56 protein-coding genes, 1 pseudogene and 1 riboswitch (1 of these 58 only partly in view) are annotated in these 54,777 nt (G+C 73.3%); of the genes and pseudogenes, 37 read left to right on the forward strand and 20 right to left on the reverse strand.

The window, feature by feature from the left end:
* Positions 1 to 220 precede the first annotated feature (220 nt).
* The 10 genes from ADL08_RS31125 to ADL08_RS31170 all read left to right on the forward strand — a co-directional run bounded on the left by ADL08_RS31125 (position 221) and on the right by ADL08_RS31170 (position 10,580).
* Positions 221 to 829 carry a CDP-alcohol phosphatidyltransferase family protein gene (locus ADL08_RS31125; protein WP_053648908.1) on the forward strand — a complete coding sequence of 203 codons (609 nt, stop codon included), beginning with the start codon at positions 221 to 223 and terminating at the stop codon, positions 827 to 829.
* 116 nt (positions 830 to 945) lie between these two features.
* The gene (locus tag ADL08_RS31130; protein ID WP_053648910.1) at positions 946 to 3,441 is read left to right on the forward strand and encodes a mannose-1-phosphate guanyltransferase; all 2,496 of its coding nucleotides are present in this window, start codon (positions 946 to 948) and stop codon (positions 3,439 to 3,441) included.
* A 101-nt stretch (positions 3,442 to 3,542) separates the two neighbouring features.
* Positions 3,543 to 4,469 carry a DUF881 domain-containing protein gene (locus ADL08_RS31135; protein ID WP_053648912.1) on the forward strand — a complete coding sequence of 309 codons (927 nt, stop codon included), beginning with the start codon at positions 3,543 to 3,545 and terminating at the stop codon, positions 4,467 to 4,469.
* Complete coding sequence (locus ADL08_RS31140) at positions 4,466 to 4,798, forward strand: small basic family protein (protein ID WP_015032176.1); 333 nt, start codon at positions 4,466 to 4,468, stop codon at positions 4,796 to 4,798. Before ADL08_RS31135 ends, ADL08_RS31140 begins: the two co-directional genes overlap by 4 nt.
* A 206-nt stretch (positions 4,799 to 5,004) precedes the next feature.
* Positions 5,005 to 5,907 carry a DUF881 domain-containing protein gene (locus ADL08_RS31145; protein WP_107092035.1) on the forward strand — a complete coding sequence of 301 codons (903 nt, stop codon included), beginning with the start codon at positions 5,005 to 5,007 and terminating at the stop codon, positions 5,905 to 5,907.
* An 82-nt stretch (positions 5,908 to 5,989) separates the two neighbouring features.
* A complete protein-coding gene (locus ADL08_RS36135) occupies positions 5,990 to 6,931 on the forward strand; it encodes an FHA domain-containing protein (protein WP_078968226.1) in 942 nt (313 codons plus the stop codon).
* A gap of 31 nt (positions 6,932 to 6,962) precedes the next feature.
* On the forward strand, positions 6,963 to 7,706 hold the full coding sequence (locus ADL08_RS31155) for a MerR family transcriptional regulator (protein WP_053648916.1): 744 nt from the start codon (positions 6,963 to 6,965) through the stop codon (positions 7,704 to 7,706).
* A 53-nt stretch (positions 7,707 to 7,759) separates the two neighbouring features.
* A complete protein-coding gene (locus ADL08_RS31160; RefSeq protein WP_017238433.1) occupies positions 7,760 to 8,233 on the forward strand; it encodes a bifunctional nuclease family protein in 474 nt (157 codons plus the stop codon).
* Between the two features lie 192 nt (positions 8,234 to 8,425).
* Entirely contained in the window at positions 8,426 to 9,043 is a 618-nt protein-coding gene (locus ADL08_RS31165) for a MerR family transcriptional regulator (RefSeq protein WP_199837127.1), read from the forward strand.
* A gap of 70 nt (positions 9,044 to 9,113) precedes the next feature.
* Complete coding sequence (locus ADL08_RS31170; protein WP_053648922.1) at positions 9,114 to 10,580, forward strand: DNA polymerase IV; 1,467 nt, start codon at positions 9,114 to 9,116, stop codon at positions 10,578 to 10,580.
* Between the two features lie 85 nt (positions 10,581 to 10,665).
* Here the strand turns inward: ADL08_RS31170 and ADL08_RS31175 are convergent, their stop codons facing one another.
* Positions 10,666 to 11,040, reverse strand: a complete 375-nt coding sequence (locus ADL08_RS31175; protein WP_053648925.1) for a PRC-barrel domain-containing protein — start codon at positions 11,038 to 11,040, stop codon at positions 10,666 to 10,668.
* Between the two features lie 112 nt (positions 11,041 to 11,152).
* Positions 11,153 to 11,252, forward strand: a riboswitch (glycine riboswitch).
* Positions 11,253 to 11,430: 178 nt separating this feature from the next.
* Here ADL08_RS31175 and gcvP point away from each other — a divergent pair.
* Positions 11,431 to 14,316: an aminomethyl-transferring glycine dehydrogenase gene (gcvP, locus tag ADL08_RS31180; RefSeq protein WP_053648926.1), complete on the forward strand. Its 2,886-nt coding sequence runs from the start codon at positions 11,431 to 11,433 to the stop codon at positions 14,314 to 14,316.
* A gap of 84 nt (positions 14,317 to 14,400) precedes the next feature.
* On the opposite strand, the gene ADL08_RS31185 is transcribed toward gcvP, so the two are convergent.
* Together ADL08_RS31185 and ADL08_RS31190 are read right to left on the reverse strand one after the other, a co-directional pair.
* Positions 14,401 to 14,607, reverse strand: a complete 207-nt coding sequence (locus ADL08_RS31185) for a DUF5999 family protein (RefSeq protein ID WP_053648929.1) — start codon at positions 14,605 to 14,607, stop codon at positions 14,401 to 14,403.
* Positions 14,608 to 14,938: 331 nt separating this feature from the next.
* Positions 14,939 to 15,529: a hypothetical protein gene (locus tag ADL08_RS31190; RefSeq protein ID WP_053648931.1), complete on the reverse strand. Its 591-nt coding sequence runs from the start codon at positions 15,527 to 15,529 to the stop codon at positions 14,939 to 14,941.
* Positions 15,530 to 16,009: 480 nt separating this feature from the next.
* Here ADL08_RS31190 and ADL08_RS31195 point away from each other — a divergent pair, with 480 nt between their 5' ends.
* The 3 genes from ADL08_RS31195 (at position 16,010) to ADL08_RS31205 (ending at position 19,048) form a co-directional block, all read left to right on the forward strand.
* Entirely contained in the window at positions 16,010 to 17,509 is a 1,500-nt protein-coding gene (locus ADL08_RS31195; protein ID WP_053649097.1) for a glutamate--cysteine ligase, read from the forward strand.
* 145 nt (positions 17,510 to 17,654) lie between these two features.
* Entirely contained in the window at positions 17,655 to 18,455 is an 801-nt protein-coding gene (locus tag ADL08_RS31200; protein ID WP_053648933.1) for a CPBP family intramembrane glutamic endopeptidase, read from the forward strand.
* Positions 18,456 to 18,691: 236 nt separating this feature from the next.
* Positions 18,692 to 19,048, forward strand: coding sequence for a hypothetical protein (locus tag ADL08_RS31205; protein WP_053648935.1), 357 nt, complete (start codon positions 18,692 to 18,694; stop codon positions 19,046 to 19,048).
* A gap of 25 nt (positions 19,049 to 19,073) precedes the next feature.
* Here ADL08_RS31205 and ADL08_RS36140 read toward each other — a convergent pair whose 3' ends face one another.
* Positions 19,074 to 19,433 carry a hypothetical protein gene (locus tag ADL08_RS36140; RefSeq protein ID WP_199837128.1) on the reverse strand — a complete coding sequence of 120 codons (360 nt, stop codon included), beginning with the start codon at positions 19,431 to 19,433 and terminating at the stop codon, positions 19,074 to 19,076.
* Positions 19,434 to 20,202: 769 nt separating this feature from the next.
* Between ADL08_RS36140 and ADL08_RS31210 the strand changes: the two are divergent.
* Positions 20,203 to 20,679: pseudogene (locus ADL08_RS31210) on the forward strand (MFS transporter); the annotation flags it as partial.
* Between the two features lie 329 nt (positions 20,680 to 21,008).
* The gene (locus tag ADL08_RS31215) at positions 21,009 to 21,980 is read left to right on the forward strand and encodes a quinone oxidoreductase family protein (protein ID WP_053648937.1); all 972 of its coding nucleotides are present in this window, start codon (positions 21,009 to 21,011) and stop codon (positions 21,978 to 21,980) included.
* Here ADL08_RS31215 and ADL08_RS31220 read toward each other — a convergent pair.
* Both ADL08_RS31220 and ADL08_RS31225 read right to left on the reverse strand, forming a co-directional pair.
* The gene (locus ADL08_RS31220; RefSeq protein WP_234352334.1) at positions 21,977 to 22,579 is read right to left on the reverse strand and encodes a hypothetical protein; all 603 of its coding nucleotides are present in this window, start codon (positions 22,577 to 22,579) and stop codon (positions 21,977 to 21,979) included. The genes ADL08_RS31215 and ADL08_RS31220 overlap by 4 nt on opposite strands.
* Positions 22,580 to 22,724: 145 nt before the next feature.
* Positions 22,725 to 23,552: a PhzF family phenazine biosynthesis protein gene (locus ADL08_RS31225; RefSeq protein WP_053648939.1), complete on the reverse strand. Its 828-nt coding sequence runs from the start codon at positions 23,550 to 23,552 to the stop codon at positions 22,725 to 22,727.
* A 156-nt stretch (positions 23,553 to 23,708) separates the two neighbouring features.
* Here ADL08_RS31225 and ADL08_RS31230 point away from each other — a divergent pair, with 156 nt between their 5' ends.
* On the forward strand, positions 23,709 to 23,924 hold the full coding sequence (locus ADL08_RS31230; protein WP_159043084.1) for a hypothetical protein: 216 nt from the start codon (positions 23,709 to 23,711) through the stop codon (positions 23,922 to 23,924).
* Positions 23,925 to 23,932: 8 nt separating this feature from the next.
* Here the strand turns inward: ADL08_RS31230 and ADL08_RS31235 are convergent, their stop codons facing one another.
* Genes ADL08_RS31235 through ADL08_RS31250 form a run of 4 tightly spaced genes read right to left on the reverse strand, consistent with a single transcriptional unit; the run spans position 23,933 to position 26,877 of the window.
* Positions 23,933 to 24,460 carry a hypothetical protein gene (locus tag ADL08_RS31235; protein ID WP_053648942.1) on the reverse strand — a complete coding sequence of 176 codons (528 nt, stop codon included), beginning with the start codon at positions 24,458 to 24,460 and terminating at the stop codon, positions 23,933 to 23,935.
* Positions 24,457 to 25,080 (reverse strand): hypothetical protein, encoded by a 624-nt coding sequence (locus tag ADL08_RS31240; RefSeq protein ID WP_053648944.1) that lies wholly within the window; start codon positions 25,078 to 25,080, stop codon positions 24,457 to 24,459. The genes ADL08_RS31235 and ADL08_RS31240 overlap by 4 nt, the downstream gene beginning before the upstream one ends.
* 28 nt (positions 25,081 to 25,108) lie before the next feature.
* Positions 25,109 to 26,194 (reverse strand): MerR family transcriptional regulator, encoded by a 1,086-nt coding sequence (locus ADL08_RS31245; protein ID WP_053648947.1) that lies wholly within the window; start codon positions 26,192 to 26,194, stop codon positions 25,109 to 25,111.
* Entirely contained in the window at positions 26,188 to 26,877 is a 690-nt protein-coding gene (locus ADL08_RS31250) for a HEAT repeat domain-containing protein (protein ID WP_053648949.1), read from the reverse strand. Before ADL08_RS31250 ends, ADL08_RS31245 begins: the two co-directional genes overlap by 7 nt.
* A 95-nt stretch (positions 26,878 to 26,972) precedes the next feature.
* Here ADL08_RS31250 and ADL08_RS31255 point away from each other — a divergent pair, with 95 nt between their 5' ends.
* Both ADL08_RS31255 and ADL08_RS31265 read left to right on the forward strand, forming a co-directional pair.
* Positions 26,973 to 27,407 carry a VOC family protein gene (locus tag ADL08_RS31255; protein ID WP_053648951.1) on the forward strand — a complete coding sequence of 145 codons (435 nt, stop codon included), beginning with the start codon at positions 26,973 to 26,975 and terminating at the stop codon, positions 27,405 to 27,407.
* A 173-nt stretch (positions 27,408 to 27,580) separates the two neighbouring features.
* Positions 27,581 to 28,204 (forward strand): PadR family transcriptional regulator, encoded by a 624-nt coding sequence (locus tag ADL08_RS31265; RefSeq protein ID WP_078968217.1) that lies wholly within the window; start codon positions 27,581 to 27,583, stop codon positions 28,202 to 28,204.
* A gap of 68 nt (positions 28,205 to 28,272) precedes the next feature.
* On the opposite strand, the gene ADL08_RS31270 is transcribed toward ADL08_RS31265, so the two are convergent.
* Positions 28,273 to 28,497, reverse strand: coding sequence for a hypothetical protein (locus ADL08_RS31270; RefSeq protein ID WP_053648957.1), 225 nt, complete (start codon positions 28,495 to 28,497; stop codon positions 28,273 to 28,275).
* 197 nt (positions 28,498 to 28,694) lie between these two features.
* Between ADL08_RS31270 and ADL08_RS31275 the strand changes: the two genes are divergently transcribed.
* The 3 genes from ADL08_RS31275 to ADL08_RS31285 all read left to right on the forward strand — a co-directional run bounded on the left by ADL08_RS31275 (position 28,695) and on the right by ADL08_RS31285 (position 31,619).
* Positions 28,695 to 29,324: a Clp protease N-terminal domain-containing protein gene (locus ADL08_RS31275; protein ID WP_053648959.1), complete on the forward strand. Its 630-nt coding sequence runs from the start codon at positions 28,695 to 28,697 to the stop codon at positions 29,322 to 29,324.
* Positions 29,325 to 29,365: 41 nt separating this feature from the next.
* The gene (locus ADL08_RS31280; protein ID WP_053648960.1) at positions 29,366 to 30,433 is read left to right on the forward strand and encodes an EamA family transporter; all 1,068 of its coding nucleotides are present in this window, start codon (positions 29,366 to 29,368) and stop codon (positions 30,431 to 30,433) included.
* Between the two features lie 175 nt (positions 30,434 to 30,608).
* Positions 30,609 to 31,619 (forward strand): DMT family transporter, encoded by a 1,011-nt coding sequence (locus ADL08_RS31285; protein ID WP_053648962.1) that lies wholly within the window; start codon positions 30,609 to 30,611, stop codon positions 31,617 to 31,619.
* Between the two features lie 138 nt (positions 31,620 to 31,757).
* Here ADL08_RS31285 and ADL08_RS31290 read toward each other — a convergent pair whose 3' ends face one another.
* Positions 31,758 to 32,474, reverse strand: coding sequence for a pyridoxamine 5'-phosphate oxidase family protein (locus tag ADL08_RS31290; protein WP_053648964.1), 717 nt, complete (start codon positions 32,472 to 32,474; stop codon positions 31,758 to 31,760).
* A gap of 35 nt (positions 32,475 to 32,509) precedes the next feature.
* On the opposite strand from ADL08_RS31290, the gene ADL08_RS31295 reads away from it, so the two are divergent.
* Both ADL08_RS31295 and ADL08_RS31300 read left to right on the forward strand, forming a co-directional pair.
* Positions 32,510 to 33,844 (forward strand): aminotransferase class I/II-fold pyridoxal phosphate-dependent enzyme, encoded by a 1,335-nt coding sequence (locus ADL08_RS31295; RefSeq protein WP_234352335.1) that lies wholly within the window; start codon positions 32,510 to 32,512, stop codon positions 33,842 to 33,844.
* Positions 33,845 to 34,055: 211 nt separating this feature from the next.
* A complete protein-coding gene (locus tag ADL08_RS31300; RefSeq protein ID WP_053648968.1) occupies positions 34,056 to 34,904 on the forward strand; it encodes an isocitrate lyase/PEP mutase family protein in 849 nt (282 codons plus the stop codon).
* 46 nt (positions 34,905 to 34,950) lie between these two features.
* Here ADL08_RS31300 and ADL08_RS31305 read toward each other — a convergent pair whose 3' ends face one another.
* Positions 34,951 to 36,051: a DMT family transporter gene (locus ADL08_RS31305; protein ID WP_234352336.1), complete on the reverse strand. Its 1,101-nt coding sequence runs from the start codon at positions 36,049 to 36,051 to the stop codon at positions 34,951 to 34,953.
* 73 nt (positions 36,052 to 36,124) lie between these two features.
* Between ADL08_RS31305 and ADL08_RS31310 the strand changes: the two genes are divergently transcribed.
* Positions 36,125 to 37,027: a LysR family transcriptional regulator gene (locus ADL08_RS31310; RefSeq protein ID WP_053648970.1), complete on the forward strand. Its 903-nt coding sequence runs from the start codon at positions 36,125 to 36,127 to the stop codon at positions 37,025 to 37,027.
* Between the two features lie 33 nt (positions 37,028 to 37,060).
* Here the strand turns inward: ADL08_RS31310 and ADL08_RS31315 are convergent, their stop codons facing one another.
* Positions 37,061 to 37,528 carry a pyridoxamine 5'-phosphate oxidase family protein gene (locus ADL08_RS31315; protein ID WP_053648972.1) on the reverse strand — a complete coding sequence of 156 codons (468 nt, stop codon included), beginning with the start codon at positions 37,526 to 37,528 and terminating at the stop codon, positions 37,061 to 37,063.
* 264 nt (positions 37,529 to 37,792) lie between these two features.
* Here ADL08_RS31315 and ADL08_RS31320 point away from each other — a divergent pair, with 264 nt between their 5' ends.
* Together ADL08_RS31320 and lepB are read left to right on the forward strand one after the other, a co-directional pair.
* Positions 37,793 to 38,836, forward strand: coding sequence for an AraC family transcriptional regulator (locus ADL08_RS31320; protein WP_053648974.1), 1,044 nt, complete (start codon positions 37,793 to 37,795; stop codon positions 38,834 to 38,836).
* 148 nt (positions 38,837 to 38,984) lie between these two features.
* Positions 38,985 to 39,593, forward strand: a complete 609-nt coding sequence (lepB, locus tag ADL08_RS31325) for a signal peptidase I (protein ID WP_053648976.1) — start codon at positions 38,985 to 38,987, stop codon at positions 39,591 to 39,593.
* A gap of 4 nt (positions 39,594 to 39,597) precedes the next feature.
* On the opposite strand, the gene ADL08_RS31330 is transcribed toward lepB, so the two are convergent.
* On the reverse strand, positions 39,598 to 40,212 hold the full coding sequence (locus ADL08_RS31330) for a TetR/AcrR family transcriptional regulator (protein ID WP_053648978.1): 615 nt from the start codon (positions 40,210 to 40,212) through the stop codon (positions 39,598 to 39,600).
* 188 nt (positions 40,213 to 40,400) lie between these two features.
* Here ADL08_RS31330 and ADL08_RS31335 point away from each other — a divergent pair, with 188 nt between their 5' ends.
* The 6 genes from ADL08_RS31335 to ADL08_RS31360 all read left to right on the forward strand — a co-directional run bounded on the left by ADL08_RS31335 (position 40,401) and on the right by ADL08_RS31360 (position 44,249).
* Positions 40,401 to 41,081: a DUF6230 family protein gene (locus tag ADL08_RS31335; protein ID WP_053648980.1), complete on the forward strand. Its 681-nt coding sequence runs from the start codon at positions 40,401 to 40,403 to the stop codon at positions 41,079 to 41,081.
* A 130-nt stretch (positions 41,082 to 41,211) separates the two neighbouring features.
* Complete coding sequence (locus ADL08_RS31340) at positions 41,212 to 41,748, forward strand: DUF6114 domain-containing protein (protein ID WP_053648982.1); 537 nt, start codon at positions 41,212 to 41,214, stop codon at positions 41,746 to 41,748.
* Complete coding sequence (locus ADL08_RS31345) at positions 41,745 to 42,530, forward strand: DUF6230 family protein (RefSeq protein ID WP_053648984.1); 786 nt, start codon at positions 41,745 to 41,747, stop codon at positions 42,528 to 42,530. The genes ADL08_RS31340 and ADL08_RS31345 overlap by 4 nt, the downstream gene beginning before the upstream one ends.
* Positions 42,524 to 42,910 (forward strand): DUF6114 domain-containing protein, encoded by a 387-nt coding sequence (locus tag ADL08_RS31350; RefSeq protein WP_053648986.1) that lies wholly within the window; start codon positions 42,524 to 42,526, stop codon positions 42,908 to 42,910. The genes ADL08_RS31345 and ADL08_RS31350 overlap by 7 nt, the downstream gene beginning before the upstream one ends.
* Complete coding sequence (locus ADL08_RS31355) at positions 42,907 to 43,533, forward strand: hypothetical protein (protein ID WP_053648988.1); 627 nt, start codon at positions 42,907 to 42,909, stop codon at positions 43,531 to 43,533. The genes ADL08_RS31350 and ADL08_RS31355 overlap by 4 nt, the downstream gene beginning before the upstream one ends.
* Positions 43,530 to 44,249, forward strand: a complete 720-nt coding sequence (locus tag ADL08_RS31360; RefSeq protein WP_053648990.1) for a DUF6230 family protein — start codon at positions 43,530 to 43,532, stop codon at positions 44,247 to 44,249. Before ADL08_RS31355 ends, ADL08_RS31360 begins: the two co-directional genes overlap by 4 nt.
* A 26-nt stretch (positions 44,250 to 44,275) precedes the next feature.
* Here ADL08_RS31360 and ADL08_RS31365 read toward each other — a convergent pair whose 3' ends face one another.
* From ADL08_RS31365 to ADL08_RS31380, 4 genes are all read right to left on the reverse strand, one after another.
* The gene (locus tag ADL08_RS31365) at positions 44,276 to 45,034 is read right to left on the reverse strand and encodes an anti-sigma factor (RefSeq protein ID WP_053648992.1); all 759 of its coding nucleotides are present in this window, start codon (positions 45,032 to 45,034) and stop codon (positions 44,276 to 44,278) included.
* On the reverse strand, positions 45,031 to 45,621 hold the full coding sequence (locus ADL08_RS31370) for a sigma-70 family RNA polymerase sigma factor (RefSeq protein ID WP_053648993.1): 591 nt from the start codon (positions 45,619 to 45,621) through the stop codon (positions 45,031 to 45,033). Before ADL08_RS31370 ends, ADL08_RS31365 begins: the two co-directional genes overlap by 4 nt.
* 82 nt (positions 45,622 to 45,703) lie before the next feature.
* Positions 45,704 to 47,872, reverse strand: a complete 2,169-nt coding sequence (locus ADL08_RS31375; protein WP_053648995.1) for an MMPL family transporter — start codon at positions 47,870 to 47,872, stop codon at positions 45,704 to 45,706.
* Positions 47,873 to 48,119: 247 nt separating this feature from the next.
* Positions 48,120 to 48,611, reverse strand: a complete 492-nt coding sequence (locus tag ADL08_RS31380) for a MarR family winged helix-turn-helix transcriptional regulator (protein ID WP_053648997.1) — start codon at positions 48,609 to 48,611, stop codon at positions 48,120 to 48,122.
* A gap of 294 nt (positions 48,612 to 48,905) precedes the next feature.
* Between ADL08_RS31380 and ADL08_RS31385 the strand changes: the two genes are divergently transcribed.
* The 4 genes from ADL08_RS31385 to ADL08_RS31405 all read left to right on the forward strand — a co-directional run bounded on the left by ADL08_RS31385 (position 48,906) and on the right by ADL08_RS31405 (position 54,013).
* Positions 48,906 to 50,459, forward strand: coding sequence for an SDR family oxidoreductase (locus ADL08_RS31385; protein ID WP_053649099.1), 1,554 nt, complete (start codon positions 48,906 to 48,908; stop codon positions 50,457 to 50,459).
* Between the two features lie 332 nt (positions 50,460 to 50,791).
* Positions 50,792 to 52,165 carry a cryptochrome/photolyase family protein gene (locus ADL08_RS31390; RefSeq protein ID WP_053648999.1) on the forward strand — a complete coding sequence of 458 codons (1,374 nt, stop codon included), beginning with the start codon at positions 50,792 to 50,794 and terminating at the stop codon, positions 52,163 to 52,165.
* A gap of 212 nt (positions 52,166 to 52,377) precedes the next feature.
* Positions 52,378 to 53,031: a sigma-70 family RNA polymerase sigma factor gene (locus ADL08_RS31395; RefSeq protein ID WP_053649002.1), complete on the forward strand. Its 654-nt coding sequence runs from the start codon at positions 52,378 to 52,380 to the stop codon at positions 53,029 to 53,031.
* A 334-nt stretch (positions 53,032 to 53,365) separates the two neighbouring features.
* Positions 53,366 to 54,013 (forward strand): alpha/beta fold hydrolase, encoded by a 648-nt coding sequence (locus ADL08_RS31405; RefSeq protein ID WP_053649006.1) that lies wholly within the window; start codon positions 53,366 to 53,368, stop codon positions 54,011 to 54,013.
* A 27-nt stretch (positions 54,014 to 54,040) separates the two neighbouring features.
* Here the strand turns inward: ADL08_RS31405 and ADL08_RS31410 are convergent, their stop codons facing one another.
* Positions 54,041 to 54,777, reverse strand: the 3' portion of a protein-coding gene (locus tag ADL08_RS31410) for a MerR family transcriptional regulator (RefSeq protein ID WP_053649007.1). It continues 487 nt past the right edge of the window; 737 of the gene's 1,224 nt are visible here — the last part of the coding sequence; the start codon falls outside the window, past its right edge — the gene reads right to left on this strand; its stop codon occupies positions 54,041 to 54,043.

The following is a 54,777-nucleotide window of genomic DNA, read 5'->3' on the forward strand; positions in this document are numbered from 1 at the left end:
ACCCGGAAGCTAAGCCTTTCAGCGCCGATGGTACTGCAGGGGGGACCCTGTGGGAGAGTAGGACACCGCCGAACAATCATTGTGGGAAAGCCCCGCACCTCCATGGTGCGGGGCTTTTCTGCGTTCACGGTTGCCGGCGAGGCCCCTGTGCGCAGGAGTTCGGCGGCTGAAGGTAGGGTCAGGGGGCAACGTCGGCATCATCCCAGCAGGAGGCCCCCGGGTGGAGGTCCAGGAGACTCGCGTTCAGACCGACCGGGTCCTCACCATCCCCAACATTCTCAGCATGGCGCGCCTCGTCGGCGTGCCGCTGTTTCTGTGGCTGATTCTCCGCCCCGAGTTCGGCGGCCCCAAGAGTGACGGCTGGGCGCTCCTCGTCCTGGCGCTCAGTGGTATCAGCGACTACCTCGACGGAAAACTCGCCCGACGCTGGAACCAGATCAGCAGCCTCGGCCGGCTGCTCGATCCCGCCGCCGACCGTCTGTACATCCTGTCCACGCTCGTCGGCCTGACCTGGCGGGAGATCCTCCCGCTGTGGCTGACCGCCGCCCTCCTGGCGCGCGAGGCCATGCTCCTCGTCATGGTGGGAATCCTCCGACGGCACGGTTACCCGCCGCCGCAGGTCAACTTCCTCGGCAAAGCTGCGACTTTCAACCTCATGTACGCGTTCCCCTTGCTGCTTCTCAGTGACGGAACGGGCTGGCTTTCGTCACTCGCTGAAGTTTTCGGGTGGGCCTTCGCCGGATGGGGTACAACTCTGTATTGGTGGGCAGGGATCCTCTACGTGGTCCAGGTCCGTCGACTCGTGAAGACGGATACCGAGGCCGATTGAGCCCGTTCCTTCTGTGTCGAGCAGCGTCGCCGGCAACAACGAGGACGTCCGCGGGCAACTGAGCGGACAGGCGAAGTCGGCAGGACCGTCATCTCTTGAAGGAGGACGTTTCCGACATGAAGGCCGTCGTGATGGCCGGTGGCGAGGGAACCCGTCTTCGCCCCATGACCTCGAGCATGCCCAAGCCTCTTCTGCCGGTGGTGAACCGGCCGATCATGGAGCACGTCCTGCGACTGCTCAAGAGGCACGGTCTCAACGAGACCGTCGTCACCGTGCAGTTTCTCGCCTCTCTCGTCCGGAATTACTTCGGTGACGGCGAAGAGCTCGGGATGGAGCTCACCTATGCCAACGAGGAGAAACCGCTCGGTACAGCGGGAAGCGTGAAGAACGCCGAGGAAGCGCTGAAGGACGACGCCTTCCTCGTCATCTCGGGGGACGCGCTCACCGATTTCGATCTCACCGATCTCATCGCCTTCCACAAGGAGAAGGGCGCACTCGTCACGGTCTGCCTCACCCGGGTGCCGAACCCTCTGGAGTTCGGGATCACGATCGTCGACGAGGAGGGCAAGGTCGAGCGCTTCCTGGAGAAGCCGACCTGGGGCCAGGTCTTCTCGGACACCGTGAACACGGGCATCTACGTGATGGAACCCGAGGTGTTCGACTACGTCGAGGCCGACACGTCGGTCGACTGGTCGGGGGACGTGTTCCCGCAGCTCATGAAGGAGGGCAAGCCGATCTACGGCTATGTCGCCGAGGGCTACTGGGAGGACGTCGGCACGCACGAGAGCTATGTGAAGGCCCAGGCGGACGTCCTGGAGGGCAAGGTCCAGGTCGACATCGACGGCTTCGAGATCTCGCCCGGGGTCTGGGTCTCGGAAGGTGCCGAGGTGCACCCCGACGCCGTGCTGCGGGGTCCGCTCTACATCGGCGACTACGCCAAGGTGGAGGCCGGTGCCGAGATCCGCGAGCACACCGTCGTCGGCTCGAACGTGGTCGTCAAGAGCGGTGCCTTCCTGCACAAGGCCGTCGTCCACGACAACGTCTACATCGGCCAGCAGAGCAATCTGCGCGGCTGTGTGATCGGCAAGAACACCGACGTCATGCGGGCCGCCCGGATCGAGGACGGAGCCGTCATCGGGGACGAGTGCCTGGTCGGTGAGGAATCGATCGTGCAGGGCAACGTCCGGGTCTACCCGTTCAAGACGATCGAGGCCGGCGCGTTCGTCAACACCTCGGTCATCTGGGAGTCCCGGGGACAGGCCCACCTCTTCGGAGCGCGCGGGGTCTCCGGCATCCTCAACGTGGAGATCACCCCCGAGCTGGCCGTCCGCCTCGCGGGCGCGTACGCCACGACCCTGAAGAAGGGCTCGACCGTCACCACGGCCCGTGACCACTCCCGAGGCGCCCGCGCGCTGAAACGGGCGGTGATCTCGGCGCTGCAGGCCAGCGCCATCGACGTACGGGACCTGGAGAACGTACCGCTGCCGGTGGCGAGACAGCAGACCGCGCGCGGCAGTGCCGGCGGCATCATGATCCGGACCTCGCCCGGCGTGCCCGACTCCGTCGACATCATGTTCTTCGACGAGCGCGGTGCCGACCTCTCGCAGGGCGGGCAGCGCAAGCTCGACCGGGTGTTCGCGCGGCAGGAGTACCGGAGGGCCTTCCCCGGTGAGATCGGAGACCTCTCCTTCCCGGCGAGCGTCTTCGACTCGTACACCGGGTCGCTGCTGCGGAACGTCGACACCTCCGGGATCGCGGAGGCCGGTCTGAAGGTCGTCGTGGACGCCTCCAACGGCAGTGCCGGGCTCGTACTGCCCAGTCTGCTCGGACGGCTCCAGGTCGACTCGCTGACGATCAACCCCGGACTCGACGAGTCCAGGCCCACGGAGTCGGCCGAGAGCCGGCGGGCCGGGCTCGTGCGGCTCGGGGAGATCGTGGCCTCGGCGCGGGCCGCGTTCGGCGTGCGGTTCGACCCCGTCGGCGAGCGGCTGTCGCTCGTGGACGAGCGGGGCCGGATCATCGAGGACGACCGGGCGCTCCTGGTCATGCTGGACCTGGTGGCGGCCGAGCGGCGCTCCGGGCGGGTCGCGCTGCCGGTGACCACCACGCGGATCGCCGAGCAGGTCGCTGCGTACCACGGCACCCAGGTGGACTGGACGACCACCTCGCCCGACGACCTGACCCGGGTCGGCCGGGAGGAGTCGACGATCTTCGGCGGAGACGGGCGCGGCGGGTTCATCGTGCCCGAGTTCAGCAGCGTCTTCGACGGGACCGCCGCGTTCGTGCGGCTGCTCGGGCTCGTGGCGCGGACGCAGCTCACGCTGAGCCAGATCGACGCCCGGATTCCGCGGGCCCACGTCCTCAAGCGGGACATCGCGACCCCGTGGGCCGTGAAGGGGCTCGTGATGCGCAAGGTGGTCGAGGCGGCGGGCAGCCGCTCCGTCGACACCACCGACGGCGTCCGGGTGGTCGAGGCCGACGGGCGCTGGGTGATGGTGCTGCCCGACCCCGCCGAGGCCGTCACCCATCTGTGGGCGGAGGGCCCCGACGACACCTCCGCGCAGGCCCTGCTCGACGAGTGGGCCGCGGTGGTCGACAGCGCGGGCAACTGACGCGGTCGAGCCGTTCCGGTGGGGAGGTGCCCTGGGGCGCCTCCCCACCGGCGTGGAGGGCCATTCGGCGGTAGGCCGTACGACGTGCGACGATGTGCGGCATGTCGCAGCAGCCCCCCGTTCGGAGCACCGGATCACCGCCGCCGCGACCCGACGCGTCCATGTCGCTGCTGAACAACGTGATCGACCACGCCCTCGACGACGGGTACGCCGAGGCGACCGCCCGGCGCGCCGCCGAGGGCGGGGGGCTGCCCCGCAGCCTGCGGGCGAAGCTCGGCGTCGCCGCCGGCCTCCTGCTCGCGGCCGCCGTGGTGACCGTCGGCGCGGCCGAGGCGCGGGTCTCCGCGCCGGTCGTCGCCAAGGAGCGGCAGGAACTGATCGACCGGATCGAGACGGAGGCCTCGGGGGCCGACGACCTGGAACAGGACATCGAGCGGATCCGGGCCGAGGTCGGCGAGCGCCAGCGGCAGGCGCTCCAGGAGCACGGCGGCGACCAGGCCGAGCTGGTGGCGCTGCTCTCGGGCGCGACGCCGGTGCACGGCCCCGGGGTCCGGCTCGTCGTCGACGACGCCAAGGACACCGACACCGGTGGCGGCGGACCGCGGGAGAGCAGCGGTTTCTCCGACACGGGCCGGGTCCGCGACCGGGACATGCAGCGCGTGGTCAACGGGCTGTGGGAGTCGGGCGCCGAAGCGGTCGCGATCAACGGGCAGCGGCTGACGTCGCTGTCCGCGATCCGGGCCGCCGGCGACGCCATACTGGTCGACAACAAGCCGCTGGTGCCGCCGTACACCGTCCTCGCGATCGGGAACGGGCAGAAGCTGAGCACCGCGTTCCAGGACAGCGCCGACGGGCAGTACCTGCACGCGCTGGTGGAGAACTTCGGGATCAGGAGCAGCATCTCCGCCGAGGGCGACGTGCGCCTGCCGGCCGCGCCGAGCCTGACCGTACGTACCGCAGAGCCGAGGGGGGTCGGGGCGAAGCCTTCCGGCCGGGCCACGGCCGACACAGGGAAGGGCACATCGTGATCGCCGTACTGGGCCTGATCGTCGGAGTGGTGGTCGGACTGTTGGTCCGCCCCGAGGTTCCGGCGGTGGTCGAGCCCTATCTTCCGATCGCCGTGGTCGCCGCCCTCGACGCGGTCTTCGGCGGGCTGCGGGCCATGCTCGACGGGATCTTCGTCGACAAGGTCTTCGTGGTCTCCTTCCTGTCGAACGTGGTAGTGGCCGCGCTGATCGTCTTCCTCGGCGACAAGCTGGGCGTGGGCGCGCAGCTGTCGACGGGTGTGGTCGTCGTCCTCGGCATCCGGATCTTCTCCAACGCGGCCGCCATCCGGCGCCACGTCTTCCGGGCGTGAGGCCGATGAACGAGAACCCGCAGAACCCCGAGAACCCGCAGAACCCGCAGAACCCGCAGAACCCTCACGACCCGGAGAAGCCGCAGGCTCCTCGGGATCCCCGGATCCCCCAGGTCCCCCCGGAGCCCCGGGACCAGCAGCGCGCCGCGAAGCCCGAAGAGGCGCCCGCGGTGCCCGAGGACGAGAGCACCCGGGTCCTCCGGAGAGTGGAGGAGAGGCCGTCCTTCGCCCATCCCCACCAGCACCGGAAGCCTCCGCACGGGGGCGCGCCCGGCGCGGTTCCCGACGGCCCCCCGGCGCCGGAGGGCGCGGACCGGGGCGTACGGGAGCCCGAGGCGTTCCCGGCCGCCGAACCGCCGCCGGCCGCGGGCGGGTCCGCCGGGGACGAGCAGGGCGGACGGCACAGGCTCTTCTCCGCGCTGTGGCCGCCGAGGGTGACCAGGGCCCAACTCATCGTCGCGCTGCTGCTGTTCGGCCTCGGGCTCGGCCTGGCCATCCAGGTCTCCTCGACCAGCGACAACAGCGCTCTCCGGGGCGCGCGCCAGGAGGACCTGGTGCGGATCCTCGACGAACTCGACGACCGCACCCAGCGCCTGGAGGACGAGAAGGCCCGTCTGGAGAAGCAGCGTTCCGAGCTGGAGTCCAGCTCGGACCAGGCCGAGGAGGCGCGCAGGCAGACCCAGGAGAAGGAGCAGCAGCTCGGCATCCTGGCCGGCACGGTCGCCGCCGAGGGCCCCGGCATCACCCTGTCCGTCGGCGACCCCACCGGATCCGTCGAGTCGGACATGCTGCTCGACGCCATCCAGGAGCTGCGCGCGGCGGGCGCCGAGGCGATCCAGGTCAACGGTGTCCGGGTGGTGGCGGACAGTTATTTCACCGGTGGCGGTGACGACATGCGGATCGATGGAACGCAGGTGGCCGCTCCGTACGTCTTCAAGGTCATCGGCAAGCCGGAGGATCTCGAGCCCGCGCTCAACATCCCCGGCGGTGTCGTGCAGACCCTCGAGAAGGAGCAGGCCACGGCCACGGTGGAGCGGTCGGCGAAGATCGTCGTCGACGCCTTGCGACCCGCGAAGCGGCCTGACTACGCTCAGTCGTCCTCGCAGTGAGGAGGCGTACGAGGGGGGTCCCGCGACAAGGGCAGGGCCTTGCGGGGGGTCGGCGCATCACAACGGTGGTGCGTGGTGGAAACTGTCCGGAGGATACGGACGTTGTGAAGGTGTCCGGGTCGGCAGGTGTGATGGATTTCGGTTCGTCCTGCCCCACGGGCGGGTCTGTTTCGGTCAAGGGGAATCGCCCGTGAAGTTGTTTGCGAAGTTGTTCGGCAAGAGCGCACGCGAGGACGGCGGCAACGCCCGGCACCGCGCGCCGCGCCACGCCCAGAGCGAGGAGCAGGGCGGCGAGCGCCCGCTCTTCCGTGACGAGGTCGGGGGTCGGGGAGGTGACGTTCCGGGCGCGCCGGGCGCGTCCTCTGTTGACCCCGCCGGGGCCGCCCGCATAGGTTTCGGAGAACCATCGACCTCAAGTACGGGTGGAGGGTTTGCCCCCGACCCGTACGCGACACAGACCTCGGCGGGGCAGCCGCGGCAGGAGGATGCGTCCATGCCGGTGTGTACGAGGTGCGGTCACCGCAACGCGGCCGACAGTCGCTTCTGCTCCCACTGCGGCACGCCGCTGCGGGGCGGGGTCGCTCCTGAGCGCGCGTCGGAGACGACGTCGACGATCTCCATCTCCGGTCTCGAGGCCTACGACGCCGAGGTCACCGGCCAGAACGCGCTGCCCTCGCTCTCCCCGGAGGCGCTGGCGGCCGTGGAGGCGCTGCCGCTGGGGTCCGCGCTCCTCGTGGTGCGCCGGGGGCCGAACTCCGGCAGCCGGTTCCTCCTCGACGGGGAGCTGACGACGGCCGGCCGTCACCCGCAGAGTGACATCTTCCTGGACGACGTCACGGTCTCCCGGCGGCACGTCGAGTTCCGGCGGGCGCAGGACGGCAGTTTCACCGTCGCCGACGTCGGCAGCCTCAACGGCACGTACGTCAACCGGGAGCCGATCGAATCGGTCGTCCTGTCCAACGGCGACGAGGTGCAGATCGGCAAGTACCGGCTGGTCTTCTATTCGAGCCTGCGGGGCGTGTGACGCCTCGGGGAGCCCCCTTCAGGGAAGGTCCATGCTGCGAACACCGACGGGCGGTGCCGGATCCGGCACCGCCACCGCGGGCGACAGGCTGGTCAGCATCGGCACGGTGCTGAACCAGCTGCGTGACGAGTTTCCCGAAGTGACCATCTCCAAGATCCGGTTCCTGGAGGCCGAGGGGCTCGTCGAGCCCCGGCGTACGGCCTCCGGATACCGGAAGTTCAGCCCGCAGGACGTGGAGCGGCTCGCCCGGATCCTGCGGATGCAGCGGGACCACTACCTTCCGCTGAAGGTCATCCGCGAGCACCTCGACGCCCTCGCCCGGGGGGAGGAGATCAGTCTCCCGGCCCCCGGGCGCCGGCGGGACCTCCTGGAGGGACCCTGGGAGCGGGACCCGGAGCCGCCGGCCGCCGCGCGGCTCGGGCGGGCCGAGCTGCTCGCCGCCGCCGAGGTCACCGAGACCGAGCTCGCCGAGTGGGAGTCGTACGGTCTGATCGCCGAGACGGAGGGCGGCGGATACGACGCCGAGGCCGTCACCGTCGCCCGGCTCGTAGCGGATCTGGGGAGATTCGGTCTCGAGCCCCGTCACCTGCGGGCCGTGAAGGCGGCAGCCGAACGGGAGGCCGGGCTGATCGAACAGGTGGTCGCGCCGCTGCGCCGGCACCGTAATCCGCAGACCAGGGCCCATGCGGAGGCCACCGCCAAGGAGCTGGCCGCGCAGTCGGTGCGGCTGCACGCGGCCCTGATGCAGATCGCCCTGGGCATCCGGTCGCAGTGACCGGGGAGGGGCCCGACTATCCAAACCGGTCGGGCACGTCCTAGGGTTGCTGTGTGAACGAGCTCGACGTTGTGGGTGTCCGCGTGGAAATGCCCTCCAATCAGCCGATCGTGCTCCTACGTGAAGTGGGAGGCGATCGCTACCTCCCCATCTGGATCGGACCGGGGGAGGCGACCGCGATCGCCTTCGCGCAGCAGGGGATGGCCCCTCCGCGGCCGCTGACGCACGACCTGTTCAAGGACGTGCTGGAGGCCGTGGGGCAGGAACTCACCGAAGTCCGCATCACGGATCTGCGTGACGGGGTCTTCTACGCCGAGCTGGTCTTCGCCAGCGGCGTCGAGGTGAGCGCCCGGCCGTCCGACGCGATAGCGCTGGCCCTCCGGACCGGAACGCCGATCTTCGGCAGCGACGGTGTCCTGGACGACGCCGGCATCGCGATTCCGGACGAGCAGGAGGACGAGGTGGAGAAGTTCCGCGAATTCCTCGACCAGATCTCACCGGAGGATTTCGGGACCAACAGTCAGTGAGACAGGGCGGTGCGGCCGCGGGCCGTTCGCGGGGTGCTGTCAGAGCATTCGAGTAGCCTTTCCCCGAAGAGAGACACGGGAAACCACTCTCAGGGTGATTATCACTCGGCGTGCCGAGTGTGGCGATCGTTGACGCACCCCGAGTGACTGCCTACCTTCGTGTGGGCAGGTCAAGGACGGAGGGTCGGCGTGATGAGCAGCGCGGACGGTACGGCGGGCAGCTCCCTCGGACGGGTGTCCGGGGAGAACGGTCCGTATCCGCTTCACGGCAGGGTGGGCGACTTCGGTACGGACGCCGGTACGGGCGCGGCCGACGAGGTGATCGGCTACCGCGGCCCCACGGCGTGCGCGGCGGCCGGCATCACCTATCGCCAATTGGACTACTGGGCGCGCACCGGACTCGTGGAACCGAGCGTGCGGCCCGCGTACGGGTCGGGGACGCAGCGGCTCTACAGCTTCCGTGACGTCGTCGTCCTGAAGATCGTCAAGCGTTTCCTCGACACCGGGGTGGCCCTGCAGAACATCCGGGCCGCGGTGCAGCACCTGAGGGCCCGGGGCTTCAGCGACCTGGAGCGGATGACGCTCATGAGCGACGGGGCCACGGTCTACGAGTGCTCCTCGCCCGACGAGGTCGTCGACCTGCTCCAGGGCGGGCAGGGCGTCTTCGGCATCGCCGTCGGGGTGGTCTGGCGGGACGTGGAGGCGGCGCTCTCGCAGCTGCACGGGGAGCGGGTGGACACCGGAGAGACGCTCGTGGGGCACAACCCCGGCGACGAGCTGGCCCGGAGACGGCGGGACCGGGCGGTCTGAGCCGGACCGGGGCCGCCGCGGGGCGTCGCCGGTGGCGTGATTGTCAGTGGCGTGGGGGAGCATCGGAGGCGTGAGAGCCGCGCCCACGATCCTGCACCTCGACATGGATGCCTTCTTCGCCGCCGCCGAGCAGGCGGCGAAGCCCAGCCTGCGCGGAAAGCCCGTGGTCGTGGGCGGGCTCGGGCCGCGCGGAGTGGTCGCCACCGCGTCGTACGAGGCGCGCCGCTTCGGGGTCCACTCGGCGATGCCGATGGGCCAGGCGCGGCGGCTCGCGCCGAACGCGGCCTATCTCGTGCCGCGCTTCGCCTTCTACCGGTCGATCAGCGAGCAGGTCATGCGGCTGCTCGGGAGCCTCTCCCCGCTCGTGGAACCCCTCAGCCTCGACGAGGCCTTCGTGGACCTGGAGGCGGGGGGCGTGGCCGACGACACGGCGAGCGCGCGGGCCGTGGGGGAGCGGCTGCGGGCCGACATCCTCGCGACGACGGGGCTCACCGGGTCGGTGGGGCTCGCCGGGTCCAAGATGCTCGCGAAGATCGCCTCCGAGGAGGCGAAGCCGGACGGCCTCGTCCTGATGGAGCCGGGCACCGAGCGGGCGCTCCTCGGGCCGAAGTCCGTGCGGATCCTGCCCGGGGTCGGGCCGGCGACCGGGGAGCACCTGCGGCGGGCCGGGATGACGACGGTGTCCGACCTCGCGGAAGCGGGCGAGGACGAGCTCGTACGGCTCCTCGGGCGGGCGCACGGGGCCTCGCTGTACCGGATGGCCCGGGGGCACGACGACCGGCCCGTGGTGGCCGAGCGGGACGCCAAGTCCGTCTCGGTCGAGGACACCTTCGCCGTCGACCTGCACGACCGGGTACGGATCCGGGGCGAGGTCGAGCGGCTCGCGGAGCGGTGCGTGGGGCGGCTGCGGGCTTCGGGGCACTCGGGGCGGACGATCGTCCTGAAGGTGCGGAGGTTCGACTTCTCGACGCTGACCCGGTCCGAGACGCTGCGGGGGCCGACGGACGCGCTCGGGGTCGTGCGGGAGGCGGCGGGGCGGCTCCTCGACTCGGTGGACACCACGGGGGGTGTGCGGCTGCTCGGGGTGGGGGTGAGCGGGCTCGCGGACTACACGCAGGAGGATCTGTTCGCCCAGGAACAGGAGCGGGAGCGGGAAGGGGGCGCGGAGGAGCGGGCCGGCGGCGCCGAGGCCGCTCCGGTGGCGCCGGAGGCCGTGGCGGCCGCCGAGCCCGCCGAGCGGTCCTGGGCGCCCGGGCACGACGTGCGGCACGCGGTGTACGGCGCCGGGTGGGTCCAGGGGAGCGGGCTCGGCCGGGTCACGGTGCGGTTCGAGGAACCGGGGTCGGCGCCGGGGCGGGTGCGGACCTTCGCCGTGGACGATCCGGAGCTGGCGGCGGGGGAGGCGGTGCCGCTGGTGCGGGGCCCTGTGCCGGGCGAAGGCCCTTCGGCCGGCGGTGCCGCGCCTTCGCCCGCCGCGGACCGTGGGGACGCGCCCGGCCTCGCGGCCGGGACGGGTTCCCCTCCGCGCCGCCCGTGACGGCGGGCAGGAGTGCGGTCCGCCCTGTGGGGGGTTCTTGCTTCCGGCGAGCGCGAGCGGTCCCAGGGCCGGGGGGCGTGTCCGGTCAGGTGCCGTCCTGGCCCGCCAGGCGGCCGAAGTCGGTGTCCGGGTAGGCCGTGGGGGACTGGGGGAGGGCGAGGCTGTAGTGGCGGTAGAGCTGGAGCTCCTGCTCCGGGGAGAGGTGGCGGCCCACACCGAAGTCCGGGGCGTCCTTGATGAGGGCGCGTTCGAACGGAACGTGGAGGCCGTCGTCGAGCAGGTCGCTCGGCTCCAGGGGGACGAAGGCGTCCCTGCTGAACAGGCCGGTGCGGACCGCGGCCCACTCCGGGACGCCCGTCGCGTCGTCCAGGTACACCTCGTCGACGGTTCCGATCTTGTGTCCGTTCCGGTCGTACGCCTTGCGGCCGATCAGGCTGCGCGGATCGATGTCGGTCTGCACGGTCCCTCCAACTGGTCGCAACTCCTCTACCCCCTACCAAAGGGCACATCCGGGCTGTCGGCCACTTGAGCGAGGAGAGCCGCAACCGCGCTGGTAGGCTGGGTGTGGCTGTCGACCCCGTGCGGGAGAGTCCCCCGGAGAAACCTTCCGGTGGGCGCCGAAGGAGCAAATCCTCCCCGGAATCTCTCAGGCCCCTGTACCGCGCGGACGAGGTCACTCTGGAAAGCAGAGCGGATGCCCGACGGCATGCGCTCTCACCGACGGTGAAAGCCGGCGTGCCGCGAGGCGTGCCGGTGAAACTCTCAGGTTGAGATGACAGAGGGGGAGGCCGTCCGGGCACCCGCGCCGTGGTGCCCCTCGCAGGTCGTGACGACCAGGAGGCCTCCGTACATGACCGCCAACCGCATTCCGCTCTCCGAGCTCGAACAGGGCATCCCGTTCGAGCAGCGGCACATCGGGCCCGACGCCGAGGCCCGGGCCAAGATGCTCGCCCAGGTCGGTTACGGCTCGCTCGACGAGCTCACGGCCGCCGCGGTGCCGGACGTGATCAAGAACGCCGAGGCGCTGGGCCTGCCGGCCGCGCGCACCGAGGCCGAGGTGCTCGCCGAGCTGCGCGCGCTCGCCGACCGCAACCAGGTCCTCGCCCCGATGATCGGCCTCGGCTACTACGGCACCTTCACCCCGCCGGTGATCCTCCGGAACGTGATGGAGAACCCCGCCTGGTACACGGCCTACACGCCGTACCAGCCGGAGATCTCCCAGGGCCGCCTGGAGGCCCTGCTGAACTTCCAGACCATGGTCGCCGACCTGACCGGCCTGCCCACCTCCGGCGCCTCCCTGCTCGACGAGGGCACCGCCGCAGCCGAGGCCATGGCGCTGTCCCGCCGCGTCGGCAAGGTCAAGAAGGGCGTCTTCCTGATCGACGCCGACGCCCTGCCGCAGACGATCGCCGTCATCGAGACCCGCGCCGAGCCGACCGGCGTCGAGGTCGTCGTCGCCGACCTGAGCGAGGGCATCCCGGCCGAGATCGCCGAGCGCGGTGTCTTCGGCGTGCTCCTGCAGTACCCCGGTGCCTCCGGCGCGGTCCGCGACATCAAGCCGCTGGTCGACGCGGCCCACGAGCTCGGCGCGATCGTCACCGTAGCCGCCGACCTGCTCGCCCTCACCCTGCTCACCTCGCCCGGCGAGCTCGGCGCCGACATCGCCGTCGGCACCACCCAGCGCTTCGGCGTTCCGATGGGCTTCGGCGGCCCGCACGCCGGTTACATGGCCGTCCAGGACAAGCACGCCCGCTCCCTGCCCGGCCGCCTCGTGGGCGTCTCCGTCGACGCCGACGGCAACCGCGCCTACCGCCTGGCCCTCCAGACCCGCGAGCAGCACATCCGCCGCGAGAAGGCCACCAGCAACATCTGTACCGCCCAGGTGCTGCTCGCCGTCATGGCCGGCATGTACGCCGTCTACCACGGCCCCGAGGGCCTCAAGGGCATCGCGCGGCGCACCCACCGGTACGCCGCGATCCTCGCCGCCGGTCTGCGCGCCGGGGGCGTCGAGCTGACCGGGGACGTCTTCTTCGACACCCTCACCGCCCGCGTGCCCGGCAAGGCCGACGAGGTCGTCGCCGCCGCCCGCGAGGCCGGTGTCAACCTCTTCCGCGTCGACGCCGACCACGTGTCCATGTCGTGCGACGAGACCACCGGGCGCGCCCAGCTCGCCGCCGTCTGGGGCGCCTTCGGCGTCACCGCCGACGTCGAGGCCCTGGACGCCGCCACCGAGGACGCGCTGCCCGCCGGTCTGCTGCGCTCCGACGCGTACCTGACCCACCCGGTCTTCCACGCGCACCGCTCCGAGACGTCGATGCTGCGCTACCTGCGCCGCCTCGCGGACCGCGACTACGCGCTCGACCGCGGCATGATCCCGCTCGGCTCCTGCACGATGAAGCTGAACGCGACGACCGAGATGGAGTCGGTGACCTGGCCCGAGTTCGGCCAGATGCACCCGTTCGCCCCGGTCGAGCAGGCGCAGGGCTACGTCACGCTCATCACCGAGCTGGAGGAGCGTCTCGCCGAGGTCACCGGCTACGACAAGGTCTCGATCCAGCCGAACGCCGGTTCGCAGGGCGAGCTGGCCGGTCTGCTGGCCGTCCGCGCGTACCACCGCGCCAACGGCGACGAGCAGCGCACCGTCTGCCTCATCCCGTCCTCCGCGCACGGCACCAACGCCGCCTCCGCGGTGATGGCCGGCATGAAGGTCGTCGTCGTCAGGACCGCCGACGACGGCGAGGTCGACGTCGAGGACCTGCGGGCCAAGATCGCCCAGTACCGCGACGAGCTGTCCGTCCTGATGATCACCTACCCGTCCACGCACGGCGTGTTCGAGGAGCACGTCGCGGACATCTGCGCCGAGGTCCACGAGGCCGGCGGCCAGGTGTACGTCGACGGCGCCAACCTCAACGCCCTGGTCGGCCTGGCCAAGCCGGGTCACTTCGGCGGCGACGTCTCGCACCTCAACCTGCACAAGACCTTCTGCATCCCGCACGGCGGCGGCGGCCCCGGCGTCGGCCCGGTCGGCGTCCGCGCCCACCTCGCCCCGTACCTGCCGAACCACCCGCTCCAGCCCACCGCGGGCCCGGAGACCGGCGTCGGCCCGATCTCGGCCGCCCCGTGGGGCTCCGCCGGCATCCTGCCGATCTCCTGGTCGTACGTGCGCCTGATGGGCGGCGAGGGCCTCAAGCGCGCCACCCAGGTCGCGGTGCTCGCGGCGAACTACATCGCCAAGCGCCTGGAGCCGCACTTCCCGGTGCTCTACACCGGCCCGGCCGGTCTCGTCGCCCACGAGTGCATCGTGGACCTGCGGCCGCTGTCCAAGGCGACCGGCGTCACCGTCGACGACATCGCCAAGCGCCTGATCGACTACGGCTTCCACGCGCCGACGATGTCCTTCCCGGTGGCCGGCACGCTGATGATCGAGCCGACCGAGTCCGAGGACCTGGCCGAGCTGGACCGCTTCTGCGACACGATGATCGCGATCCGGGCCGAGATCGAGAAGGTCGCCGCGGGCGAGTGGCCGGCGGAGGACAACCCGCTGCGCAACGCCCCGCACACCGCGGCCGTGCTCGGCGGCGAGTGGAACCACGCGTACACGCGCGACGAGGCGGTCTTCCCGGCCGGCGTCTCGGCCGCCGACAAGTACTGGCCGCCGGTGCGCCGCATCGACGGTGCCTTCGGCGACCGGAACCTGGTCTGCTCCTGCCCGCCGCTGGACGAGTACGACCACTGACGGCCACGGCCTTCACGACCGGGGGCCGGTCCGGAGAGTCCTTCTCCGGACCGGCCCCCGGTCTCTTCCCTCGTACGGTCGTCCTCAGGCGGCGGTCGTCACCCGGCCCGCCGTGAGCGGCCGGTGCGGAGCGATGATCTGTCCGTCCGGCAGGAGTTCACCGGTGTCCTCGAAGAGCAGGACGCCGTTGCACAGCAGGCTCCAGCCCTGCTCCGGGTGGTGTGCCGTCAGTCGGGCCGCCTCCCGGTCGGCGGAGTCGGCGGTGGGACAGGCGGGCTGGTGCTGGCACATGGGTGGGTTCTTTCGCTGCGTCGTGGTGGATGTCCTGCGGCTCTGCGCGCTCATGGCCGCCCCCGTCGGTCGGTTCGGTTCCGGTCCAAGTCTTGCCCCCGGGACGGACTTCCGCAGGGATTTCGCGGCAGCTCGTCCTCTCCTGGGAGGACGCGTCACTCCCAGGGGCGGTTCAGCTCAACCACCCCGTCCCTTCGGGTGGTTCGGGATGGCCCGAGCGGGCTAGTCCGTAAGGGAGGGGTGTTCGGGCGGCGCGTTCGGGCGGACGGTTCGGACAGCAGTGCGCCCCGTGACCCGCCCGGGTCACGGGGCGCACCGCGCGTGCGATGGATCAGGCGGGCGCCGCCGAGCCCAGGAGGGGCGGCGGCGCGAGGCGCGTGCTGAGGACGGGCAGGAGGTCGGCGACCGGGTAGGGCCGGTGGGCCGCGATTCCCGGCGGCGCGGGGGCCAGGGGTACCAACAGGTCGTCGGCGGCCGGAGTGACGGTGGTGCCGTCCGTCTCCGGGTCGGCGTGCAGCCAGAGGGTCAGCATGTAGAGCTCCGGTACGGAGAGCAGCCGCGGCTGGTACACGACCGGCAGGCCTTCGGCCTGGTGCACGGCCCGTTCCGTGGCGGAGACGTACGGCCCCTCGAAGAAGTGCGAGAAGGACCAGCCGTCCGGGGTGAGCATGGTGTCCGCGGCGGCGATCGTCCGGTCCCCGTTCCGGATCAGGAAGCGCCACCCGGCGAGCCGGGTGCGGGGAGGGTGTCCCGGGGCTCCCGTGACGCCCAACACATGCACGGGCAGGGGGAGTTCGGGGCTCAGTGGTCCCTGCGCGGCCCGCAGGGCGGGTGTGCGCGCCTCACGGACGGCGGTCGGTGAGCCGAGCGCCGCGAGGACGCTGCGGAGGGCCGGCGCGGGGGCCGGGGAGGGTCGGAGCATGATGGGTCGCCTCTCGCTCAGGAGACACGGTGACGCGTGGGCAGGTACGACGGCGCTGTCGGCGGCGGGGCCAGAGAGGGGCCGGGGGGCCATGGCCGGGCGCCAACACTCTGCCTCGTCCGCGGAGTTTATACGACATGTGTTCACACAGTGTTTCCGCTAGACGTCGCCGATATTCCTGACAAGGCATCATCAGGTCGTCGTCGAGGGGCGTTCCAGTGGAATCAGGAGGACGATACCTCCCTCACCTGCACATACCGCGAGGAGCCGGTCGGCTGAATTCCGACCCCGATTCCAGGGACAATATGACATTGGTATATGTCGTCTGTTCCATGCCCGTGGAATGTGCCGTTGGAGTGCTGCATCCAGCCTATCCTCCGACAGGCCCCCTCCGCAGGCGTTGTGGATCAAAGAGGTGGGCATCATGGTCCGTGACGCGCGGCCGCCATGACGGCCGCCCACCCGGGGAAGGACGCTTCGATGGGCGAGAAGGTCGTGGCCGACGGGTTCGGCCCGTCCGACCGGCAGCAGTACCGGAGGAAACTCCAGCAATGTCTGGCGGGGCTCGCGAGGCTCCTGGCGGAGAAGAGGTTCGACCGACCGCGCAATCTCATGGGCGTGGAGATCGAGCTCAATCTCGCCGGTGCCGACGGCCTGCCCCGCATGCTGAACGGGCCGGTTCTCGAAAAGATCGCGAGCCCCGATTTCCAGACCGAACTCGGAATGTTCAACCTCGAAGTGAACATCGCCCCCCACCAGCTGGAGGGCCATGTATTCGGTCGGCTCGCCGAGGAGATCGGAGCCGGAATCGGGTACGCCGACCGCAAGGCGGCGGAGCTCGACGCGGGCGTCGTCATGATCGGCGTGCTGCCCACCCTCGAACAGCACGACCTGGTCCCCGAGAACCTGTCGGACAACGACCGCTACGCCCTCCTCAACGACCAGATACTCGCAGCACGGGGCGAGGACTTCATCCTCGACATCCACGGCGTCGAACACCTCCGCTGCACCTCGGAGTCGATCGTCCCCGAGGCCGCCTGCACCTCGGTCCAGCTCCACCTCCAGGTGACGCCCGCCCGGTTCGCCGCCGTCTGGAACGCGGCGCAGGCCGTCGCCGGGGTGCAGATCGCGCTCGGCGCCAACGCGCCCTTCGTCTTCGGCCGCGAACTGTGGCGGGAGTCCCGCCCGCCGCTCTTCCAGCAGGCCACCGACACCCGGCCGCCCGAGCTCCAGGCCCAGGGGGTGCGGCCGCGCACCTGGTTCGGGGAGCGGTGGATCGACTCGGCGTACGACCTCTTCGAGGAGAACCTCCGCTACTTCCCCGCCCTCCTCCCCCTCCACGACGAGGAGGACCCGCTGCTCGTCCTCGACCGGGGCGGGGTGCCGCGCCTCCAGGAACTCGTCCTGCACAACGGCACGGTCTACCGCTGGAACCGGCCGGTGTACGGCCTGGTGGACGGCGTCCCGCACCTGCGCGTCGAGAACCGGGTCCTGCCGGCGGGGCCGACCGTGACGGACGTGATCGCGAACGCGGCCTTCTACTACGGCCTCGTGCGCGCCCTCGCCGACGAGCCCCGGCCCGTGTGGAAGCGGATGGCCTTCGAGGACGCCGAGGCCAACTTCGACGCGGCCTGCCGGCACGGCATCGAGGCGGAGCTGCGCTGGCCCCGGCCGGGGCGCGCGGGCGGCGTCGCCACCCTGCCGGCGGTACGGCTCGTCCTCGACGAACTGCTGCCGCTCGCCGCGTCCGGGCTCGACGCCTGGCACATCGAACCCGCCGACCGGGACCTTTACCTCGGGGTGATCGAGCAGCGCTGTCGGCGGCGGGTGAACGGCGCCTCCTGGCAGGTCGGCACCTTCCACCGGGCCCTGGAGTCGGGCCTCGACCGTAAGACGGCGCTCGCGGCGACGACGCGCCGCTACCGGACGCTCATGCGGGAGGGGGAGCCGGTGCACACCTGGCCGCTGGGGCTCCACTGACGTACCCGTGGGGCTCCACCGACGTGCTGGTGGAGCTCCGCCGACACCCTCCCCGGCCCCTGTCCCTCCCCGGGCGGCCCATGGGCGATCATGTCCAGACGGTTCGGGTCGTCCGGGACGTGTCGTCCGGGAAGTGGAGACGGGTGTGGTGGCGGAGCAACGAGTAAGGGACGACCTGCCGTCTCCGGGGGAGCCGCCGCGCGCGGTACTGCGCTCCGAGACGCTCATCGTGCTCGCCCTCTCGCTGGGGGCGAGCGGGGTGTCGGCCCTCATCAGCTTCATCGGCTCGCTGACCAGGCCCGGGGCGCTGAAGGAGCAGGCGGCGACGCTCAACGGCTCGTACGCCCCCGGGCGGCCCTGGCTGGACCTGTCCTGGCAGCTCTTCGGCATCGCCACGGCGCTCGTGCCGGTCGTCCTCGTCGCCCACCTCCTGCTGCGGGAGGGCTCCGGGCTGCGGGCCATCGGCTTCGACCGCACCCGGCCGTGGCCCGACCTCGGGCGCGGGGCACTGGTCGCGGCGGGGATCGGGAGCGCCGGACTCGCCTTCTACCTGGCGGCGCGGGCGAGCGGGTTCAACCTGACGGTGGTGCCCGAGTCGCTGCCGGACGTGTGGTGGAAGTACCCCGTCCTCGTCCTGTCGGCGATCCAGAACTCCGTCGTGGAGGAGGTCGTCGTCGTCGGCTACCTGCTGCGCAGACTGGGGCAGCTGGGGTGGACGCCGATGGCCGCCCTGGTGGCCAGTTCGGTGCTGCGCGGCTCGTACCACCTCTACCAGGGCGTCGGCGGCTTCATCGGCAACATGGTGATGGGCGTGGTCTTCGTCCTGCTGTACCGCCGCTGGGGCCGGGTCGGGCCGCTGGTCGTGGCGCACGCGCTGCTCGACATCGTGGCCTTCGTCGGGTACGGGCTGCTCGCGGGGAAGGTGGGGTGGCTGCCGACCGTGTGACGGGCGGGGGCGGTCGCGGTGAAGGGGCGTACGGAATCCTCCGTACGCCCCTTCCGTCGTCGTCCGCCCCCGCCGGTCAGGCGTGCAGCGGCCTCGGTACTGGGGGCTCGCGTATTCAACTGTCGCGAGCATCGGTGCCAAAGCGTCGGCGCAGTCACTGTGCGTCGGGGTGCCGCAGGTCATGGTCTGTGCTTGCAGCCCCTCGCCTTCTGGCCGTTGGTGGATAACCTGCCTTCATGCCGCTGAACGTCCCCAAAGAGATCAAGCGTGTGAACAAGCAGGTCCTCGTAGAGCTGAGTTCGAAGAGCGAGCGTCTCGACCTCGGCAGGGGACGCGAGCCTGGATGGCTGGATCAGCACCTGGCCGACGATGCGACGGGGTCTCTGCGAGCGATCCTTCTTGAGCGTCCTCCCAAGCCCTGTTATCGCTGCCTCGTCCTGATCAAGCGGGCCGACCGGGAAGTCGAGCAGTTCCTGCTCGACGTGCTGCCGGAGGATTTCGACCGGCTTGAGGACATCGCCGGCGAGGATCTGCTCACGTTCACGCGCTGGGCGTTGTCCCAGATCCCGTTGAGTCCTCTTCCTGCGGAGTAGGAGGTTCATTCGGCCGACCGCAGATTCAGGCATTGCTCTGTGGGGTCCAGCCGGGTGGTGACCGCCAGTGGTCTCCGGCGGCGTATCGGCCCCAGGTGCCTCCGGCCTCGGACGCGAGCTTGGCTGTGGTGACCCGGTGATAGCCGAGAGCCTCAGCGACGACCGGCGCGGGCATTTCCAGAACGTGTTGCCGGATTGCGGCTGTGCGGCCAGCCGTGGTCGGGATGCCGATGTCGTCGATGAGCGAGGCAAGAGCGTCGGGGTGCATCGGTCGTCCGGCCCGGCGGCCGGGGAACAGCCACCGGGAGGCGTGGTTGGTCGCGGTGTTCATGTTGTCCCGGCTGCTGATCCAGCGATGGAGCAGTTCCGCGAGCGGTTCCGGCACCGGGGACGGCGGTCCGCCGAGGCGGAGAAGCGTCTGGTCGTTGCTGTGGCCCTGTCGTCCAGGGCGAGTGTCCGCCGAGGGCGCGGTTGTACTCGGCGGACACAGCTCGGTGACCGGGGAGGCGAAGTGAGGGCCCGGGGCGTCTCCACGGCGGCCATGCTGGCCAGCCCCGGATCCATTCCGCACCAGCGCCGCAGCCGACGGCACTGCCCGGAGGAGGAGTGGCGCGCCCACGTCCAGGGTCAGGACGGCAACCGCCAGTACCAGCTGATGAAGCTGCGCTTCCGCTATGCGCAGATCAGCGATCAGGAAGTCCTTCGTGACTACAAGGCCATCCTGGAACCCGGTGCCGGCATCGCCGGCCCCGCCGCCGAGGAGCTGAAGTCAGGCGCTCTGCCCGAGGCGGCCGTCGACTGGCTGAAGACGAACTTCTTCAAGACCGAACTCGAACTCGGCCACTGCCTGCGGCTCCCGGCCGAAGGCCCCTGCGAGTGCGACCTCTGCCTGACCTGTGCGAAGTTCGTCACCACACCCGCCCATGCGCCACGGCTACGGGCGAGACGCAAGGTCGAACACGCTCTCGCCGCCGACGCCGCCAACTGCGCAGCACGGGTGATCACCCTCTTTTCGCACCCGGGGGACCAGCCGCCCGCCCGAGCGGCACCGCCCAGCCGAGACGGACTGGCCGGATGTGACCAACTCTTCCACCCGAAGACACACCGAAGGATGATCAAATTGAACTGTCCACATGAACTCCGACATGGTGTTCGCCCTGTTCCTGCTGTTCCTGGGCGGCGCAGTCGGCTCGGTCCTGGGAGAGCCCCCGGCCAACCGCTACGACCGCGTCCATGTCTCCCGCTGGTCCTACCCGCTCTCCGTCGCCGCCGTGACCGGAGTGATCCACGCACCCGGCCCGGCCATGTTCCTCTTCGTGGCCCTCACCTCCGTCGGCCGGTACGTCCCCTTCTCCCTCCAAGCCACCCTGGGCCAGGATCACCTGCCCTCCCGTATCGGTACTGCCAGCGGCGTCGCCCTCGGCCTCACCGTCAGCATCGGCGGCCTCATCGGCCCCCTGCTGGGACACCTGGCCGACTCCACCTCCCTGAAGACAGCCCGCACCCCCCCCTGATCGCCATGCCTGCCCTGAGCCGGCTCCTCTTCCGCGCCCTGCCCGAACCCACCGTCCCCAAGCCTCAAGCCTCAAGCCGACGCACCCGCGCCCTCATCCGCGCGGCAGGACGCGTAGAGCTGCACGGATCGATGTGCATGAACAAGGGTCACCGACGGAATTGACTGACCTGCGGGAACGTGGCTTCCGCCAGGCGTCGATCCCGCGCGGCTGTGTCCGCGATCCCGGGTGATGACCGCCAAGGGAGCCAACTGCGGTGCGAGCGCGGGCAGAGCCGAGATGCCCGGCCGACCGTCGACCGCGTTTCGTCACCTGGGCAGGCCCATTCCGTCGGTGGCACCCTTCTCCCACGTGGGCACGAGACGGCTACGACACCTCACCGCGAGCGGGAATCGGAACGTCACGAACGGAGTTGGTGAGGGAAGTTAGCCATTTCAGGAGGGGTCATGCGAGCGATTCAGGTTTCCGAAGTAGGCGGTCCCGAGGTGCTGCGACTGGTCGACGTTGATCGACCGGTGCCGGGCCCGGGCCAGGCGGTCGTGGAGATCGCCGCGTCCGGCGTCAACTTCCTCGACGTATACCACCGCCAGGGGCGGTACACCCTCCCGCTGCCCTTCACCCCGGGCACTGAGGGCGCGGGCACGGTCCTCGAGGTCGGACCCGGCGTCACCCACGTCGCTGTGGGAGACCGGGTCGGCTGGGTGGAGATTCCCGGCACCTATGCCGAGCAGGCCGTCGTGGACTCCTCCCGGCTCGTGCCCCTGCCCGACGGCGTCGACTTCGAGGCCGCCGCCGCCGTGCTGCTGCAGGGCATGACGGCGCACTACCTCGTCAAGGACGCCTACCCGGTCCAGCCAGGCGACACGGTGCTCGTGCACGCTGCTGCCGGCGGCATGGGGCTTGTGCTGACCCAGCTCATCACCCATCTCGGCGGCAGAGTGATCGGCACGACCTCGACACCGGAGAAGGCCCAGCTGGCGCGGCGCGCCGGGGCCGCCGAGGTGATCCTCTACTCCGCGGTGGACGATCTCGCGGCCGAGGTGAAGCGGCTCCATGGCGGCCAGGGCCTGCCCGTCGTCTTCGACGGCGTCGGCAGGGACACCTTCGATGCGAGCCTCGCCAGCCTGCGAGCCCGCGGCCACCTGGTGCTCTTCGGCGCCGCGAGTGGTGCAGTGCCGCCCTTCGACCCCATCCGGCTCGCCCAGGGCGGTTCGCTGACCCTGATCCGGCCAAGCCTCGGGGACTTCATCGCCGATCGGTCCGAGCTGCTCCGGCGCGCCGCCGACGTGCTTGAATTGGTGCGCACCAAGGTGCTTGAGACCACCGTGACGGCCCGCTACCCGCTCGCCGAGGTCGCCCGAGCTCACCGCGATCTGGAGGCTCGGCGTACCACCGGCAAGCTGCTCGTCATCCCCTAGTGGCCCAGGTCCCCCTTGATGTCCTCCAGGTCGAGCCCACACGCCTCGCTCACCCGCAGGCCGACCTGGGACATCAGCTTCGAGGCGGTGTGGTTTCGGGCGGTCGGGGCGAACTTCCGGCAGGTGGCCAGCTCGCCGCCCCGGTCGGTGAACAACGTCCCGATCTCCGGCTCACTCGGCGGAATCCGTAGCTGGGCGTCCTTGGCCCCGCGCGGCCGGTTCATCTCGTCGGTCGGGCACTCGACCACCCGGCCGGTCATCCGGTGGATCTCGACCTTGTGCCGCAGCTCCAGGAGCATGAAGTACGTGCTCAACGCCTGCGACCGGCCCAGCCGGGTGCCACTGGGCCAGTGCCGCAGAACCTTCCCGAAGTACACGTCCGCGTCAGCGGGCTCCATGTCCCGCAAGGGCCGGCCGAACCAGGTCCCGATCTGATCCAGCTGACCGACGTCCCCGCGGATGGTGCCGTCCGCCAGCCCTGCTGAGGCCCGTGCGAGGACGGACCCGGACAGCGCATCGGTCTCGAATCGCTCCAGTTCCTCAGCCGACGCGGGTGCCCAGTGCTCACGCAGGTCCCGTACGACCGCCAGCGCCGCCAACCCGAGCCTCCTCGCCTTCGACCCGACTGTGAATCGGTCGGACGAGATGAGAAAGCCTCAAGAATCCCGAAGTCACGTCACAAGCCAGCAGAGCACACGAAGGAGGAAGATCCCCCTGGTCAGGGGCCCGGAGAACCAACGGGACTCAGGAGAGCTCGCGGGATGTCGCACACAGGTCGCCCTCGACGACCGTGACGGCGTGGCCGTTGAGGAGGGTGCGGTCACCGCGCAGACGGGTGCGGACGAGGCCGGTGCGGGCGCCGCCCTGGAGGCCGGTGAGGTCGTCGCGGCCGAACCGGGCCGACCAGTAGGGGGCGAGCGCGGTGTGGGCGCTGCCGGTCACCGGGTCCTCGTCGATGCCGACCGCGGGGAAGAAGCCGCGCGAGACGAAGTCGTAGCCGCCGTCCGGGCGTTCGGCGGCGGCGGTCACGATGGTCCCGCGCGAGGACATGCCCTTCAGGGCGGTGAGGTCGGGGGCGAGGGAGCGGACGGCGGCCTCGTCGCGCAGCTCGACGACGAGGTCCCCGACGTGGGCCCCCGTGTCGTGGACGGCGACGACCTCGGCGCCGAGCGCCTTCTCCAGACCGTCCGGGCCGGGGACGGGGGTGAGGGGGGAGGTCGGGAAGTCCATCGTGATCGTCCCGTCGGCCTCGGCGGTGGCGCCGAGGACGCCGCAGCGGGCCGCGAAGCGGACGGCGCCGGTCGCGGTGCCGGTGCTGTGCAGGACGTGGGCCGTGGCGAGGGTGGCGTGGCCGCACATGTCGACCTCGGTGGTCGGCGTGAACCAGCGCAGCGCCCAGTCCGCCTCGCCGCCGGCGGGCAGCGGGTGGGCGAAGGCCGTCTCGGAGAGGTTGATCTCGGCGGCGACCTTCTGGAGCCAGGCGTCCTCCGGGAAGGAGTCGAGGAGGAGGACCCCCGCGGGGTTGCCGGAGAAGGGGCGGTCGGTGAAGGCGTCGACGATTCGGATGCGCATGAAGCCGACGGTACCGGGGGCGGATTTCCGGCGGCCAAGGCCAATCGCGGAGAACTGGACCGGTCGGTCCGCGCGTCGTTGCGGAGGGGGCGCGCGGGGTGTCCGCCGCGAGTGGGCCCCGGGGGCTTCGACGATGTTCGGGCACGCGGACGACTGATGGGTCCTGTTCCTCTACCGGTGCTGCTGCCGCTGGTGCCGGTGGGCGTCTCGGCGGCCGTGATGATCCTGCCGCTGGACCGGGAGAAGCGCACCGAGGACCTCGTCGGCCACGCCGCCGTGTGCGTCGGGGGCATCACGGTGCTGCCATGGCTCCTCGGATACGGGACCACCCGCCTGGTCCGGGCGGTGCGGGCGCGCCGGAACGGTCCTTGAGGATCGGGTCAGCGGCAGAGCTTCGTGACGATGTCGTCGAAGTCGGGGAACTCCCGGGCGGCCTGCTCGACGAGGGCGGCCGCCGGGGCCCGGAGGCCCGGTGCGTACCGCTCCGCGACGGCGGTCAGTTCGGGGTGGGGGTACGAGGCGGGGACGGGACCGTACGGATTGGTCGCCTCCCAGGGGCCGACGCCGTCGGCCAGCAGCCACAGGAAGGCGCCCAGGTCGCGCGCGACGACGCCGGTCTCGCCCTCGGAGCCGAGGAAGACGACGGGCTGACCGTCCGGCGCCCGGTCCGGGCGGACCAGCCAGAACGCGGCGTACCCGCCGGTGCCGTCCTGCCCGAACACGCGGAAGTCGTCGCCGGTGAGCTGCTCGTTGCCGGTCCACGCGCGGATCCACTCGGTGGTCTCGTCGGCGGAGAGGAAGGCGGGGAAGGGCTCGAAGTCGACGCCGTCACCGCCGGCGTACTCGAACCGGACCGCCAGGGCGGCGGCGAGCGCGGGAGGGAAGCGGAGGTCTTCCTCGGACGTCACGCGAACAGGGTATCGACCGGTGGCGGCGTGGTGCGGGTCGAGGCCAGGTAGGACGAGAGGTCGTCCAGCGTGCCGGGACCGGTGAAGAACCCCTCCGCGGCGGCCAGTTCCCTCGCGAATCCCGGCGCGCGCTCCTCGATCTCCTCCCCCAGGGGACGGGGCCGTCGTGCGGGCCGTTCCCGGGCCGCGGCACTGAGGTCGGCGGCGGCCGCCAGCATCAGCCGCTGCCACTGTTCGCCCTGCTCGGCGAGCGCGTAGACGCCGGACAGCAGGTCGGCCGCCTCGAAGGGCCGGGTGAGGGAGGAGGGGTCCGTGCCCACGACGGGACGGAGCCGCCAGCCCCCGGCCCGGGCGGCGAGCCGCAGCACGCCGGCCCAGTTCCTGATCCGTCCGAGGCGCACGTACACCGACTCGCCGGTGTGCGGGGGCAGGTGGCCGCCGTGCAGGGGGTTGGTGGCCGCCACCACGTCGGCCAGGATCGGGCCCTCGGTCTCCGTCGGGGTCCACCGCCCCTCCTGCCGGGCGTCCAGGGCGGCATACGTCCAGTCCTCGGCCGCGGTCAGGCGGGACGCGAAGTCCGCCGGGTCGTTGAGCGGTGCGTACGGGTACTCGGTGGTCACGCCGCCCAGTATCCGGTGCCGGGGCGCGTCAGCGTCCTTCGCGCAGCCCGAGGACGTACCTCGCGGTGAGGGCGACGGCGCGGTCCTCGTCGCGCGACAGGGCCGTGAGGGCGCGTGACGCCGTGGGGCCCGGGATGTCCGCGAGGGTCTGGACCAGCCGCCGGCGTGCGGACGGTCCGGCGGCGGCGCGGGCGAGGCGGTCGACGAGGCCGGTGGCGATGCGGTCCGCGAGCGCGGGGTCGCTCGCCAGCGCGCTCAGCGCGTCGGCCGCGTCGGCCGCGCCGACGTCGTTCGTCCCCCCTGTCACCTTCGTCCCCCCTGCCCCCTCCGGCTCTTCGGTTTCCTTCGTCTCCTTCATCTCCTCCGTCTCCCCGAGGGCCAGGGCGACGAGTGCCGGGATCGCGTCGGCCACTCCCCGTGTCCCGAGCGCCAGGGCCGCGTACCGGCGGACCGCGGCGTCGGGGTGCGCGAGGGCGTCCCGCAGGAGTGCGGTCGCCCCGTCGTCCGGGATCTCGGCGAGGGACAGGACGGCGCGCTTCCGCACCTCGGCGGCGGGGGAGCCGAGGCCCTCCGCGAGGAGGGCCGCACCCTCCTCGCCCGCTCGCGCCAGGGCCCAGCGAAGGGCCCCGGCCACGTTCGGGTCCGACTCGTTCAGTACGGCCTCGACCAGCGCCTCCACCGGCAGGGGGGCTTCCTCGGTCACGGACAGGGCCGCGCGCTGGCGCGTGCCCGCGCTCTTCGATCCCAGCGCCTGGAGGAGTGCGACGGTCCGGAGGACGTCCTCCCAGCCGGTGGGCTCCGCGGCGCCGATCCGGCGCAGGCGCGTGAGCAGCTCGGTCTCCGCCGCGATGCGCTCCCGCGTCCGGCGGACGAGGTCCTGGACGAGCTCCGCGGGCGCGAAGCCGGGATCGTCCAGCGCGCGCCCGACCTCGCGCAGCGACAGGCCCAGGGACCGCAGGCTCTCGATGTGGAAGATCCGCCGGATGTCCTCGTCGGAGTACTCCCGGTAGCCGGAGCCGGTGCGGCCCGTCGGGCGCACCAGGCCGAGCGACTCGTAGTGCCTGAGCATGCGGGCGCTGACCCCGGACCGCCGGGCCACGTCACCGATCAACACGCCTGTCGTCCCTCCTGTCCGGCCTCGCCGAGGGCCACGACGCGCTTCGCCTCCTCGACCGCGAGCTCGAACCCGGCGTCCGGGTCGCGCCACAACCGCTCCGTGGCGATCGCGTGCGCGCGCACGTGGGGGCCGGGGTCCGTCGCCGCGGCGGCGAGGGCCGGCAGCGCCGCCCCTCCGAGCGCGATCAGCGCCCGGCTGAGGCTCAGCCGCGTCTCGCGGCCACCGCGTCCGAGCTGAGCGGCCAACGTCACGGCCAGCTCGCGCTCCTCCCCCTCGGGGACGAGGACGACCGCCGCCCGCCAGGCGCTCCGGGCCACCTCGTCGTCGGGGTCCGACAGCAGGGCCGGGGTGATCACCGGCCACGCCCGCCGGTCCCCGATCTTGGACAGGGTGTGCAGCGCCTGGCTCCGGGCCCGCGCACGCCCCGAGCGGACCTCGGGGAGGAGCTTCGGGACCGTCGCCGACGCCGGGTGGCGGGTGAGCGCCCACGTCAGCATCTCGCGTACGGAGAAGTCGGGCTCGACCCCGCACCGTTCGACCAGCTTGTCCACGGACTCCGGGTCCGCGGACTTCCGGTCCGCGGCCGTGCCGACCGCCAGGGCCGCCCGCAGCCGGACCGACGGGCTGTCGCTCTCCAGGGCCCGCAGGGCCCGCGCCGTCTCCTCGTTCGCCATGGTCATCGGGACCACCTCCTCGGCGCCAGTGAAGGCCTTGTCACGGTGTCAAGGTCAAATATGGGTTCCTGGTGGGCGGCACGCGCCTCTAGGGTGTGCCGATGTCAAAGATCAGGAAGATCCAGGTCACCTTCGACTGCGCGGATCCCGAGCGCCTGGCCCGGTTCTGGTGCGAGGTGCTGGGGTACGTCGTGCCGCCGGCGCCGGAGGGGTTCGGCACCTGGGAGGACTACCACCGTTCGCTGCCGTCCGGGCACGAGGTGGAGTGGTTCGCCTGCGTCGATCCCTCGGGCGAGGGCCCGCGGCTGTTCTTCCAGCGCGTTCCGGAGGGCAAGGTCGCCAAGAACCGGGTGCACCTCGACGTCCGGGCCGGCACCGGGCTCGTGGGCGAGGAGCGCCTCACCGCCCTCCAGGCGGAGTGCGCGCGGCTGGTCGGGCTCGGCGCGGTGCACCTGTACACGCAGTTCGCCGACGAGGAGAACGAGTCCTGCATCACGATGCAGGACATCGAGGGCAACGAGTTCTGTCTGGACTGAGGTCCGCGAGGGTGCTCCCGGTCGGGAGCACCCTCTTCTTTTTGTCTTTTTATCGAACGTACGTTCGACAATTTTCCACCTTCCGTCGGCTTCTTGCCTATCGAACAGTTCCGATATATCGTTGAGGCATCGCGATGGTTCGCAGAAGGAATCCCGATGGAAGGAGCGTTGCGATGCGTTCACATGGACACGAGTACGGAAACGGACACGGAGCCGGTCGTGGAGGCCGTGGCCCCGGAGGCCGGGGCGACTTCGAGGGGCGGCGTGCCGCGTTCGGACCCTTCGGGCCCGGGTTCGGCGGCGGCCCGTTCGGAGGCGGTCCCTTCGGGGGTCGCGGCGGTGGCGGTGGCCGGGGACGGGCGCGGCGCGGTGACGTGCGGGCCTCGATCCTGGCGCTCCTGAAGGACCGCCCGATGCACGGCTACGAGATGATCCGCGAGATCGGCGAGCGCAGCGACGGGGCGTGGAAGCCCAGTCCCGGCTCCGTCTACCCCACCCTCCAGCTGCTGGAGGACGAGGGGCTGATCACCAGCGCGAGCGAGGGCGGCAAGAAGCTGTTCACGCTCACCGACTCCGGGCGCACCGAGGCCGGGAACGGGCCCGACGCTCCCTGGGAGGAGGCCGGGCGCGGGGTCGACTGGGAGGCCGTGAACGAGATCCGGCAGGCCGGCTTCGGCCTGATGGAGGCGTTCGGGCAGGTCTGGAAGACCGGCAGTCCCGAGCAGCGGGAGAAGGCGGTCGCCGTGATCAACGAGGCCCGCAAGAAGCTGTACCTGATCCTGGCCGACGAGCACTGAGGCGAAGGACGGACGAGGAGGGGCCCGCGGCGACCGCCGCGGGCCCCTCCTTCCGTTCCCCCCGGCGTTCAGCGCCGGTGGACCGTCAGCTCCGCCGCGGTCGGGTCCGCCCCGTCGCCGATCCACCGGATCTCCGCCGTGTCGAAGCTGTCGGAGGCGCGCGGCGCCCCGTCCTCCTCGTGGCAGTGGAAGGCGGCCCAGAACAGATCGGCGCGCAGCGCCTCCCGGGGCGCGTACACCCGGTACACGTACTGCCGCCCGTCGACCGCGAGCAGACCCACCATCCAGAACACGTTCGGAGGACGAGCGGAGAGGGGGCCGTGGTTGCAGGAGGGGCGCGAGGCAAGGCGGCGCGCGCCTCTCCGGGAGTGTCGCGCGCGATCTCATTCGCAAGGAGGAGGAACCACGCGCCCGTGCCCCACTCCGGTGGGATGCGGACATGCTCCTCTCCGGTGATGTTCCGGCCGCCCGGGTCTGATGAGGTGGGAGCGTGCACAGTCCCGTCCCGCGCCCCCCGTCGTTCCGGCAGCCCGCCGCCCCGCGGGCGGAGCTCGCCACCTTTCTGACGCCGTCGCTCGCGGCGGTCGTCTCGGGCGCGCGCCGCAGGGCCCTCAGGGACGGGGACCGTCAGATCGACACCGCGCACCTGCTGCACTCGCTCGTCGAGTCCGACCCCGAGGCCGCCGCCGCGTTCGAGGACCGCGACCGGCTCGCCCGCGTCCTCGGCTACCTCGTCCAGCGGTCCATCGGCTACGGCCTGCGCTGGCAGCGCTCCGTCGAGGACTCGGGAACCCGGCGCCTGCTGCCCGCGACGCGCGGGACCGGGCCCCGGGACGCCCTGGCCCCCGGCTGGTCGCCCGCCGCTGCCGCCGCCCTGGAGGGCGCCCTCCGGCGGGCGGCGGGGCGCGGCGAGCCGCAGGCCCGGGGCGTCGACCTGCTCGCCGTCGTCGCCGCCGACCCCGAGAGCCGGGCCGTCGAGGTGCTGCGCCGCGCCGGGGTCGACCCGGCCGCCCTGGCCGCCCGCGCCGACCTCGCCGGCGCCCCGCGCGAGGCCCTCGACCGCGCCGGCGACCCCGTCCCCGGCGGTGCCCGCCACGAGGGGCCGTCTCAACAGGTGTAACGGGGCTTACACCCCTGACGGCGTCCTGTCATGATGGCCCCATGCACGCGTCTCAGGGGAGAAGCGCCGGCCTGGGACTCGCCCTGGCCTCGGCCTTCGCATTCGGTGGTTCGGGAGTGGCGGCCAAGCCGCTCATCGAAGCGGGACTCGACCCGCTCCACGTCGTCTGGCTCCGGGTCGCCGGCGCCGCGCTCGTCATGCTGCCGGTGGCCTGGCGCCACCGGGACCTCCTGCGCCGCAAACCCGCCCTCCTCGTGGGCTTCGGCCTGCTCGCCGTCGCCGGCGTCCAGGCCTTCTACTTCGCCTCGATCTCCCGCATCCCGGTCGGCGTCGCCCTCCTCGTCGAGTACCTCGCCCCCGCCCTCGTCCTCGGCTGGGTCCGCTTCGTCCAGCGCCGGCCCGTCACCCGCGCCGCCGCCTTCGGCGTCGTCCTCGCCGTCGGCGGGCTCGCGTGCGTCGTCCAGGTCTGGTCCGGACTGAGCTTCGACCTCCTCGGACTCCTCCTCGCGCTCGCCGCCGCCTGCTGCCAGGTCGGCTACTTCGTCCTCTCCGACCAGGGCGCCGACGAGGCCGAGCCGGCCGACCCGGTCGGCGTCATCGCGTACGGACTGCTCATCGGCGCGCTCGTCCTCACCGTCGTGGCCCGGCCGTGGGGCATGGACTGGGCGGTCCTCGGCGGCCGCGCCGCCATGGACGGCACCGGTGTGCCCGCCTGGCTGCTGCTCGGCTGGATCGTGCTGATCGCCACCGTCTTCGCCTACGTCACCGGCGTCGTCTCGGTGCGCCGGCTCTCCCCGCAGGTGGCGGGCGTCGTGGCCTGTCTGGAGGCCGTCGTCGCGACCGTCCTGGCCTGGGTCCTGCTCGGCGAGCACCTGGGCGCGCCGCAGATCGTCGGCGGCGCGGTGGTCCTCGTCGGCGCCTTCATCGCCCAGTCCTCGACGCCCAAGGCGCCGTCGTCCGGGCCCGTGGCCGGTGGAACGGGCGACGTGGGGCAGGTCGCGGCCGAATCCGAGGCGGGGGCCGGTGGCGATGCCGGGGCCGGTGCCGGGGCCGGTGCCGGGGAGGCCGGTCGGGAAGCCGGGTTGTCCGCCGGGAAGACCGCCCCGTAGGGTGCCGATCATGCATTCGACCGTGCTTCCGCCTCCCGCCGCCTAGCACGCGCGGGGACCTTCCCGACGAAGACCGGGCCCGGACGGCGACTCCTCGCCGCCGGGGCGGTTCGTCGCTGCCCGCGCGCGGAGCCCAGCGACCACCCTTCCCTCCCGTCTTCCACGGAGAAGTCACGTGTCGAACTCCTCGGGATCCGCCCTGTCCGTCGGGCGGAGCCTCTTCTATCTGATCGTCGCCGGGATCGCCTGGGGCACGGCCGGTGCCGCCGCCTCGCTGATCTTCCGCGTCAGCGACATGGGCCCCCTCGCCCTCTCCTTCTGGCGCTGCGCCGGCGGCCTGGTCCTGCTGCTCGGCGCCCTCGCCCTGCGGTCCCGGCGCGCGACCGCCCGCGAGGCCGGCGGCGGGACCGCCGGCACGGCCTCCCGTACGGCCTCCCGTACGGCCGGGGAGTCGCGCCGCCGCAGGGCGGTCCGCATCCTCGGCACCGGCGTCGGGCTCACCGTCTTCCAGAGCGCGTACTTCGCCGCCGTCGAGGCCACGGGCCTGGCCGTCGGCACCGTCGTCACCCTGGGCGCGGGCCCCGTCCTCATCGCCCTGGGCGCCCGCCTCACCATGGGGGAGCGCCTGGGCCGCGGCGGGACCACCGCCGTCGTCGGGGCGCTCGCCGGGCTCGTCGTCCTCGTCCTGGGCGGCGGAACCGCCGAGGTGCGCCCCCTCGGCGTCGCCCTCGCGGTCGTCTCGGCCGCCGGATACGCGGCGATCACCCTGCTCACCCGTCGGCTCGGCCGCGACGGCGGCGGCGCGGACGCCCTGGCGACGACCGCCTGGGCCTTCGCGATCGGGTCCGCCGGGCTGCTGCCCGTGGCCCTCGCGGAGGGGATCGTCCCGCACACCGGCGCCCCGGTGGGCGTGCTGCTCCTCCTCGTGTACGTGGCGGCGGTGCCGACCGCGCTCGCGTACGCGCTGTACTTCGCCGGAGCGGCGGTCGTCCGGGCCGCCACCGTCTCCGTGATCATGCTCCTGGAGCCGGTGAGCGCCGCCCTGATCGCGGTCTCGCTCCTCGGCGAGCGGCTCACCGCGGCGATCGTGCTCGGCACGCTGCTGCTGCTCGCCGCCGTCACGGGCCTCGCCTTCGCGGAGACGCGGACGGCGGTGGAACGCAGGCGGGAGGCCGCGGCGGTGTAGGCCGGTTCCCTCCCGGGCCGTCGGCCGGCCGCGAGGCGTCGCGGCCGGCGGGCCCGGGTCTCCCGGTCGCCGGGCCCGTCGCGTTCGGAGAGGGGGGTCGGCACGGTTCGTCCGTCCCCTCGCCCGCCCCGCCCGCCGTCAGAGCGCGGCGAGGTAGCCGGGCAGGGCGACGGACGGGTCGAGGTCGTCCGCCGGGACCGGGGCGCCGTAGCCGCCGCGCACGGGGACCACGCCGGACCAGTGGGGGAGGGCGAGGTCCTCGGGGTCGTCGTTGGGGCCGCCGGTGCGGACCTTCGCGGAGACCTCGTCGAGGTCGAGGCGGATCACGGCGGTGGCGGCGAGCTCCTTGGCGTTCGCGGGGCGCGAGTCGGCGGAGCGGCCGGGGACGACGTGGTCCACGAGGGCGTCGAGGGCGGTCCGCAGCTCCTCGGGGTCGGTGACCCGGTGGGCGGTGCCGTGGACGACGACCGAGCGGTAGTTGAGGGAGTGGTGGAAGGCGGAGCGGGCGAGCACGAGGCCGTCGACGTGGGTCACGGTCAGGCAGACCGGCAGGCCGGGGGCCTTCTCGCCGTCGCCGGTCGCGCGCAGCGGCCGCGAGCCGGTGGAGCCGTGGACGTAGAGGCGCTCGCCGACCCGGCCGAAGAGGGTGGGGAGCACGACGGGCACGCCGTCGCGGACGAAGCCGAGGTGGCAGACGTAGGCCTCGTCGAGGATCGAATGGACCAGCTCCCTGTCGTACGAGGCGCGCTCCCGGGAGCGGGTGGGCACGGTCCGGGCGGTCGGCGTGTAGGCGGCCGGCGGCGATGCGGGGACGGGGACGTCGATCGGCGCGGGGTCCTCGACGGTGTCGCTCATTGCGTACTCCATTGCACTAGTGCATAATGTTGTTTGTGCTAGGAGAGTATCGGATCGAAGGCCGTCGCGCATCGGACATCGCCGCCAGCGTCGAGCGGGGAGTCGGCGCGGGCGCGCTGACGCCCGGCCAACCCCTCCCGCCCATGCGGGAGTTGGCGGCCACCCTGGGAGTGAACCCCAACACCGTCGCCGCCGCCTACCGCACCCTGCGCGAGCGCGGGGTCATCGAGACGGACGGGCGGCGCGGCAGCCGGGTGCGCCCGCGCCCCGCCACGACCGCGCGCGGCTCGATCCGGGTCGAGGCGCCCGCCGGGGTGCGGGACGTCAGCAACGGCAGCCCCGACCCCGTCCTCCTCCCGCCCCTCGGCGACGCCCTCGCGGAGGTCGCGCGGCGGTACGCCGAGCGGCCCGGCATGTACGGAGAGGCCCCGGTCGACGAGGAGTTCGGGCGGCTCGCCCGCGCCGCCCTCGACGCGGACGGCGTGCCGGACGGGCCCGTCGGCGTGGCCTCGGGCTCCCTCGACGCCATCGAGCGGGTGCTCGCGGTCCACCTCAGGCCGGGCGACGCCGTCGCCGTCGAGGACCCGGGCTGGGGCAGCCTCCTCGACCTGGTGCCCGCGCTCGGACTGCGGCCGGTGCCGGTAGCCGTCGACGACGAGGGGCCGCTCCCCGGGGAGGTCGAGCGCGCGCTCCGGCGGGACGGGGCGCGGGCCGTGATCGTCACCGACCGGGCGCAGAACCCGACCGGCGCCTGCGTCGGCGAGGAGCGGGCCCGGGAACTGTGGCGGGTCCTCGCCGCGCACCCCGGCGTGCTGCTCGTCGAGGACGACCACGGGCACGGCATCGTCGCGCAGCCGCTCCACCCCCTGGCCGGGGTCACCGACCGCTGGGTCCTGGTCCGCTCGGTCGCCAAGGCGTACGGCCCCGACCTGCGGATCGCCGTCTTCACCGGGGACGCCGAGACCGTCGACCGGGTGCTCGGGCGGCAGCGGCTCGGCCCCGGCTGGGTGAGCCGGCTGCTCCAGCGGACCGTCGCGCACCTCTGGGCCTCGGAGGCGGTGGACCCGGCCGTCGTCGCGCGCGCGTACGGCGAACGGCGCGACGGGCTGGTCCGCGCCCTCGCCCGGCGCGGCGTCGAGGCGTACGGGCGCTCCGGCATGAACGTGTGGGTGCCGGTCGCCGACGAGACGGGCGCGGTCGCGCGGCTCCTCGCGGCGGGCTGGGCGGTGGCTCCGGGCGCGCGGTTCCGGATGGACACCGGGCCCGCCGTCCGGCTCACCGTCTCCGGGCTGGCCGTCGCGGACGTCGAGCCCCTGGCCGACGCCGTCGCCGGGGCCGCGGGACCCGCGCCGGCGCGGAGTTACGGATAGGGGTCTCCGGGAAGCGCCGCTCGTGGCGGGTGTCGCTCCAGTGACGTTTCTGCGGTGAATGTGCTGGGCCTGGAGGGTGAGTCGCCCCCCGGCGGGGCGCAAGTCCCCGGTGGATCGCGGAATCATCGGGTCCGGCGAAGGCCCGCCGTTCCGCCGAGGTGGGCGGCCCCTTCGCGTTCCCCGTGTTTCCCGGACCCCCAGGAGCAGGACGATGAGCCATGGCAGCAGGTTGCGCGACCGGATCGCGGAACCGGGGACGACCCCGCTGATCGGCGTCTACGACATGTACTCGGCCTCCCTGTCGGCCGCGCACTACGACGGGATGTTCGTCTCCGGATTCGGCTTCGCCGCCTCGTACTACGGCCTGCCGGACATCGGCTTCATCGCCTGGCCCGACATGGTCGCCTTCGTGCAGCGGCTGCGCGGCGCGTTCCCCCGGCACCACCTCCTCGTGGACATCGACGACGGCTACGTCGATCCCGAGGTGGCCTGTCACGTGGTGGAGGGCCTGGAGCGGACCGGCGCCTCGGGCGTGGTCCTGGAGGACCAGAAGCGGCCGCGCCGGTGCGGCCACGCGGACGGCAAGCAGGTGCTGCCGCTCGACGAGTACCTCGCCAAACTGGAGATGGTCCTCGCGACCCGCCGGGACATGGTCGTGGTGGCCCGCACGGACGCCACCGAGGAGGAGGACGTCCTCCACCGGGCCAAGTGCCTGGCCGCCACCGACGCGGACGTGGTCCTCGTGGACGGCGTGCGCGACGTGGCGGGGATCCGCGCGATCCGCGAGGTGACCGGCGACAAGCCGCTGCTCTTCAACCAGATCGCGGGCGGGAAGTCCCCGCGCCTCTCGCTCGCCGAACTCACCGGGCTCGGCGTGGACGTGGCGATCTACAGCACCCCCTGCCTGTTCGCCGCCCACGAGGCGATCGACTCGGCGCTCGCCGAGCTGAAGCGCGCCGACGGCAGGCTGCCGGCCCCCGGCCCGGACGGCGGCGTCGGGGTCGCCGCCTCGACGCGGCTCCTGGAACGGAACATCGCCCGCCGGCGTACGGGGGCGTGAACGGGCGGTCCGTACCCCCGGGTCGTCACCCCGGGGGTACGGAAACTCAGACGCGGACCGCGGGATTCCGGGGCGCGGCGGGGGCCGGCTCCCGCACGTCGGGGCGGGGAGTCGTCGCGTCGGCAAGGGGGACTGTCGTGTCGGGGAGGGGAGCCGTCACCTCGGGGAGGGGAGCCGCGCGGCGGCGGGAGGCGCGGGTCTGGGTGAGGGCCGCGCCCGCCAGGACCACGACGGCGCCGACCGGGGTGTTCCAGCCGAGCCGCTCGCCCAGGAGCGTGACGCCCGCCGCCGTGGCGATGACCGGGATGAAGTACGTGACCATGGAGGCCGTCGTCGGGCCGACCTCCGCGACGATGCCGTACTGGAGCAGCATCGCGTACCCCGTGCCGAGTGCGCCGAGCGCGATCACGGCGAGCAGCGGCAGGAGCTCCACCGACTTCGGCGCCGAGGTGAACAGCGGGGTGACCAGCGCCAGTTGCAGCGTCGCCAGGCCCAGCTGGGAACCGGCGAGCGAGAGGTGCGAGGCGCCGGTGCCGCTCAGCGTCCGGCGGACGTAGATCCAGCCGACCGCGTAGCTGAAGGAGGCGAGGAGGGCCAGCGCGGTGCCGGTCACGTCGAGGCCGGAGAAGCCCTGCCAGGCGCCGAGCACGGTCAGCACGCCGACGAAGCCGATGCCCAGACCGGCCGCGCGGACCCGGGTCGGGCGGTCCTCGGAGAGCGCGACCAGCGAGAGCAGCATGCCCCACAGCGGGGTCGTCGCGTTGCAGATGCCCGCCAGGGTCGAGGGGATCGTCAGCTCCGCGTACGCGAAGAGGGAGAACGGCAGCGCGTTGAGGAGGAAGGCCGCGACCGCCAGGTGGCCCCAGACGCGGGCGCCGCGCGGCAGCCGGTCCCGCTTCACGGCCAGCGCGGCGGCGAGCACCGCCGTACCGAACAGGAGCCGCCCGAAGGTGACCTGGAAGGGCGCGAAGCCCTCCGTGCCGACCTTGATGAGGAGGAAGCTGAAGCCCCAGATGAGGGACAGCGCGCCGAACCGGACGCGCCAGTCGAGCAGCCGGGGGGCGGGCCGGGCCGATGCGGCGGGGCCGGAGGGGACGGGGGGACCGGAGGGAGCGGGGGGAGCGGAGGACGGGGCTGCGGGGCTCATGTCCTCAGACTGGCCGGAACGATCGCTTAGGACAAGTGAGACTTCCTCGACCCCTTCCCTTAGCATCGCTTACATGTTGAACCTGGAGCGCCTCCGCACCCTCGACGCCGTCGCCCGGCACGGCTCCGTCAGCGGCGCGGCCGACGGGCTGCACGTCACGACCTCCGCCGTCTCCCAGCAACTGTCCAAGCTGGAGCGCGAGGTCGGACAGCGGCTGCTGGCCAGGAACGGGCGGGGCGTGCGCCTCACCGACGCCGGGATGCTGCTCGCCGAGCACGCCGCCCGGATCCTCTCCCAGGTCCAGCTGGCCCAGGCCGACATCGAGGCCCAGCGGGGCCGGGTCGTGGGCGAGGTGCGGCTCGCCGGCTTCCCCACGGCGGCCCGCGGCCTCTTCCCGGGCGCGCTCGCCGCCCTGCGCGCCGGCCACCCCGAACTGCGGGTCCGCACGACGGAGCTGGAGCCGGAGCCGGGGGTGCGCGCGGTGCTGCGCGGCGACGCCGACCTCGCGATCGTCCTGGACTGGAGCAACAAGCGGGCGCCGGTGCCCGGCGGCCTGGAGCGCGCCCACCTCTTCGACGACACCGCCGACGTGGCCCTGCCGGACGGACATCCGCTGGCCGGACGCGAGGCGGTGGACCTGGTCGACTTCGCCGACGAGGAGTGGGTCTCCTGGCCGGAGGGCGAGTTCTGCCACGACTGGCTGATGTTCACCCTGCGCTCGCAGGGCATCGAGCCGCGCATCGGCCACTTCGCGGGCGAGCACCACACCCAGCTCGCGCTCGTCGCGGCCGGTCTCGGCGTCTGCGTGACCCCCCGTCTCGGCCGCCCGGTGCCGGAGGGCGTCGCCTTCGTGCCCGTACGGCAGAAGATGCGGCGGCACATCTACGCCACCTGGCGCGCCGACGCGGGCCGCCGCCCCTCGGTCCGGGCGGTCGTCGCAGCGCTGCGGGCGGTGGCCGAGCCGCTGGGGTGCTGAGGGGCGGCCTTCCGGGAGGGCGACCGGGCCGTCTCAGGGGGCGGTGATCTTGCGGAAGTCCCAGGAGGCGACCGCGTCCGGGGTCAGGCGGAGCCAGGCGTGGCGGCCGTCGTGGGGCATCTCGTCCAGGCCGAAGTACTTGGCGGCGAAGAGCCGTTCCGCCGCGTCGAGCGCGGGGCACGGCCCGCCGGTGCGGGGCGCCTCCCCGACGGGGACGGCCGTGCCCGACAGCTCCGCGCCGCGCAGCTCGCCGTACTCCTCGCCGTCGTCCACCACCACGGCGATCCTCGGGTCGGCGCGCAGGTCCGCCCAGCGGCGGCTGCGGGTCAGGGAGTACAGCCACAGCGAGGTGCCGTCCCAGGCGAACCAGAGCGCGCTCACGTGCGGGCGCCCGTCGGGCGACACGGTCGCGACCCGGCAGGTGCGCTGCCGCGCGAGATGGGAGTCGAGCTCGGCCGGGGTCATCATGATCCGGCGTCCACGGCGCTGTGCGGCGGTCATCGTCCGTACCCTTCCGGTTCGCTGAGCGGGTGTCGGAAGCATGGGGGCTCGGGCGTGCGCGGGCAAGGGGCTCGTTCCTCCGGGCCCCGCCCGGACACCCCTGGGGCCGGTGGCGGGGCTGTGAGCCGCGTCCCGTCTACCGGAGAGGAGGCCTGGCGAGCCTTACAGTTCTCAGTAGAATGTCCGAACCTGGACATCCTTCCAGGAAAGTGTCCAGCTTCGGGGAACCCGGGGCGTGACGCGGCCGGAACGGAGGCGACGCGCATGCCGACACGGTCGGTCAGCTCCCACCACGTGCGGGCCGCGCTGCTCGGCGCCGAGCGGCGCGGGGTCGCCCCCGGGCCGCTCCTCGCCCGCGCCGGACTGACCTCCGCACTCCTGGAGGAACCCCGGGCCCGGATCCCCGCCGAGCAGTTCGGCCGGCTCGTCAGGACGCTGTGGGCCACCCTGGACGACGAGTTGATCGGCTTCGGCGGCGCGCCCAGCAAGGTCGGCACCTTCGCGATGATGGCCCACGTCGTGGTCCACGGCAGCCGGGACCTGCGCGAGGCCCTCCGGCGCGCCCAGACCTTCTACTCCCTCTTCCCGGCCGGGCCGCGCTTCCGGCTCGTGGAACCCGCGCCGGGCGAGGACCTCCCCGGCGTCGAGGGGGCCGACGAGGCCCGGATGGAGTTCGACGTCTCCGGATACGACGACCCCCTCCACTTCGGCGCCGAGTCCACCGTCCTCGTCGCCCACCGCTTCGCCGGCTGGCTGATCCGGCGCAGGATCGGCCTGCGCAGGGTCGAGTTCGTCCACCCCGAACCCCGGCACGCCCGGGAGTACGACCTCCTGTTCGGCGCGCCCCGCGTCTTCGGCGCCGGGCGGACGGCCGCCGTCTTCGACCGGGCCGACCTCGACGAACCCGTCCTGCGCGACGGGGCGGCGCTCGAGGCCTTCCTGCGCCGCGCCCCCGTCGACGTGCTCGTCTCCGCCGACCACGGCAGCACGGTCACCGGCCGGGTGCGGCACCTGATCGGGCGCGCCCTGCCCGCCGGTCCCGTGCCGACGCCCGAGCAGCTCGCCGCCCGGCTCTCCGTCAGCCCGCAGACCCTGCGCCGCCGGCTGGCCGCCGAGGGCACGACGTACCAGCGCCTCCGCGACCAGGTGCGGCGCGACCACGCCCTCGCCGAACTGGCCGGCGGCCGCGTCTCCATCGAGCTGCTCTCCCGGCGGCTCGGCTTCTCCGAACCCAGCGCCTTCCACCGGGCGTTCCGGCGCTGGACGGGCGAGACGCCCCGCGCGTACCGGGGGAGGGGCCAGGGGTGACCCCCCGCCCGGCCGCCTCCCGGTCCGTGCGGTCAACAACCCTGAGCGGTACGGTCACGGCCGTTCCCCGCCGGCCGTCCTACCGTCCCGCCATGACCGAAATCGACCGGTCCGGTGCCGTGCGGCCCCCGGACCCCACCCGGCGCCGGTGAACGCGCGCCGGGCGGCCGGCGCCGTCCTCGGGACCGGAGTCCTGCTCTGCCTCCTCGCGGGGGTGGCCGTCACCGCCCTCGGGATCCGGGTCGACGGCACCAGCATGGCCCCCACCCTCCACCAGGGCGACCGCGTCCTCGCCGCCCCGGGCTCCGCCGGGGAGGTGCGCCGGTTCGACGTGGTGCTGCTGCGGGCCACCGGGAAGGACGCCCTCCTGGTCAAGCGGGTGATCGGACTCCCCGGCGACCGGGTCGCGATCGTCTCCACGCCGGACGAGCCCTTCCAGGTCCTCCTCCAGGAGGGCGGCAAGGGGCCCGTCCACCGGGTGGCGGCGCCCCAGTGGGCCGCGCAGGCCCACCGCACGGGCGCCTGCTGCACGCCGGAGGGCACCCGCTCGGCGCGGGCCGGACTGCGGACCGTGCCCGAGGGCGCGTTCTTCTACCTGGGCGACAACCCCGACCTGTCGGACGACTCGCGGGCGTACGGCTGGGGCGAGATCGGCCGGGTCGAGGGGAGGGTCGGCGTGCGCGCCTTCCCCGTCTCCTCGTCCCCGGACATCGGCAACCGGCCGGTCCTGGAGGAGTACCGGGGGCCGAGCCCCTGAGGGGCTACTCCGCCGGAGCCGGCGGGAGCTCCTCGCGGCCCGTGCTCAGGGCGACCCTGACCACCGTGTCCGCGATGCGGCGGGCCGACTCCTCGGGGGACGCGGTGGCCTGCACGATGTGGCTCGCGGTCAGCCGCACCGCCGCGTCCACGGCCAGCTCGCGCGCCACCGGGTCGACGGTGGGCCAGGCCTCCGTGACGTACGCGTCGGCCATCGCCGTGGCCGTCGCGAACGCCGCCGCGGAGCGGGTCGTGAGGTAGGGGAGGAGCCCGTCCTCGCCGGTGCTGGTCAGCATGGCCCTGATCAGCGGGTTCCGCCCGGCCAGCGTGAGCGTGAAGCCGACGGCGGCCTCGACGGCCGCGCGCAGGTCGTCCCGGTGCGCGTCGAGTCCCGCCTGGATGCCGACGAGGCAGCGCTCCAGCTCGCGCTGGAAGAGGGCCTCGCCGACCGCCTCCTTGGAGGGGAACTCCGAGTACAGCGTCTGCCGGCTGACGCCGACCGCGCCGGCCAGGTGCGCCATGCGCAGCTTGTCGAAGCCGCGGTCCGCGACCGCCTCGTACGCCGCGTCGAGCAGACGCTCGCGCAGCAGTGTCCGGACCGTCTCCCTGAACCGTGGCATCGGACAAGCCTAGTCCAGAGGAATTCTCCCCAGAATTGTCCGAACTGTTGACACTCCACAAGAGAGTGTCCAATTCTCGAACATGCAGCCGCAAAGTGTCACCCGTCTCCGACCATCCGGCCGAGGACGCACGGCTGTGTTCACATCCCCACCCGCGCGGCACGTGCGGGACGACGGTTGGAGAGCACATGCAGGAAGAGACCAGAGGGGTCACCCGCTGGCGCAGATCGGCGGTCCTGGCCCTGCCGGCCACCGTGGCGATCGCCGCCATGGCCACGGCGATGGTGCAGGGCGCCCTCGCCGCGAACCTCTCGCTGACGAGCGTCCCCTTCACCCTCAGCTCCAAGACGGTGGCCGCGCCGCAGGGCATCGGCGCGGTCATGCACACCGTCGACGCGGGCGGACCGAAGGGCGCCGCCGAGGTCGGCCTCGCCAAGGCGGGCCTCGACGGCATCTGCGTCCACGCCGTCCAGACGGTCGACCTCCCGGTGATCGGCAGCCTCGGCACCTGGTCGCTCAACATCTCCTCGCCGGCCGCCGCGACCCCGCTCACCAGCGAGCAGCTCGTCGCCGGCGCCGGGCTCCAGGCGAACAAGCTGGTCCTCGACGCCCAGGCCCTCAAGGCGTCGACGGCCACCCTGCACGCCGCCGACGGCAGCCCGAACGTCATCGGCGCCGCCGCCGACAGCGCCGGGATCAAGAGCACCGGCATCACCGACGGCACCCCGGGCCAGTTCGGCCTGGACGCCACCGGCGGCCGGACGGACATCAAGAACCTCAACGCCGACGCCAACGCCGCCACGATCTCCGGCGCGATCACCCTGCCCGACCTGGCGATCGGCATCGCCCACGGCGACAAGGGCTGCTGAGCCGCACGGCTCCGGCACCGCCGCCACCGGCGGGACCCCGCGCCCTCCGGAGCCCCCGGGCCCCCGGCGGCGCGGGGCCCCCGCCCCGCACCCCTCCCGTCCCTCCCCGAACCGCCGCTGCGAGGCCTCCATGAGCACCGATCCGCCGACCGACCCGCCCGAGCCGACCGACGGGACCACCGCGGCCGCGTCACCGCGGCCCCGGCCGCTCCCGGCCACCGGTCAACCGCGCGGCGCGCTCGCGGCGTTCCGCCACTGGCGCCGCACCCGGCCGTTCTGGGCGGCCGTCTGGACCGGGATCGGCGGCTTCGTCATCTTCTTCCTGCCGATGGCCCCCCTCGGCAAGATCCTCCAGGTCGGCGTCGGCGGGATCGCGGGCATGGCGGGCGGAGTCGTCCTCATGGCGATGGCCCTGCTCATCCTCCTGATGCCGAGCCAGCGCCACACCGCCGGCGTCCTCGCGGTCATCGCGGGCGTCGCCTCCTTCCCGCTGTCGAACCTCGGCGGCCTCTTCGTCGGCATGGTCCTCGCGGTCCTCGGCGGCTCCATGGCCTTCGCCTGGCTCCCCGAGAAGCCCGCCGGGCGCACCGGCGGTCTCCTCCGCCGCGGCCGGAAGGCCGCCGAAACCCCCGTACCCCCCGTGTCCGTTGGGAGCGGATCCGCATGAACCACCTCTTCTCCGGAGCCCGCGGGCTCGGCACGTCCCTCACCCGGATGCGCACGGCCGGTGCCCGTGCCGCCGCCGACTGGAACACCCGGATGCTGGCCGAGGCCGCAGACGACACCCGCCGGGGCACCCGCTGGGGACGCGGCGCGCTCGCCCTCGTCCCCTCGGCCCTGGCCATAGGGGCCCTCGGCACGGCGCTCGCCCAGGGGGCGCTCGCCGCCAACTTCAGCGTCACCGGGGAGCCCTTCACCCTGACCTCCAACGGCGTCCAGGGCAGCGGCTTCGGCGCCATCGTCAACACCCCGGCCGTCGGGCGCCCGGACGGCACCACGACCACCAACACCGCGATGGCGCGCGTCGGGTTCGCCAGCGCCGGGCTCGCCGGACTGTGCGGCATCGTCCACCAGAAGATCGCCGGCGTCCCGTACTCGCTGCTCCTGACCGGCGGCCAGAAGGTGACGGCCACCCCGCCCGGGACCTTCACCACCGACATCGACGCCTCGAACCTCTACATCCAGGCCACCGAACTCCAGGCGTACGGGCCCACCACCCTCCAGAACGCGGTGCTCGGCCAGTCCGCAGACCAGGTCACCGTCGCCGGCAAGCCCCTCACGGGCGCGCTGCCCGGCGGGTTCGGGCTCGGTTCGGCGGGCGGCGAGGGCGGCAGCTCCATCAAGCTGCACGGCCTCAACGCCACCGCGTACGACGCCGAGATGGCGGGCGCGCTCGTCCTGCCCGACCTGAAGATCAAGGTCGTTCCCGGAACGGCCACGACGTGCTGAGCCGGGCGAAGGCCGCGTGGGCGTGGTTCCGCGCCTTCCGCCGCACCCGCCCCTTCTGGGGCGGGCTGTGGCTGGTCGCCGGGGGCTGGACCGTCCTCAAGTTCTCCCTCAGCTCGCTCCAGCTGATCGTGAGCACCGGCTTCGGGGGGATCGCGGGCTACCTCGTCGGCGGCGGGATGATCCTGTGCGGCCTCATCCCGATGGCGCTGCCCGCCCAGCGGTACACCTTCGGGCTCATCGGCGCCGTCCTCGCCGTCGTCTCGCTCGTCGTCTCCAACCTGGGCGGCTTCCTGCTCGGCATGGCGCTCGGCGTCCTCGGCGGCTCCATGATGGTGGGCTGGGGAGCCAAACGCCCGCGCCGCAGGGCGGTGGAGGGGTGACGACCCGGCCGGGTGGGACGACCCGGCAGCGGGCCCTCGCCGTGAGCACCGCCCTGGTGCTCGCCGTCGCCACCGCCGTCTGGTCGGGGCAGCCGGGCAGCGCCGCGGGGGCGCCCGCCGCGGTCCAGCCCCTCGGCGTCCCCTTCCTGCCCTCCCCGGACCCGCTGCGCGTCACCATCGACAGCATGGTCGCCGTCTCGCTGACCGTCGACAAGGACGTCACCGTCCGGCTCTCGGACGGTACGACCCGGACCACCAACAAGTACACCTTCACCAAGCTCAAGATCCGCTCGCACATGAACGTGGTCCAGCGGGCGAACGGCCACACCGTCACCATCGACGTGCCGAACGAGGGCTCGCTCGGCGGCTACGACAGCGCGGGGAAGCCCGAGACGACGACGATGTGGGGGAACATCACCAACGTCTGCCTCCGCGTCCTCGTCAAGATCTGCGGAGTGCAGGGCCTCCTCGACTTCTTCGGCTCCCTCATCCCGCTGACCGCCGGGGCCGAGGACTTCGCCGGGGACATCTACGCGATCCGGACCGTCGACGACCACGCGGCCCTCGACTCCACCGACAACCCCGTCCACCTCCCCGGAACCATCACGGTGACCTCCCCATGAGCCCCGCCACGAGCCCCGAAAGCCGCAGCGCCTCCGAGGAGGGGCGCACCCACTGGCGCCGGTCCCTCGCCGTCGCCGTGCCCGCGCTCCTCGCCGCCGGCGGCCTCGGGACCGCCATGGCGAGCGGCGCGCTGGCGGTCGGCCTCCGGATCCAGGACCGGCCGGTCGACTTCACCACCAGCAGCCTGTACGGGACGCAGTACGGCGCCGCCGTCGTCGACCAGGCCGTCGTGCGGCCCGACGGCTCGGCCGGGACCGTGCGGGTGCTCCGCATGGGCTTCGCGGACGGCATGATCAACGGCCTGTGCCTGAGCCAGAAGCAGCAGATCGGCGGAGCCACGTACACCCTCATGCTGACCCTCGGCGACGACAACCCCGGCTCCTGGGAGATCAGGACCAAGAACACCGTCCTCGACCTGAAGAACGCCACCGGCGTCCTCGACATGGACGGCGTCGTCGACCTCAACACCAACGGCGCCGACGTGAAGACCGTCAAGGACCCCTCGGGGGCGTACGTGGACAACCCGCTGAACAGCCCGCAGCACCGCTTCGGCATCCAGGCCCGCTACGCCAAGTTCGACCGGATCGTCGGCACCGCCCAGGACTTCCAGCTCCCGGGCCTCCTGACGACCCCCCGGCTCAAACTGTCCGTGAAGCCGGGCCCGGTCGCCTGCCCCGCCCCGCCGGCGCCCACCGGAACGCCCGGGACGCCGTGAGGCGGAGCGGCGACCGTCCCGCCGCCTCAGGCCGCCGGCATCGCCATCGTCGCCACCGGGTCCGAGGTCGGGCGGGGCGAACCGCCCTCCGGCTCCACGGTGATGCCGATGCCGGCCGAACGGTTCGCCGGCCCCTCCAGGAGGACCGTCGAGGTCGCCGACTCCGGCGTCATCAGACCGGCGGGCCGCATCGTCCCGGAGTCGTCGTACCAGAGCTGGTAGACCTTCCCGGGCGGCGGCGCGGGCATCCCCGCCGCGGCGAACACCGCCCGGTCCAGGGACGGCGAGTGGACGAGGGTGCCCACCGCGCCGTCCGCGAGCCGGGCCGTCGAGACCCGGGCGTCCGGCGCGGCGAGGACGGCCGCCACGGCCTCCGCGCGCTCCTCCGCGACGGCCGCGCGGCGATCGGCCTCCTCCGCGCGCCCGTACTGCCAGCCCGCGACGCCACCGAGCGCCACCAGGCCGGCGACCGAGGCGGCGAGCGCCCAGCGGGGCAGCCGCCGCAGACCCCGCGGACCCCCCGGCGAACGGCCGACGGGCCGGGTGACCGGGGGGAGTTGCCGGATGTCGACGATCCGGCGGAGCACCTCGGCGCGCAGGGCCGGGTCGACCGGCGCGGCGGCGGCGAGGCCGAGGCGCACGGTCGTCTCGGAGAGCTCGCGGACCTCGTGCGCGCACGGGGCGCACTGGGTGAGGTGCCGTTCGACCGCCTCCCGCTCCTCGTCCGTCTCCAGGGCGTCGAGGACGTAGGCACCGGTCAGCGTGTGCAGCTCGTCGGTCGTCACGCCGCCACCCCCAGGCAGTCGCGGAGCCGGATGAGCCCGTCGCGCATCCGGGTCTTCACGGTCCCCAGGGGGAGCGAGAGGAGTTCCGCGACCTCACGGTAGGTCAGACCGCGGTAGTAGGCCAGGGTCACGGACTGGCGCTGGCGCTCGGTGAGACCGCGCAGACAGCGCCGTACCCGCTCGCGGTCCATCCGGTTCTCCACCTCCTCGGTCACCTCGTCGTACGCGGGACTGTGCTCCAGGAGCGCGACCCGCCGGGCGCGGTCCGAGGCGGCCTGCTCGGAACGCACCCGGTCCACGGCCCGGCGGTGGGCGAGGGTCAGCGCCCAGTTCAGGACGGAGCCCCGGTCCGGGCGGTAGCGGGCGGCGGAGCGCCAGAGGTCGACCATCACCTCCTGCGCCACCTCCTCGGACTGCGCGGGGTCACGCAGCACCGAGCGGACCACGCCCAGGACGGGGCCGGAGACCCGGTCGAAGACGCCGGCGAAGGCGTCCTGGTCCCCGCGGGCCACCCGGACCATCAGCTCGGGCAGCCCGTCGCCCCGGTCCGGGGCCGGACCGCCTTCGACGCGTGCGTGCTCTCTCATCCGCCTGTGCCCTCCTGCGTGGCCTCGGGTGCGCTGCTCCTGGGGGGTCTTCGGAGCGGGCGCCCGGGGGGATTGGTGCGATCTACGCGTGGTCCGGAGCGGTCGTCCCCTCCTCGGCGGTCGTCCTCTTCCCGGCGGTCGTCCCCTCCTTCGGGAGGCGGCTCAGCGCGCCCGGCCACCACGCCTTCGGGCCGAGGTCCCGGACCAGCGCCGGGACGAGGAGCGACCGGACCACCAGGGTGTCGAGCAGGACGCCGAAGGCCACGATGAACGCGATCTGCACGAGGAAGGCCAGCGGGATCACGCCGAGCGCGGCGAAGGTCGCCGCGAGCACCACGCCCGCCGAGGTGATCACGCCGCCGGTCGCGGTCAGGCCGATGCGGACGCCCTCGCGCACCCCGTGGCGCAGCGACTCCTCGCGCACCCGGGACATCAGGAAGATGTTGTAGTCGACCCCGAGCGCCACCAGGAAGACGAAGCCGTACAGCGGTACGGAGGAGTCCGTGCCGGTGAAGCCGAGGACGTGCTCGAAGACGAGCGCCGAGACGCCCAGGGTGGCCGCGAAGTTGAGCGCCACCGTGGCGACGAGGACCAGCGGCAGCACCAGGGAGCGCAGCAGCGCCACCAGGATGATCAGGATGATCGCCAGCACCACCGGGACGATGAGCGCGCGGTCCCGGGCCGCGGTGCGCTGGGTGTCGTACTGCTGCGCCGTCGAGCCGCCCACCAGGGCGTCCGAACCGGGGACCGCGTGCACGGCGGTGCGCAGCCGGGCGAGCGTCTCGCGCGCCGCGTCGCTGTCGGCCGCGTCGGCGAGGGTGGCGTCGATCCGGACCCGGCCGTCGACCACGAGCGGCTTCCCGGGGGCCGGGCGGCCCGTCGCGTCCACCGGGAACGCCGAGTCGACGCCCTCGACGTCCTGCGCGGCGGCGGCCACGCGGGCGGCCGCCCCCGCGTCGGTGATGATCACGGCGGGGTTGCCCGCGCCGCCGGGGAAGTGGCGGCCGAGGGTCTCCTGCGCGGCGACGGACGGCGCGTCGTTCACGAAGATCTCGTCGAAGGGGACGCCCCGGGAGTTCAGGGTGGGCGCGAAGGCGGCGCAGGCGATCAGACCGGCGAGGGTGATCGCCCACACCTTGCGGGGCGCGCGGTCGACCACGGCGGCGATGCGGTGCCAGACGGCCTGACCGCCCTTCGCGGCCTCGGCGTCCGCGCCCTCGGGGAGCGTCTTCGGGCGGGCCGGCCAGTACGCGGCGCGGCCCGTGAGGACCAGGACCGCCGGGAGGAAGGTGAGCGCGCTGAGGACCGCGCAGACGATGCCGATGGCGCCGACCGGGCCGAGCGCCCGGTTGTTGGACAGGTCGCTGGCGAGCAGGGCGATCAGCGCGAGGGCGACGGTGGCGCCGCTGGCGACGATCGGCTCGAAGGAGCGGCGCAGGGCCTTGCGCATGGCGGCGAAGCGCTCGGCGCCGGGGGCGGTGAGCTCCTCCCGGTAGCGGGCGGCGAGCAGCAGCGCGTAGTCGGTCGCGGCGCCGATCACCAGGATGGACAGGATGCCCTGCACCTGGCCGTCCACCCTGACCACGTCGGCGTCGGCGAGCACGTACACGATCGCGCAGGCCAGACCGAGGGCGAACACCGCGCCCACGATGATCATCAGGGGCAGCAGGACGCTGCGGTAGACGACGAGCAGGATCAGCAGCACCGCGATCAGGGCGACGCCGAGCAGCAGCCCGTCGATGCCGGAGAAGGCGCCGGAGAGGTCGGCCTGGGTGGCGGCGGGGCCCGCCAGCCACACGGTCGTCCCGGGCACCGGGGCCGCCGCCTTCCGCACCGATTCGATCGTGTCCGGCAGGGTGTCGCCGAGGTCGGGCCGGAGCGGGACGACGGCCCGCAGGGCCTTCCCGTCCTCGGAGGCCAGGGCGGGCGAGGGCGTCCCCGCGATCCCCGGGCGGCCGGAGAGCGCGGCGAGGGCCCGCGTGGCCTCGGCGGCCGAACCGGGGGAGAGGGCTTCGCCGTCCTTCGCCGTCCACACCACGATCGCGGGCACGGACTCCGAGGTGCGGAAGGCCTTCTGCGCCTCGATGACCTTGGTGGACTCGGCGCTGCGGGGCAGGAAGGCCGCCTGGTCGTTGGTGGCGACCTCGCCGAGCCGGCCGGCGAAGGGGCCGAGCCCGCCGCCGACGGCGAGCCAGACGACGAGGAGGACCAGGGGGACGAGGAAGCGGGTCCGGCGCAGGGCGCGGGGCATCGGGTCTCCGAACTATGACTTGACCGTTAAGTATCTCAATGGTTGAGAGAAGTGTGTACCACATCGGGAAGGGCCGGACGCCCGGGTACCCGGCAAGGGCGATCGGATGCCACGGAACACCGCATAAGAGTGCTCCCGTGGGAGCTTCGGGCGTGACGGGGCGCACGGATGCACCCGTTCGGAGCAATCGTTCGTCTCGGCGGAGCGTTCGTCTCGGCCACGCCTTCGCCCCGGTGACGCGCTCGTCTCAGCGGCGCGGTACGCGCAGGGCGCCCAGTTCGTCGTTCAGGACGTTCAGGAAGCGCAGGGCCACCGCGAGTTCGTCGTCGTCGAACCGGTCCCGCGCCCGGGCCGTCGCCTCCGCGAGCGGCAGGAAGTACCGCCGGGCCGCCGCCCTCGCCCCGTCCTCGTAGCGCACGTGCACCAGGCGGCGGTCGGCGCTCTCCCGGGACCTGCGGATGTGCCCGGCCCTCTCCAGCCGGTCCAGGCAGGCCGTCACCGCGCCGGAGGTGAGCCCGAGGTGCTCCCGCAGCCGCCCCGGCGTCAGCGGCTCGGGGCTGTCCAGGACGACGGCGAGGGCCTGCACGTCCGTGGGGTGCAGCCCCTGCGCCTGGGCGAAGCCGTGCACGAGCCGGTTGATCTCGCCCTGCGTCCGCCGCAGCGCGACGGCGAAACTGTGCAGGTCACCGGCGGCGCCCGGAGGGGCGGCGGGAACGTCTCGGTCTTCTTCGCGGGCCACGCGTTCAGCCTATAGACCCCGCCTTCCCGCATCCGTCCGGGCCGCGACGGAGGAAGACCGGGAGAAGAATCGACGTGGGACCCGTTCCGCGCGGGCCCCGGCACGCCCATCCCCGGGACGGAACGGAGCACCCCCGCCATGGCGACGCACCCCAGGGCCACGCCCGACCCCACGCCGGACGGCCCGGCCGCCGAAGGCGCGTCGGGACCCGCTTCCGAAGCCTCGTCCGGCCCGGCCGCCGAAGCCTCGTCCGGCCCCGGACCCGATTCGGGGCCCGGCCCCGGTCTCTGTCTCGTGACCGGGGCCGGCGGCTACATCGGCGGCCGGCTCGTGCCCGAGCTGCTCGACGCCGGCCACCGCGTGCGCTGTCTGGCCCGCACCCCCGCCAACCTCCGCGACTACCCCTGGGCGGGCCGGGCCGAGGTCGTCAAGGGCGACGTCACCGACGCGGCGAGCCTGCGGCCCGCGTTCGAGGGCGTGGAGGTGGCCTACTACCTGGTGCACTCCCTCGGGTCCGGCCGCGACTTCGAGGAGAAGGACCGGCGCGCGGCCCGGACCTTCGCCGAGGAGGCCCGCGCCGCCGGGGTCCGCCGCATCGTCTACCTGGGCGGCCTCACCCCGAAGGACGTCCCCGAGGACGAACTCTCCCCGCACCTGCGGTCCCGCGCCGAGGTCGGGCGCATCCTGCTCGACTCCGGCGTGCCCACGACCGTGCTGCGGGCCGCCGTCGTCATCGGCTCCGGCTCCGCCTCCTTCGAGATGCTCCGCTACCTCACCGAGCGGCTGCCCGTGATGCTGACGCCCAGCTGGGTCAGGACGCACGTCCAGCCCATCGCCGTGCGCGACGTGCTGCGCTACCTCGTCGGCAGCGCGGACATGTCCCCGGACGTCAACCGGACCTTCGACGTCGGCGGCCCGGACGTCCTCACGTACCGCGACATGATGATCAAGTACGCGGCGGTCGCCGGTCTGCCCAAGCGCCTCATCATGTCCGTGCCGATGCTCACCCCCGGTCTGTCCAGCCACTGGATCGGCCTGGTCACGCCGGTCCCCGCCACCCTGGCCCGGCCGCTCGCGGAGTCGCTGCGGTACGAGGTGGTCTGCGCCGAGCACGACATCGCGGACCACGTCCCCGACCCGCCCGGCGCCCCGATCTCCTTCGACCGGGCCCTCGCGCTCGCCCTCCAGCGGGTCCAGGAGGCCAAGGTCACCACCCGCTGGTCCTCCGCCTCGCTGCCCGGCGCGCCCAGCGACCCGCTGCCCACCGACCCCGACTGGGCCGGCGGCAGCCTCTACGTCGACGAACGCGAACGGACCGTCGACGCCCCGCCGGAGACCCTCTGGAAGGTCGTCGAGGGCATCGGCGGCGAGAACGGCTGGTACTCCTTCCCGCTGGCCTGGGCCGTGCGCGGCTGGCTCGACCGGCTCGTCGGCGGCGTGGGCCTGCGCCGGGGACGCCGCGACGCCCAGCGGCTCCGGGTCGGCGACGCGCTCGACTTCTGGCGGGTCGAGGAGATCGAGCGGGGCAGCCTGCTCCGGCTGCGCGCCGAGATGCGGCTCCCCGGGCTCGCCTGGCTGGAGATGCGCTCCGAACGGGACGAGCGGGGGCGGACCCGCTACCACCAGCGCGCCCTGTTCCACCCGCGCGGACTCGCCGGACAGCTGTACTGGTGGAGCGTCGCGCCGTTCCACGCCGTCGTCTTCGGCGGCATGGCGAGGAACATCGCCCGCACGGCGGAACGGTCGGCCGACGCCGCCGCGTCACCGAAGGGCGCGGACCCGGACGCGCCGGCGGCCCGCGCCGGGGACGTACCGGCCCACGCGGGGGACGCGCCGCCCCGGACCTGAGGCTCCGGCTCGGAGCCGAGACCGCCCCGGACCTGAGACGGCCCCGTACCTGAGACGGCCCCGTACCTGAGGCCCGCCCCGCACCTGAGACGGCCCCGTGCCCGACACCGCCCCGCCCCGTCCCGGCGAGCGCCGTGGGGTCGTCGTTCCTGCCCCCCGCCCCGCCCCGCCTCCCCTCCCCGCATCCGTACACCGGGCGCGGGGAGAAAAAGGGCGGTACGGCCCTACCGCGGGCACGGCCCCGTCGCGGGAACAGCCGCACCACAGCCGCAGTCCACCGGGCGTCCGGCCCCCAGGGGCCGTCCGGTGGCCGACCCCCAGGAACAGGCGCCATGACCGTCTCCGTCGTCCTCTTCACCTCCGACCTCCGGCTGCACGACCACCCGCCCCTGCGGGCCGCCGCGGACGGGGCGGACGAGGTCGTCCCGCTGTTCGTCCGGGACCCCGCCGTCGACCGGGCCGGATTCGCCGCGCCGAACCGGCTCGCCTTCCTCGCGGACTGCCTGGCCGACCTCGACGCCGGGCTGCGGCGGCGCGGCGGGCGGCTCGTCGTGCGCACGGGCGACACCGTGGCCGAGGTGTGCGCGGTGGTGCGGCGGTCGGACGCCGACGAGGTCCACATGGCCGCCGGGTACTCGGCCTTCGCCCGCGCCCGGGAGCAGCGGCTGCGGCAGGCCCTGGAGGAGGACGGGCGCCGCCTCTACGTCCACGACGCCGTGACCACCGTCGTACCGCCCGGCGACGTCACCCCGCAGGGCTCCGACCACTTCGCGGTCTTCACCCCGTACTTCCGGCGCTGGTCGGCCGAGCCGCTCCGGTCGCCCCTGGCGGCCCCCCGCGCCGTACGGGTGCCGGACGGCCTGCGCTCCGACGAGCCGCCGGCGCGCGCCTCCGTGGAGGGCGTCTCCGAGGGACTGGCGAAGGGCGGGGAGGACGCGGGCCGCCGCAGGCTCGGCGCCTGGCTGTCCCGGCACGCCGACGCCTACGAGACCGGCCACGACGACCTCGCCGGCGACACCACCTCGCGCCTCTCCCCGTACTTCCACTTCGGCGCGGTCTCGGTCACCGAGGCCGTCCACCGGGCGCGGGCCCGCGGCGGCCCGGGCGCCGAGGCCTTCGTACGGCAGCTGTGCTGGCGGGACTTCCACCAGCAGATGCTCGCCGCGCGGCCCGGGGCGGCCGTCGAGGACTACCGGCCCCGGCACGACCGCTGGCGGCGGGGCGCGGACGCCGAGGCGGACCTGCGGGCCTGGCGGGAGGGCCGGACCGGCTACCCCGTGGTGGACGCGGCCCTGCGCCAACTCGCGCACGAGGGCTGGATGCACAACCGGGGCCGGCTGCTCACCGCCTCCTTCCTCACCAAGACCCTCTACCTCGACTGGCGGGAGGGCGCCCGGCACTTCCTCGGCCTCCTCGTGGACGGCGACCTCGCGGAGAACCAGCTCAACTGGCAGTGGGTGGCGGGGACGGGAGCCGACACCCGGCCCAACAAGGTCCTCAACCCCGTCCTCCAGGGCAGGCGTTACGACCCCGACGGCGCCTACGTCCGCCGCTGGGTCCCCGAACTCGCCGCCCTTCCCGGCGCGTCGGTCCACGAGCCCTGGAAGCGGAAGGACCGGGACCGGATCGCGGGCGACTACCCCGAGCCGCTCGTCGCGCTCGCCGACGGCACCGCCCGCTTCCGGCACGGCAGAGGGCTGGAATAGGGCGGGAAGAGTGCGGGACGGGGAGGTGTGAGGGGCGGGGAGGTACGAGGGGCGAAGGGCAGAGAGGTGCGAAGGGCGGGAGGGCGGAACGGGAAGCACCGCGCCGGAAGGGAAAAGACGACGCACAAACGATGCGACTTGTTCCGCCTCGCTCCCCGGCCGGAGGCTGAGGGAGCCGGGGGCACGGAGCCCCAGCGAGGAGGAGCTTCGCCATGAACGCAGCCCGTACGGCCGTCCTCGGCCCCGCCCCCGCCCAGCCCGCCGACCCCCGAGGGGACGGGGAGGCGGACCTTCCCCCCGGCCTCACCGACGCGGAGGTCGGCCGGGGGCTGGTCCGGGGCGACGAGCGCTGCCTCGCCCTCGCCCACCACCGCTGGGCGCGCCTCGTGCACACCCTGGCCTCCCGCGCCCTGGGCGACCCGCGCGAGGCCGAGGACGTCACCCAGCAGGTCTTCCTCGCCGCCTGGCGCGGCCGCGCCGGATACCGTCCCGAGCGCGGCTCCGTACCCGCCTGGCTCGTCGGCATCACCCGGCGGAAGATCGCCGACGCCCTCACCGCCCGCACCCGCAGGCTCGACCTGGTCGCCGCCGCCGGGGCGGCCCTGCCCCCCTCCGACGGCACCGGCGAGGGCCCCGACCACGTCCTCGACCGGATCGTGGTGACCCGCGAACTCGCCCGCCTGCCGCGCGTCCAGCGCGACGTCCTGGCCCTCGCGTTCTTCGGGGACCTGACGCAGACGCAGATCGCCCACCGGACGGGCATGCCCCTGGGCACCGTCAAGAGCCACGCGCGCCGGGGCCTCCAGCGCATGCGCCGCAGCCTCACCGTCGCCGAGGCGGCCACCGGCAGGGCGGCCACCGCTTGACCCCGGACCCCCGCGACCTGACGTTCTCCGCCCCGCGCGAGGCGCGCCCCCGGCGGGGACCGCGGGTCCGGCCCGCCCCGCACCCGGCGCCCGGACCGCTCCGGGGCCTCCCCGTCCGGTGGGGCCCGTACCCGACAGCCCGTGGGACCTGGCAGACTGCGGCCCTCACGGTCGTCTCCCCCCTCGTCATGAGCGGACCGCTCATCCGGGGAAGCGGCAAGCGACTCCTGGAGGCCCCCATGGCACAGCGGCCCGGCCCCGCGGCCCACAAGGCCCGCGCGAGCGGTTCCTCCCCCCGGCCGGCGCGCCGGCACACGGGCGGGACGGCCGCGCGGTGAACGTCTGCCGTACCCGGCGCGCCGAGACCGGCGCCCTCCTCGTCCGCAGCGCCCCCGCCACCCCCACCGCGGCCGTCCTGCTGCTCCACGGCGGCCGCGCCGACGGGCCCGAGCCGCCGCCCGCCCTCAACCTCCCCGCGCTGCGCATGCGTCCCTTCGCCGCCGCCGTGACCCGTGCCGTCCGGGGCCGGAGCGTCCTCGTCGCCGAGGTCCGCTACCGCCACCGCGGCTGGAACGGGGCGCGCGCCGACGCCGCCCGGGACGCCGAGACCGCCCTGAACGACCTCCGGGAGCGGATCGGACCCGTGCCCGTCGTGCTCCTCGGCCACTCCATGGGCGGTCGCGCCGCGCTCCGCGCCGCCGGCGACCCGGCCGTGCGCGGAGTCGTCGCCCTCGCGCCCTGGTGCCCGTCCGGCGAGCCCGTCGAACACCTCGGCGGGCGGCGCCTCTACCTGCTCCACGACGAGACCGACCGCGTCACCTCCGCCCGCGAGTCCTGGGACTTCGTCCGCAGGGCCAGGGCGGCGGGGGCCGACGCGGTGGGCATCCCGATGCGGATCGGCGGCCACGCCATGCTCCGGGGCGCGGACCTCTGGCACCGCCGGGCGGCCGAACTCACGGCGGCGCTGCTGTCGCACGGCTGAGACCGCCGGATCCCGCCCCGTGCCCGGTCACACCGGGGGAGCGGACCGTACCCCCGTGTGGTGGGAGAGCGCGTCGAGCGCCTCGCGCAGACCGCCCGGGCGCAGCGTCCCCGGCTCCAGGGCCCGGCCCGCCCAGCCGGGACCGGCCAGGAGCATCAGCGGACGCGTCCGCGCCCCCTTCACGCCGAACGAGCTCCCGGCGACGTGCCGGGCGAGGGCGTGGTTCGCGGTGGAGCGCGCCTGCGACCAGAGCACGACCGCGGCCGGGCCCATGCGCCGTACGGCGGCGTCGAGCGCCTCGGCGGGGACGGCCGCGCCGAACATCCGGGTCGGCAGACCGCGCTCGGAGAGCCCCGCCGCCAGCGCTTCGAGCGGCAGGGTGTGCTGCTCGCCGGGCACACAGGCCAGGAGCACCGGCGGTACGGGGGCCACGGAGCCGTGTCCGGCGGGCACGACCTGCCGGAGCGCGGTCGACACGTGCCAGGACAGCAGGTGCTCCACCTCGACGTAACGGTCCCCGGACGACTCCCACTTGCGCCCCACCGCGTGCAGGGTGGGCGCCATCACCTCCTCCCAGGCGGTGACGAGCCCGTGGTCCGCGACGGCGTCCCGGAGCAGGGCGTCCAGGGCGGGGCCGTCGAGCCGCACGGCGGCCCGCGCGAGCCCCCGGCACTCCCGCCGCACGTCACCGAGCGGAAGCCCGTTGCCGGACCCGGGCTGCCGGGCGGGCTTCGGCCCGTCCACCGGTCGCGGCCGCGATTCCG

It is taken from the genome of Streptomyces sp. NRRL F-6492 (assembly GCF_001280125.1).
In the GTDB taxonomy this organism is placed as follows: domain Bacteria; phylum Actinomycetota; class Actinomycetes; order Streptomycetales; family Streptomycetaceae; genus Streptomyces.

Excerpts from the sequence above, each read along its gene's own strand:
- ADL08_RS31130 (WP_053648910.1), top strand. The coding sequence starts at position 946 with ATGAAGGCCGTCGTGATGGCCGGTGGCGAGGGAACCCGTCTTCGCCCC.
- ADL08_RS31135 (WP_053648912.1), top strand. The coding sequence starts at position 3,543 with ATGTCGCAGCAGCCCCCCGTTCGGAGCACCGGATCACCGCCGCCGCGA.
- ADL08_RS31155 (WP_053648916.1), top strand. The coding sequence starts at position 6,963 with ATGCTGCGAACACCGACGGGCGGTGCCGGATCCGGCACCGCCACCGCG.
- ADL08_RS31165 (WP_199837127.1), top strand. The coding sequence starts at position 8,426 with ATGAGCAGCGCGGACGGTACGGCGGGCAGCTCCCTCGGACGGGTGTCC.
- gcvP (WP_053648926.1), top strand. The coding sequence starts at position 11,431 with ATGACCGCCAACCGCATTCCGCTCTCCGAGCTCGAACAGGGCATCCCG.
- ADL08_RS31185 (WP_053648929.1), bottom strand. The coding sequence starts at position 14,607 with ATGTGCCAGCACCAGCCCGCCTGTCCCACCGCCGACTCCGCCGACCGG.
- ADL08_RS31190 (WP_053648931.1), bottom strand. The coding sequence starts at position 15,529 with ATGCTCCGACCCTCCCCGGCCCCCGCGCCGGCCCTCCGCAGCGTCCTC.
- ADL08_RS31195 (WP_053649097.1), top strand. The coding sequence starts at position 16,010 with ATGGGCGAGAAGGTCGTGGCCGACGGGTTCGGCCCGTCCGACCGGCAG.
- ADL08_RS31205 (WP_053648935.1), top strand. The coding sequence starts at position 18,692 with ATGCCGCTGAACGTCCCCAAAGAGATCAAGCGTGTGAACAAGCAGGTC.
- ADL08_RS31215 (WP_053648937.1), top strand. The coding sequence starts at position 21,009 with ATGCGAGCGATTCAGGTTTCCGAAGTAGGCGGTCCCGAGGTGCTGCGA.
- ADL08_RS31225 (WP_053648939.1), bottom strand. The coding sequence starts at position 23,552 with ATGCGCATCCGAATCGTCGACGCCTTCACCGACCGCCCCTTCTCCGGC.
- ADL08_RS31230 (WP_159043084.1), top strand. The coding sequence starts at position 23,709 with ATGGGTCCTGTTCCTCTACCGGTGCTGCTGCCGCTGGTGCCGGTGGGC.
- ADL08_RS31250 (WP_053648949.1), bottom strand. The coding sequence starts at position 26,877 with ATGACCATGGCGAACGAGGAGACGGCGCGGGCCCTGCGGGCCCTGGAG.
- ADL08_RS31255 (WP_053648951.1), top strand. The coding sequence starts at position 26,973 with ATGTCAAAGATCAGGAAGATCCAGGTCACCTTCGACTGCGCGGATCCC.
- ADL08_RS31265 (WP_078968217.1), top strand. The coding sequence starts at position 27,581 with ATGCGTTCACATGGACACGAGTACGGAAACGGACACGGAGCCGGTCGT.
- ADL08_RS31280 (WP_053648960.1), top strand. The coding sequence starts at position 29,366 with ATGCACGCGTCTCAGGGGAGAAGCGCCGGCCTGGGACTCGCCCTGGCC.
- ADL08_RS31290 (WP_053648964.1), bottom strand. The coding sequence starts at position 32,474 with ATGAGCGACACCGTCGAGGACCCCGCGCCGATCGACGTCCCCGTCCCC.
- ADL08_RS31300 (WP_053648968.1), top strand. The coding sequence starts at position 34,056 with ATGAGCCATGGCAGCAGGTTGCGCGACCGGATCGCGGAACCGGGGACG.
- ADL08_RS31305 (WP_234352336.1), bottom strand. The coding sequence starts at position 36,051 with ATGAGCCCCGCAGCCCCGTCCTCCGCTCCCCCCGCTCCCTCCGGTCCC.
- ADL08_RS31310 (WP_053648970.1), top strand. The coding sequence starts at position 36,125 with ATGTTGAACCTGGAGCGCCTCCGCACCCTCGACGCCGTCGCCCGGCAC.
- ADL08_RS31315 (WP_053648972.1), bottom strand. The coding sequence starts at position 37,528 with ATGACCGCCGCACAGCGCCGTGGACGCCGGATCATGATGACCCCGGCC.
- ADL08_RS31320 (WP_053648974.1), top strand. The coding sequence starts at position 37,793 with ATGCCGACACGGTCGGTCAGCTCCCACCACGTGCGGGCCGCGCTGCTC.
- ADL08_RS31330 (WP_053648978.1), bottom strand. The coding sequence starts at position 40,212 with ATGCCACGGTTCAGGGAGACGGTCCGGACACTGCTGCGCGAGCGTCTG.
- ADL08_RS31335 (WP_053648980.1), top strand. The coding sequence starts at position 40,401 with ATGCAGGAAGAGACCAGAGGGGTCACCCGCTGGCGCAGATCGGCGGTC.
- ADL08_RS31340 (WP_053648982.1), top strand. The coding sequence starts at position 41,212 with ATGAGCACCGATCCGCCGACCGACCCGCCCGAGCCGACCGACGGGACC.
- ADL08_RS31345 (WP_053648984.1), top strand. The coding sequence starts at position 41,745 with ATGAACCACCTCTTCTCCGGAGCCCGCGGGCTCGGCACGTCCCTCACC.
- ADL08_RS31360 (WP_053648990.1), top strand. The coding sequence starts at position 43,530 with ATGAGCCCCGCCACGAGCCCCGAAAGCCGCAGCGCCTCCGAGGAGGGG.
- ADL08_RS31370 (WP_053648993.1), bottom strand. The coding sequence starts at position 45,621 with ATGAGAGAGCACGCACGCGTCGAAGGCGGTCCGGCCCCGGACCGGGGC.
- ADL08_RS31375 (WP_053648995.1), bottom strand. The coding sequence starts at position 47,872 with ATGCCCCGCGCCCTGCGCCGGACCCGCTTCCTCGTCCCCCTGGTCCTC.
- ADL08_RS31390 (WP_053648999.1), top strand. The coding sequence starts at position 50,792 with ATGACCGTCTCCGTCGTCCTCTTCACCTCCGACCTCCGGCTGCACGAC.
- ADL08_RS31395 (WP_053649002.1), top strand. The coding sequence starts at position 52,378 with ATGAACGCAGCCCGTACGGCCGTCCTCGGCCCCGCCCCCGCCCAGCCC.